Here is a 57,671-nt window from a genome sequence, read left to right as displayed (position 1 = left end):
CTGGCCTACTAAAGCTTGTTCGCCTATGTTTTCAAATAATTGGTTGATTGTTTTGGTTTGATTTGGTTTTAGTACTAGTGTCCCTGATTGGGATGAATTGATTTTGTATGTTTTATCATGCATAAAGATAAATTTGGACTTGTCGAATTTTACTGTTTTGTCGGATTTATTTTTAACGGTCATCGATAAGACATAGACAGGATCAGCGTAGTCTTCCGTTGTTTCGTCTCGATCTTGTTTGAACTTGAAACTAAGATCTTGTTTATCTTCCTTATTTAAGTTCTGATAATACTTCGTCTCTGAGCTTACTTTGCTTGCTTTCGACTGATTATTCTTTGAAGTTTGTGTTTGGTTAGAAGTAGTACTGCATCCCCCGAGTACTAGCAAAGCTAACGCAGACACAATTAACCCTGTTTTTTTCATAATATCCCCCTATAACTAAATACTACTTTAATTATAGACGTTTTTAAAAAACAGTCTTATTTGATGTGGAAAAATCCGGCAAAACTTGCCACGATGTTGTCTACGATATTGAACGATTGAAGAAATTGGATGAACTTGGCGCTGAAATCACCAATCACCGGGATATCTTTAAAACTATTTGACCACTCAGTCTGCATCTTGGCCATTTTTTTACCGATCCGAATGTCATCAGGATTGAAGAAGCAGTTTGTTCCCGAGATTATGTTGCTGACGACGGGTAATTTACAAATATTATTGACTACTTTGGAAAAAGTACTAGCGTCTTTATTAGTTTGTTTAGGAGTATCCTGAGCTACTTTCCAACCTGAGGAATAATCACTGTGGTCCGAACTGTTAGAATCAGCACTCGTATCGTTGTTGCCACTCATACCGGCAATGGCTGCTTGAATGTCAGCTTCAGAAATATCACTAGTGGCTTGCTCATTTGGTGTTAATACTTGATTCTCAGATTTATCGTCGAATTTTGTCTGATTATTCTTCAGATCAGTCTGGTTATCAGCTGGATCCTGAGCATCAGCGTTGTTACTTTTGTCAGGTTTTTCATCTTTAGATTGGCTAGTATCAGTATCAGTTGCCGTTTCTGAAGTTTGATCTTGATCAGTATTGTCACTATCATCTGACGAATTATCAGTAGTATTATCACTACTATTGTTATTGGCGTTAGGATCAGGTTTTTCTTCTTGCTCAGAACCGTTGTTTGTGGTCGAATTATTATTTTCGCCATTATTACCGCCATTTCCAGTTGTTTCTGACTGGTCAGTATTATCAGATCCTTGATCAGTCTGTTGCTCGTCTGACTGATTTTGCTCAGAGTCAGCTCCTGTTTGTGATGAAGCAGTACTATCTTGTGACGTTGTCGTCTGATCTGACTGGTCGGTCGTTGTTGATTGCTCTGACTCACCACTATTTTGTCCCTGACTAGTGACCGGACCTGATTCATTAGTTTCGGAATCTTCCGAATTAGCCGAAGGATCAAAACTTGTTGTTGGATGATCGGAAATAGTATACGCTTGAGTTTCTTGTGGATTCGTCGCAGAAACTGCTGCCAATGTTAACAATAATGACGACGACAATAATACTCGCTTGTACTTCATAAAATCCCCTTTTCCTCATATCGTTTAATAAAAGGTTATCACATATTATTAACATTTCCATTACTAGAACATTAAAATTTCACAAACTAAATATTACTATAAAAATAAGAGAGCGCAGAGGCACGCTCAGCTGCTGAGGATTAACGCGGGTGGTCGCACAAGGTGCGGCAAATCCGCGCCGCGACCACCTGTGTTAACCGGAGGCCGCTGTGCCTCGGAGCTCGTTTCAACATTCTTGAGGATAAAAATAAACAGCATTATTCCATCTACAGCAAGTTTAGCTAATAAAAATGGAAAGTACTTTTTAAGTACAGCAAATTTGAGAATCAAAAATCTAAAACATAGATTGCTGTCCTCAGCAACAAGTTTCCTCATAAAAGAGAATGGAAGAAAATCAATCAGCCACCGAAAATTTAATGGTCATCAGTACTCGAGTGCTATGAAACAGTATTAACTTATAGTTACCAATCCGCAATCATGCATCTCCCACAACGAATTCCCATCAGAAAAAAGATCTTGAGCATCCCAACTCAAGATCTTTTTTAATATTGTGAATAATTTGAATTTTTATAAATAAAGCCTTCAGGATCAGCTGCGGTTGGTCCGGCTAATGATGAGAATGTGGCAATGACATTGCCATTGTCGTCTAGTTCGTCGCCCGAATCGTTATAATAGTTGGCCGAACCTGATAATGCATTATCAGTGACTTTGTATCCGTAGTCAGTTGAAACTACGTCGACATCTTCACCTCGAGCAGCTGTAAAGCCCATTGAATGTAGATATAGAGCTTTGGCTATGGCGGTACTATCCAAGATCTTGGCTGGTGCCGTTGGCTTACTGATCGATTCTGAACCAGAGCTTGCAGAACCCGCGACATCGCTAGACCCGGAATCAGCAGCATTAGTGCTATTAGAAGTGCCATTTGAAAAAGCTGCCTTAGGTGCATCAACATTAGTTGTCACGTGATTGTCGTTCGTTGATGTCATTTCATTAGCTTCTTTGGTGCTCGTTCCCGTGGCGATCCGGAAAGTGAATTTACTCAATTTATAATTTGGATCGATGTAAACAAAATAATTTGAAGGGTCATTCAGAGTGTCTTTATTGAGTCCCACAAAAAGATGCGTGATTCCGCAAGCTTCATGAGGTTTAACTACAAGATTCCCGCTCCGATCAGATTCATAATCTCTATCAACAGGGCTAAAAATTTTGAAATCAGCAAAGTCAAAACGAACCAAGTGTTTCGATTCATTCTTAATATTTACGTTGATATCATAACCTGAATCGGCTTTTTCAGCTGTGAAATCAAATTTAACTTGGCGCTTTGCAGCCTTCGACAGTTTCTCATAAGCTACAGAATTCTTTTTATCCATTGAGGAAATCCCCACCGAAGAAGTCTCACGATGAGAATTGCCAAAAGCACTACAGCCACTCAATAAAAGCAAACTGAGCAGTCCAACAACAAAAACACCTTTTTTCATAATAAGTCTCCCAAGAAACAAGCTAATTCCTCTGGCAAAACCTATTTTTATCAAGACAGACCATTTCAACTAAAGACTACATCCTTCAAACGACAAATCCAACAATAAACCCTTAAAAGGTCTAGTACTGCTTGCACCATTTTCTGCTTTTTGGCACTAAAAAACTCGATCCCCCAACGTGAGAAATCGAGTTAACATCGAAAAATCTAAAGTTTAAAGTCATAGCTACCGAGTTTGTGTTCAGGATTCATGTAGATGATGCAATCGTTCTTGCTCTTCAACGTTTCTTTAGAAACACCGGTGAATAACTTATTCACTGTACAACTACCCTTAGGTTTAACGGTAACTGTATTAGTCTTGGCAGATTTGATCTTATTGCCGTCCTTATTGTAAATACAAATATCACCTAAATTAAGCTTTACCGTCTTAGCCGACTTGTTTTCGATCTTAGCATTTACATCATACTTGCTACCAACTTTAGTAGTCGTGTATGTAACGTCGACCTTCTTTTGATCGGCCTTATCTAATTTTTGATAATACTTGCAAACTGCACCCTTTTCAGCTGCAGCCTTAACAGTACTTCCACAAGCAGCTTGAGCGACACCATTAGTCGTTGAAGCTCCTGTTAACAGTAAAGCACAAACCAAACCTACGTATACTAAATTCTTTTTCATTACAAAAAATCTCCTTAGATTTCGAAAGATGTTTCAATACTAAAACCTATTCCAACTTCTAAAAAATATCTGAGATTCTCATCTCGAATATCATTTTACATTGGTCATTTGTATTAAACGACCAATATTATTAATAATTTTTTGTATATTTTGGTCTGTATTCTCAAAAATCGAACTTAGTTAAATTTCGAAGATCTACATTTAAATCAAAAATCATGCGTAATCATTTGGAATAATACAATTAAAATGATACTTTTAAAATATAATTTCACTTTGGAGGTAAACTTTTTGAAAACAATTACATTCAATAACCGAGAGAGTTCCATCATCGGCATGGGAACTTGGCGTATCGGTGAAGGCGACTTGTTAAAAACACAAAAAGAAATCGAAATACTAAAATATGGTCTCAATCACGGGATCAACGTAATCGATACTGCTGAAATGTACGGCAACGGTAAAGCTGAAAAAGCCGTCGGTCGTGCAATTAAAAATTTTGACCGTGAAAAATTTCAGATCATTTCGAAATTTTATCCTTACCACGCTACTCCGGAATTGATCAAAGAAAGCCTCGAAAAAAGTCTCAAACGCTTGGGTACTGACTATCTTGACTCTTATTTATTACATTGGCGTGGTCAAACTCCACTCGCTGAAACAGTTGCCGGTCTAGAAGCCGTTAAAAAAGAAGGCTTGATCAGAAGCTGGGGCGTTTCCAACTTTAGCACTGATGATATGAAAGAATTAGCTGCTGTCCCAAACGGTGAGAATTGTCAAATCAACGAAGACCTATACAACCTAACTAGTCGTGGCGTTGAATTCTCACTCTTACCGTATCAAAAAGAACACAACATTGACTTTGTCGGCTACTCACCATTTGGCTCGGACAACAATGACTTCTTAAACTTAAAAGACGAAGTCGGCGACGTCGCCGCATCCAAAGGGATCTCCATCTTCCAACTATTGTTAGCTTGGTGCATTCGCAGTGGCGAAGTCTTAAGCATTCCAAAGTCCAGCAATCCCGACCACTTCGTCTCCAATTTACAAGCAATCGACGTCGACTTTACCGCCGATGAATTAGAATTACTCGACTCGATCTATCCAAAACCAGACCACGAAGAACCCCTCGAAAGCATTTAGGAAAATAAAGATGGTGTAGTCCCACTGTGTGGCGTAACTCGTTTCCAATATAAAGAGCGTGGACTCCCACTGTTCAGTCGCCGAAAATTAACGAAAATTGCCAAACAAAAAGCCCTAAGGCATATGCACTATAGGACTTGAATTTTGTTGATCAGCCGAATCCTTTATCTTGGGTCCGTCGACACTGTCAGATTTGACTGTAACTAGTTCTTCTTTGATTCTTTTCTTGATTTCTTTCTTGCGCTTGATCTCAGTAATAGTTTCAACTTTATCTTCAGCTGGCGACGCGTCCAAAATGTGGACCCCGGCTGAAACTATAACTATAAATATCCCACAGATCAACAGCATTGTCAGATTGAGCTGGTTTCTCATTTCTTTTCCCCTGAAATTTTGCTGGGTTAAATATAGCACGCGCTTTCCAAAAATGATACGACGTTTATTTTATGTTTTTTTATAAATACCATTTTAAAATATGGGAGTGAATTTTTATGAAAAAATCGGCTCTTGTCGCATTCATCATTGCTTTGATCCTATTCGTTGGATCGATAATACTTCACTTATCACATGTAAAATCCGATACCTTCGATATGACCTTGATTTGTGGATTTTTATTTTTAGCAATCGGCTCCATCATTTATTTCAAACAAAAATAACCGGCATCTTCTTAATTGAAGATACAGGTTATTTTTTTTACAATACACATCTGTTCTCAAAATATGAACACTTGTCTTTCGCTTTTTTCAATTATTTATAACTATCACTCTAAAAAAAGAGCTTTTGATGCGTTTTCTTGATAAATTTTATAAAATTGAATTGCTATTTTTTTTGAAAAGTGTAAGATATACCCCAAATTAATAAACATGTGTTTACGAATCGTGAACACTCTGGGGAGAATTTTCATGGAACAAGAATCACTTAAACGTAGTTTATCTTCCAGACAAATGCAGATGATTGCACTGGGAGGAACTATCGGTGTTGGTCTCTTTATGGGATCAGCTTCTACTATTAAATGGACAGGTCCTTCGGTATTGCTCGCTTATGGACTTGCAGGATTGATCTTATACATGGTTATGAGAGCCTTAGGGGAGATGCTCTACGTCGATCCTTCCACCGGTTCATTTGCCAAATACGCTACTGAATACATTCATCCGGTAGTTGGGTATTTAACAGCATGGAGCAACGTCTTTCAATATTTAGTCGTTGGGATCAGTGAAGTTATTGCCGTTGGTACTTATTTAGCCTTCTGGTGGCCAAATATTCCTCAATGGATCGCCGGAGTAGTAGTCGTTGTTACTCTTTGTATCGCTAATTTAACTTCTGTAAAAGCTTACGGTGAACTAGAATTCTGGTTTGCTTTGATCAAAGTCATCACAATTATTTTAATGATCATCTTAGGATTATTAGTCATCATCTTCGGTGTCGGAAATCATGGACACCCAGTCGGTATCAGCAATCTTTGGGTCAACGGTGGTTTCTTCACCGGTGGATTAAAAGGCTTTATCTTCGCCCTTTCCATCGTTGTTGCCTCATATCAGGGAATCGAAGTTATCGGTATTACTGCCGGTGAAGCTGAAGACCCACAAAACAACATCGTAAAAGCCATTCGCTCGATCGTTGGTAGAATTTTGATTTTTTACATTGGTGCGATTTTCGTTATCGTTTCGATCTACCCTTGGAATAAATTAGGCACAATTGGCTCACCATTCGTAGAAACCTTCGCCAAAGTTGGTATCACAACTGCAGCCATGATCATCAACTTCGTCATGTTAACAGCTGCTATGTCAGGCTGTAATTCAGGAATCTTCAGTTCCAGTAGAATGCTCTACACACTAGGTATAGAAAAACACTTACCAAAAGCATTTACCAAAGTATCACGCCACAAAGTACCATACATCCCAGTAATCGCCATTTCCGCCGGGATCTTGATCGGATTACTATTGAACTACGCCTTACCAGCACTATTACACACATCAAGTAACATCTTCGTAATCGTCTACAGTTCCAGTGTCCTACCAGGAATGGTCCCATGGTTCGTCATTTTGATCAGCCAACTAAGATTCAGAAAGCAAAATAAGCACCTACTAGAAAACCATCCCTTCACCATGCCTTGGTATCCAATCAGCAATTATTTATCAATCGCCGCCCTACTAGTAATTTTAGTATTCATGTTTCTAAATCCAGAAACAACAGCATCATTACTAGTCGGCGTTGTATTCTTGATCGTAATGACAGCAATTTATTTCATTAGAGAAAGAAAGCATAACAATGCTGAAGTTGGAGAAAGTAACAGTCAAGTCGAAGAAGATTAATCAAGATAGAGATCAGAAAATTATTCTGGTCTCTTTTTTTTTTTGATGTTCATTGCCGGTTTTGAGAGGGTTCCGGAAATTTCGCTGTGGAACGCTGTGGGCGTCGATTGAAGCTATCCGGGAAATTCACCCGGACATCTCCAATACGAACCTTGTTGTAGGCGATAAAATCGCCAACAACAATTTCACAGTTGACAGCGAATTTCCTCCACCCTCTCAAAACCTAAGATAGTGAATCATTAACTTTCTAGTGGGTAAGGACGGTACTTATCTATATCGATTTTGATTGCTAAATTCAAAATTTCTGTACTTAACAATTCTTACGGTTTTAGGCCTGAGTGGTTATATCTACTAAATATTCATCATAATGAACTTCCTCTAACGCTTGAACTTGCCCTAAGATTTTGCAAATCAAAAAATACAAGAAGAAACATCTACCTAAAGTCGTATACCCTATCCGATTTTTGGAAACAACAATAGCCACAAGTAGAGTATCAACGACCTCTCCAGACCACAACATCAACCTTACCCTACCAAAGCAACAGGACTTCTCTCCCACCAACTCAATAATTTTGTGAAAACCTAGGTTCTGTGGGAGGGTGAAGGGAATTTGACCGTCAGCCATGAAATTCCACTTGGCGACGAAGGAGCTTAGTGGAAGGCCCAGCTTTGAGATGTCCGAAGCGGTTTTCTTCGGATAGCTCAAAGTGGTGCCCATGGCGTTCCACGGTCGCAATTCCCGGAACCCTCCCACAGAACCGGCAATGAACCCCCACCCAACAAACCACCACAATAATAATGTTACATTCTTAACAAAATTATTGTACTAACATTTTATTTCGGCTACAATTTATATTGTATTTATTCAAAGGGGGATACAAGGGGAATGAAAGCGATTAAAAAAATCGGTCTTTTAGCAGTCTTTCTAATGGCCTTACTAGTAGTAACAGCCTGCGGAAACAACAGCTCAAAAGACAGCAGCAGTAACGACACCAAAAGTTCGCAACAGTTCAAAGGCAAGACCATGAACGTCGTCGCAACTTCTGATGCTTATCAGCCACTATTCGATAAATTTAGCAAGCAAACCGGCGCTAAAGTTAAAGTTTTATCAATGTCTAGTGGTGAAGTTTTGGCAAGAATGAAGGCCGACAAGAGCAAGCCTATGGCTGACCTTTGGTTCGGTGGCGGTCTCGATGCCTTCATGCAAGCTAAAACTGACGGACAACTTGAAAAGTATCAATCAAGCTCCGTTAAAAAAATCGACTCACAATACCGTGACAAAGACGGCTACTGGTTATCAAAGGGGCTTACAGTTGGTGGCTTCGTCGTTAACAAAAAGGTATTGAAAGAAAAGAATTTGCCAGTTCCAAAGACTTGGGCTGACTTAGCTGACAGCAAGTATAAAGGCGAAATCATTATGAGTGATCCTGCCGTTTCAGGAACTATGTATGCCATCGTCAAAGGTATTATCGACCAAAAAGGGGAAAAAGCAGGTTGGGAATACTGGAACAAAGTCAATGACAACATTAGTTTCTACGGTAAACGTGGAAAAGATCCACAAGAAAAAACCGCTTCTGGCGAATTCGGCATTGGGATCATCCCGGTCGATAAGATGGCCTTTGATTCAGCAAAACAAAACGACTTAACAGTGGTTTATCCTAAAGACGGTATTCCTTGGGTACCAGAAGGTGTTGCTGTCTTTAAGAATGCTCCTGGTAAGAAAGTTGCCGAAGCCTTCATCGACTTCATGCTTGAACCAAAGAACATGAAAGAATTAGCTAAATTAGACGGTAAAGATACAGACCAGATCATCATGCCTGGTGTTAAAGGCCTCGATCTCGGTCTAAATAAAAAAGATTTGATGAAAGAAAATCTATCTACATTTGGTTCTGACCGTACAGCAGTATTAAACAAATGGTCTGACATGGTTGGAGACAAATAATTACATTGTAATCACTAAACCGAGATATTTCTTCACAGATGTCTCGGTTTTTTTAATCAGAGGGGGAAACGATGGCAAAAAAGCATTTCGGCAGTAAAACTATCAATTTGATCGTCTTCATCGTTTTATCCTTAAGTATTTTAGTGTTTATCTTATATCCGTATTTAAGTATTTTTATTGAATCATTCAATGAACCCGGACAAACTTTTTTCGACTTTTTCGTTAACAATCTCGACCTAACGAAAAACTCGCTCTTCATCGCAATTACAACCATGATCTTGTCGACGGTACTGTCCACCGCTGTGACCTTGATCTTCGTCTTCATCTCTAAAAAATGGCAACAGATCTTGCGTCTGATCCTCTTGATCACCATGGTCTCACCACCATTCGTTACGTCGCTTGCCTATATTACTTTATTCGGACGGCGAGGCATGATCACGCATGATTTACTACAATTGACCATCAACCCTTACGGACCGCAAGGGATCATTTTGATGGAAGCTTTGAGTTTTACATCATTGAACGCACTCGTTTTGATCGGTTTGATCAATCAATTAGAACCTAGTCTGATCAACAGTGCCCGTTCACTCGGTGCCAAAGTCGACTCGATCATTAAAGATATCATCATCCCCTTACTGCGACCAGGTTTGATCGTGGTTGCCTTGATCAGTTTCATCCGTAGTCTAGCTGACTTTCAAACACCTACGATCATTGGCGGAAGTTACAAAGTTTTAGCAAGTGAAGGATATTTAGCTGTCATCAGCATGGGCGACATTCATCAAGCAGCTTTGATCAACATCACCTTGGCGATCCCCGCACTGATCGGTTTTTTTCTCTACATTAAATACGACCGGATCGTCACAACTCAGGGACACGAGAATTCCGGTGGCCAATCGCCTTTCCCACTTCCCAAAAAAGGTGCCTTCTTCTGGATATCTTCGGTCTTGTCAATTTTCTTCTACATCGCATTGATCTTGCAATATGGATCGATCGTCTTGAATGCGGTCTCCGAAAAATTCATGGGAAAATTTCACTTCTCGCTCCAGCCCATATTGCAAACCGGCCCATACTTGAACGATACGATTTTACGAACGGTATCGTACAGCATTATTGCTGGATTGCTCGGTAGTTTGATCAGTTTTTTCATCATCTACTACAGCCAAGTCAAAAAAAATAAATGGATGCAGTTCATCGAAATGGTCGGGACCTTCCCTTATATTTTGCCGGGAACGTTTTTTGGACTAGGTTATTTGTACGCCTTTTCCAAACCACCGCTTCAAATCACTGGGACGGCTATCATCGTCGTCATCAACGTGATCTTCAAACAAGTGGCGTTTGCGACTAAAGCAGCCAAGGCGGCGACTAACCAGATCGAACCGACCTATTTCAAGACGGTCCACGATTTAGGCGGTACAGTCGTCAATGAATGGAACGACGTCTTCTTCCCTATGACTAAACATGGCTTTGCCCTGACATTCTTGAACGGATTTATCAGTACGATGACCACTATTGGGTCGATTATTTTCTTAGTTCACCCCGGTCAAAATATGATGACTTTAGTCATGTTTGACGTAGTTCAACAAGGACAATATCAAGTCGCCTCAGTCATTGCCTGTCTGATAATTTTGATCTGCTTAATAGCCGCCGGTATCGTCTTCGGCATTATAAATCTAAGCGAAAGGGATTGGTCACATGTTTTTAGAAGTCAAAGATCTAACCAAGAAGTACAATCATAAGACAGTCCTGCACTCGCTGTCGTTTCAAGTCAAACAAAATGAGATCCTGGTCGTTCTCGGTCCCAGCGGTTGTGGCAAAAGTACGCTCTTATCTTGCTTGAATGGCTTTACTACGACTGACGGTGGAACGGTAACTTTACTCGACCAAGATGTCACCAGCTTGGATCCAGAAAATCGCGATATCACAACTGTTTTCCAGTCTTACAGCTTGTTTCCACACATGAACGTTATCAAGAATTTGACATACGGTTTAAAGTTTCAAAAACTTTCGCGTCAAGAAAAAACTGCTAAAGCTAAAAAAATGTTGCATCTCTTGCAACTAGACGATTACGCTAATAGTAAGATCCAAGACCTCAGTGGTGGCCAGCAGCAACGTGTCGCCCTTGGTCGTAGCTTGATTGTTGAACCACAGCTACTACTATTAGATGAACCCTTTTCAAACTTAGACGAAAAATTGCGACTCAAAATGCGTCAAGAACTGCGACGCTTGCAAAATGAGCTCAATATCACCATGATCTTCGTCACCCATGACCAACAAGAAGCCTTCGCCATCGGTGATCGCATTCTCGTCATGGACCAAGGTCGGATCCAACAAATATCCAACGGTGAAGACTTGTATTCGCACCCTAAGAACGAATTCGTGCTTAAATTCATCGGCGATTCCAATCAAGTAACTGATGACGAGTACATTCGTCCAGAAAAAATCGAATTAACAAAAAACCCAACTGGTGACGGCACTATCACCAATAAAATTTTTCAAGGTGCCACGATCGACTATGCACTTGACTACCGAGGAAAGAATTATCAAGTTACTAGTTTAAATAGAGGACAAGAATTTAAGATCGGTGACCACGTCAATGTGGCCTATCGTACCGATAAGATGGAGGGATAATTATATGAAGATATTACACGTTCAAGCTCAACTGCCGGCTAAGACTGGTAGTGGCATTTATTTTTCAAATGTGATCAAAGGCTTTAAATATAAGTATGAACAAGCTTGTGTCTATGGCTACTTTGGTGATTTCGAATACACAACGCTTCCGAAAGATCATCAGTACCCATTAAAGTTCCCTAACGAAAAATGCGATTTTCCACTACCAGGAATGAGCGATGTCATGCCTTATAAGAGCACTGTTTATGGGGAAATGTCTCCAGAAATGATCGAATCTTGGCAAGATGCTTTTAAAGAGACTTTGCAAAAAGCTGTAACTGAATTTAAACCTGACGTCATCTTATGCCATCATCTCTGGTTCTTAACATCATTGATCTGCCAAGAATATCCAGACATCCCCACTTACGTCTTTTGTCACGGGACTGACCTGCGTCAAGCCAAACAGCATCCAGATCTAAAACAAAAATACGTTACTGAGCTAGATAAATTGAATCAGGTCTTTGCATTAAGTCATGAGCAGATTGACGAACTCCACGATACCTTCGGCATCCCGAAAGAAAAGATCACCGTCATCGGCGGTGGTTTCGATCCGAATATTTTCTACCCTGCTCACAAGGAGAAAAAAGATACTATCGATTTAGTCTATGCTGGCAAACTTTCTAAGCCTAAGGGAACTGTTGCTTTGCTCAAGGTTTTCGATCGTCTCAGTAAAAAATATCCTAACGTCGACCTACATTTGATCGGTTCTATTTCTGATAAAAACGAAAATATTTTAGATCCATATTTATCAAATCCGCAGATTCAATTTTATAACGTTTTAGATCAGCAAGAACTAGCCGATAAATATCGCCAGTTCGATATCTTTATCCTACCTTCATATTTTGAAGGATTAGGATTAGGAGCTATTGAGGCACTGGCCTGCGATTTAAGAGTCGTGGTTACTAATATCAATAACTTGAAAGAGCAACTTGGCAGTAAAGTCAACGACAGCGGCTATATTAGTTACGTTGACCTACCAAGACTTGTCAACCAAGATGAACCCGTCAAAGAGGACTTACCAGCATTTTACGACCGCTTGCAGTTAGCCATCGAAGATCAAATCTTAGGCGTTCAAGAAAAGCCTGAATTTACACAAGAAGTCCAAAAAGAAATCTTGAATAGCAGTTGGCCTCAGTTGATCGAAACTGTTGACGACATTATTACTCCAGATCCTGCAGAATGAACTACAAAAGCGATGAAATCAATCAAGATTTCATCGCTTTTTATTTTGAGACTATTTTTTAGTGACAGTAACTCTCTTTAATAAAAATAATTCCAAATATAAAATACGGCATAACTACACCAATTGCCCCAGCGCTTTTTTAGCTGGAGCATTTTTTCTTTGCTCGGCTTTTGATTGCTTTTTTCAAGCGTCTGGATACCATTCAACAGTCCGACATCATTCATGGGAAAAGCATCCCCCTGTTTGATACAACACATCAATATACAATTTGCCGTCCAAGGTCCGATACCTCTGATCTTAGTCATTGCTTTTTCCGCATCTTCGAAGTTGTCATATTTGCGATATTCTTGTTTAGTCATGTTACCGCTAGCTATTTTGCTAGAAATATCGAGCAAATACTCCGCCTTGTGGTTGGTCAATTTCAGATCCAACAATTCTTGTTTGCTAGCTTCTGCAACTATTTCAGCTGAAGGAAAGATCCAATAAGTACTATCTTGAAAATCGATTGTTTGGCCAAATCTTTTGATAAAATTTTGCTTCAACGACAATGCAAAATTGACCGTGATTTCCTGACCGACGATCTCCCAAACTAGTGCTTCAAATAAATCGGGGATCCCTACCAGACGCAATCCAGCTTGTTTTTTGAGGACTTTTTTTAAAATAGGATCTGTCTGTGCCATCTCATAAAAAGTTGAGAGATCCTGATCTAGGTCAAACCATTCCGTTACAAAATCCTGCAATTGTTGACGGATATTTTCCGTTACCTGAACCTGATTCAAGATGGTTACCGAAATAGTCTTCAATCGTGGATGATACATAATCTCGCAAAGCACTTTCTTTCCATCGATCACAAAGGCCCGCCGGATCCTCCGACCAACGATCCGATAAGCCAATTCATTAGGATCTCGCCGTAAATATTTCAAGATCTTGGCCCAACTAAAAATCGCCGGTACCGGTAAAACAAAATCTGCACGCAAAATATGACCTCCTTTAATTTCCACTATAGTTGTTTTAAAGGATAATGGTTACTAACAAGATTCTGAATACAAAAAAGAGAGTGAAAGAAGATGCTCAGCTGCTGAGGATTTAGGGACTGGCAGCTCAAAGGTGTGGCAAAGCCGTGCCTGCTTACAGTTGCTAAACCGGAGGCCGCTATCTTCTGTAACTCGTTTCCACAAAAAAAGTCTCCCAGTATACTTTGAGAAACTCCTTGAAAAATATTTTGTTTAATCTGGATGAATTTTATGCAGCACTTGATTCAACATGAATTGATGATATTTATTTTGTAAAGTTGGATCGGCATCTTTGATATCACGGTACATCTGGCCGTTGATCTTGTCCAAAATATTATTGAATTGCTGTAATTCGTCATCACTGAGTACTCTTAAATATTCTGGGATCGAACGAGTTCTTTTTTGAATTTCTGCTCGTCCACGGTCAGTTAATCTTACCAAAGTCACACGTTTATCAGTTATTGATTTCTCTCGTGTGACCAGACCTCTTCTTTCCAACTTACGAACGAACTCCGCCGTTGATTGTGGTGTCATATCGATCCGATCGACGAGATCTTTCTGGGAAATTCCATCAGTATCAACCAAAGCCAGCAAAATTTTGCCCTGACCTTGGAATAGCATTTTATAGTCGCTTTCGTGCTTGTTATCATCCTCAGCTATGTTTTGTAACATTTCAAATTCAATAATTTTGCCAGCTGTCTTGCCTTGGCTAGAAATATCAGTCATGATATCAACCCCTCATACAATGTATTATACCCTCTTTCTTTTGATAATTCAGGGAGGCCTGAATAAAATTGTTGTATTTTACTAAGGGGCACTTTATAATGCTCTTTAGTCAGGTAGACCTGATTATTTTTCTCAAAGGAGCGATTATAATGCAACAATCAAAATCTAAATGGTTAGTCTTGGGAACCGTTAGTTTAGCAGTCTTTATGGCTATGCTCGATATTACTATCGTGAGCGTTGCGCTACCGGATATTCAAAAAAGTTTCTCGGTAACCTTTTCTTCATTGCAGTGGGTCTTGAATGCATACACATTGATTTACGCGGTCATGCTGTTACCTGTTTCAAAATTAGGTGACAAACTGGGACGTAAAAAAGTCTTCTTAGGTGGACTCTTGATTTTTATCATGGGCTCAATTGCCAACGGTCTTTCATTAAATGATACTTGGTTAAACTTAGCACGTGGCTTTCAAGGGATCGGTGGTGCAGCGATGATGTCACTTTCCCTATCGATCGTCACTTCTGCATTTCCTAACAAGCAAAGAGGTCTAGCACTAGGAATTTGGAGCAGTGCCGTTGGTCTGGCAGTTTCGATCGGACCATTAGTTGGCGGTATTCTCGTAAACAGCCTCGGCTGGAGATCGATTTTTTGGGTCAATGTTCCTATCGGCCTTATCGCCATTATCTTCGGCTCAATTTTCATCACTGATAACCAACATCAAGATACTAAAAAACTAGATTGGTTAGGATTGATAACTAGTTCCATTTTCGTATTCGGCATCATTTTAGGACTCATTCAAAAAGAATCTCACTACGAATACACATGGCTAAATCTACACATCTTAAGCTGGTTTGGCTTAGCTTTGATTGCATTGATATTCTTCCTGATCGTCGAAACAAAAGTTGAAAATCCTTTGATCGAATTGTCCTTGTTCAAATCAAGAACCTTCGTCGGCGCCAACATTGCCGCATTTGCTTTAGGCGCCGGATTATACGGCGTTTTCACTTACCTTTCGATCTTAATGCAAAATTATATGGGTTATTCAGCTTTTGAAACTGGTCTAAAATTGTTAGTAATAAGTATCTTCACTTTGATCTTAGGACCAATTGCCGGGACTCTTTCGGATAAAATTGGCAATCGTTGGTTGATCAGTATTGCTCTATTCATTGGTACGATCGGAATCTTGGTCATCAACTCCATGTTAAAAGTGCCTTTTAAATGGGCCGCTTTATATCCCGGATTTATTCTCCTAGGAATCAGCAATGCCGTCTTGAATCCGCCAATTTCCAATGCTGCTATGGGATCAGTTGAACCTAGACAGATCGGCATGGCATCAGGGATCATCAATGTCTTTCGGCAAGTAGGTATTTCATTTGGGATTGTCATCCTAAGTATAAGCATAACTAATGGTTATACTTCAAAAATCACCACGGGCATGTCCAGGATAACTAGCTTACCAACCAAAATGACCGATCAATTGACTATGGCTCTCCACAAAGCAGGAGCTTTTGCCGGTCAACAAATATTTTCCGATCCTAAAGCTGCAGCTTTCAGCAACCAACCAGCCTTTCACCAAATAAAATCCATCGTCTACCAAGCATTCAATCAAGGAATGCATCAAGCAGACATAGTGATTGCCATCCTACTAGGAGTTGGTGGATTAATAGCCTTACTATTGATCAAAGATCAACCACGTCAACTTAATAAGAAATAAGCAAGTGTAAGTAACGAACCATCAGCACTAGCGTACTGAAAAGCAATGCTCGCTAATAGTTTGTTAACAAAAGTCGCTTTCTCCTGAAACTATTTTCACTAAAAAACGACCGAATCAAAAGATCCAGTCGCTAAAAATTGGTATGTATAGAAGGTATTTGGTATTCGTTCAGTATGATATACAAAAGGAGGTCTTTAACAAAAATGTAAAAACTGAAATTGGTATCCTATATCAATTGAAAACGATGATATCCATAATAAACATTAAAAAGATAGGTCAAAGAGTCAAACTCTAAACTCTATCCAATCCCTGCTTCAAATCAGCAATGATATCATCTGAATTTTCGATACCGATCGACAAACGGATCAAATCGGGTGTGATCCCGCTAGCCTTCAGCTCTTCTTCATTCAATTGAGCATGGGTCGTCGAAGCTGGATGGATAATCAGTGATTTAGCATCACCAACATTAGCTAACAATGAAAACACATTCAGGTTTTGAATCAGTTGCTTGCCAGCTTCTTCACCGCCAGTCAAACCAATGGTAAAGATCGAACCGACACCTTTCTTGAAATCACGGTCGGCTAGCTTTTTATAAGGGCTTTCAGGTAGTTCTGGATATTTGATCCAAGCTACTTTTGGTGAATTATTCAAAAATTCGATTACTTTGCGTGTATTCTCCACGTGTCTTTCTACACGAAGCGACAATGTTTCGAGTCCTTGTAATAGTAGGAATGAGTTGAATGGACTCAAAGCACCACCAGTATCACGAAGGACTTCGGCTCTGACTTTCGTCGTGAAGGCTGCTCCTTCTAGATCAGCAAAGACTAATCCGTTGTATTGTGGATCTGGTGTAGTGAATTCTGGATAACGTCCGGAAGCGCGGTAGTCGAACTTGCCATTTTCAGCGATAGTTCCACCCATGGTCGTTCCGTGACCACCGATAAATTTCGTAGCTGATTCGACCACGATGTCAGCTCCAAGGTCTAAGGGACGATACAAGTATGGTGTGGCAAAAGTATTATCAACGATCAACAAGATACCATGCTTGTGGGCGATTTCAGCGATTGCTGGTACGTCAGCCAAGTTGATGTCCGGATTTCCGATACTTTCCAGGTACAAAGCTTTCGTGTGGTCATTAATTTCTTTTTCAAAATTTTCAGGGTCGTCAGAATTGACGAAATGAGTCTTGATACCTAATTTTGGTAAAGTCACGTTGAACAAGTTAAAAGTTCCACCATAAAGTGTTGATGCTGAAACGATCTCGTCTCCTTCACCAGCAATATTTTGGATAGTAGCATTGATGGCAGCAGCACCGGTTGCCAAAGCTACTCCGGCAGTTCCGCCTTCTAGTTCAGCGACTCTTTGTTCCAAAACTGCGGTCGTTGGATTAGTCAATCTAGTATAAATATTACCTGGATCTTTTAAAGCAAAACGGTCAGCTGCTTGTTGTGGATCCTTAAAAACGTATGAAGTCGTTTGATAAATCGGTTCAGCACGTGCTCCTGTTTCATCAACTGTTTGTCCTGCGTGTAATTGTAAAGTTTCAAATTTGTAATTGTTTTCGGTCATGATTAATTCTCTCCTTTTGTATTTGATCAAGCCAGCCTTGATAGAGGTCCAAACTACTGTTGTGCCATCCAATATAGCTTTTGAGTGGATTCTCCAACGAAATATTCACTGGTTTCTTGATCGGTTGATTCTTCTTTAGATCGCGGTGGTATTCGTCGATCAATGTATTAGCGGTATATTCCGGATGTCCCATAATGTAGAGACTGTTACGATCAGTTGCTCTCATAAAGAACGATCCGGTTTGCACGTTATCGGCTAAAATTTCCAGCTGTGGTATCGATTCAACGATCGACGTTTCTACTTTGCTAAAACGCGATTGAGGCATTAAGAAATTCCTCGGTAAATGGGTCGTATTGATTTGATTTTTATAAACGCCAAATATTTTTTCTTTAACGTTGACTTTAGGAACTTCAAAGTCGGCAAATAATGCTGCTTGAGCACCCCAACACTTAAAAAGTTGATTTTGTGTATGTTTGTGTGCCCAGTCTCTAATTTCTAGAAATTCATCCCAATAATCAACGTCGGTAAATTTGATCTGCTCGACCGGCGCTCCAGTTACGATGAAGCCATCAAAATATTTATCCTTAAGATCATCCAGGGTAGCGTAACTTGCGGATAATTTTGACTGATCTCCATGTTTCCACACGTGTGATTTAGGGTACATAAAAGTTACGGAGACCGGTGTTTTCACTTCAGCAAAAAGTCGACTGATCTGTTGTTCTGTTTGAGCCTTGTTCGGCATGATATTCAAGACCAAGATCGATAGTTGCGGTTTTATCAATAAATTCTTCGGATCATTTTTGGTCAATCCGTTTAATTTGATTACAGTCATGTACGCTACTCCTCCTTATTTTTTGGACAAAAAAAGTCCCCATGTCAGCATTATGCCAACATGGGGACGATGTGGTCGTGGTACCACCCCAATTCGTAGACTAAGTCTACCTCAACGATTCCTTAATGAAATCCGGGATGATATCGCATCCTTGCGTAATTTCAGCTTACACCGAAAGTTAAGACTCAGAGCTCATGTTCGAAGGCCTTTCTCTGTCCGCCTTTTCACCATCAGCGGTCACTTTATCAGATACTCAACGATCTACTCTTCTCTTCAACGTCTAAATTAAATTTTATTTAATTAAATTACTGTTTAGTTTAAAACGATTTTATAAAAAGTCAAGGGTTATTCTTGAAAATCTTTGATTCCTTTTTGTAAACGATCGAGTCCATCCCTTACGTTATCAGTTGGACAAGCGATATTCATTCTTAAAAATTTATTTCCATCGCCACGGTAAACATTTCCGGCATTGAGGTATAATCCTGTATCTTCTCTAATAAATTTCTGCAATTCACCAGAATCGTCAGTGATATTTTGGCAATCGATCCAAAGTAAGTAAGTGGCTTCAGATTTGATCACCTTAACTTCAGGGATATTTTCCTTTACGAAGTCTTCGACTAATTCACGGTTGCTAGTCAATTTTTCTTTCAATTCAGCTAGCCATTTATGGCCTTGCGTATAGGCAGCGATCGATGCTGGGATAGCGAAACTATTCGGTTCACCGAGTTCATCCGAATTGATGCCTCGATCAACGATGTTACGCAAGTTTTCGTTAGGAACGATGACTGTAGCAGCGTGCATGGCAGCCACGTTGAAAGTTTTGCTTGGTGACACGCTGACAACGACATTTTGGATCAAGTCTTCAGGCAACGAGACCATTGTTGTATAGCCATATTCAGTGAAGGTAATATCTCCGTGGATCTCATCACTAATGATGATCACGTGATGTTTTTTAGCTAGTTCTGCGATCTTCGTCAATTCAGCTTTGGACCAAATCTTGCCAACTGGATTGTGGGGATTACAAAGAATCATCATGGTTGTCAAAGGTTCTGCCATTTTTTCTTCTAGGTCTTTGAAGTCGATCTGGTAGCCTTCGCCATCAAATTTGAGATCATTTGACAATACGTGACGTCCATTATTGACGATCGAGTTGTAAAAAACATTGTAGACTGGTGCTTGAACGAGCACATTGTCACCAACATTACTCAAACGTCTGACCATCGATGAAATTGATGGGACTACTCCGGTACAAAAGAGCATCCATTCAGTCTTAGGACGGAAATGGTGTTCCTTTTCGTACCAATCAGCTACAGCATTGAAATAGTCTTCGTGTGGTCGTTCGTAGCCAAATACTTTCTGGTCAGCTTTTTGCTTGATCGCGTCAATGATTTCTGGAGCCACTTGAAAGTCCATGTCAGCGACCCACATTGGTAGTTCATTTTCCTTGATATCCCATTTGATGGAATCAGTTTTGCGGCGGTCGATAGTCTTCTCAAAATCGTACATTAGATTGATTTCTCCTTCTCATCTTCAAGAGCTATTTCAGTCTTTGTTGAATCAATGTCGTCATCATCAAAAATAATTTGGCCAATTGATTGAGCATGGATCTTACCGTTGATGGGATTTTTAATGCTCATGATGTCAGAATTGATCTGAGCATCAATATTTGAACAGTATTCAAAAGCGAGGTCCGTCCGCAACAACTGGCAGTTTTCCATTTTGAGATCATCGATATAACAAAGTCCCTGATCACTTTCAATTGTACAATTTACGAAGCGAATATTCTTGGTATTCCAAGCTAAATATTCTCCGTTGATGACAGAATCGTAGATCGTCACGTTCTCGCAGTTCCAAAAAGCATCTTTTGATACAAACGTTGAATTGTGAACTTCAATATTTTTGGCACCGTCAAAGATGTAATTACCAACAAAACTAGAGTCGTCAACGCGGATGTTCTCACTGTTCATACCAAAGTAATCACCGTGTGCTTGGACGTTATTAAGTTTAATATTTTTACAAGTCCAAAGAGTTTCTTCAGCATCAGCAAAGTGAACGTTTTGCAAATCAACGTCATTGCACCTTCTGAATAATTTGGGAGCTTGGAGCGTACTGTCTTTGATCGAAATATCGTCGGTATACCAAATACCTGAACGTGACATTGTTTCAAAAATCGTACTCGTCACTTTAACGTGTTTGCTGTACCAAAGTGGGTATTTCCAAGTGAAAATACTACCATCTAGATTGATGTTACGGCTTTCCTTTAGAGGTGATTCACCAGTTCCGAAAGTTGTGTTGATGATGTTAGCGTCTTTAGCTTGAAAAAGTGGACGTTCGCCATCGTAGTAGTCGTTTTTATATTCTTTCATTCGTTAGTCTTCCTCCTGCTTTCATACTGATTAAACACCTTAAAGTTGAGTGGAAGGCAAGTGATTTAATTAATTTTTTTATCAGAAATTAAACTCTGCTTAGGATAATTGGTCATTTTGTTGGTAATTTATAGTAACTCTCATGTATCATCCATTTTTATTGAATTTTACTTCGGACTTAATACCGAACAAATAATTTGTAAATAAAAAGCATTCCCATCCCTTTAAATTTGGGATTTAGAATGCTTCTTCTTGGATCATAAATGTATATTTCTAAGCGCTCAAACCTCTTAGTTTGATGAATAGATCTTCATAGAATGTTTGAACTTTTTGAGCGTTTTTCTTGTCTCTATTTTTAGTTACGTCCAAGCCTACAAAGTCGTTGTGATCCCATCCTTGGACTGGCTCATTGTATTGCCATACTCCTTTGACAGCTTTATCTGTATTCGAGTATTCGAATGGTCCATTTTCGGTCGTTTGATCTGGTTGAGCAGCTTGACCAATGGGAGCTTTCGCTGATATCACTGGTACACAACCGTCACTTGGCCACCAGTTAGGATCGTTGCCCTGGTTACCGATGTAGGCTGCTCCGATACTGAAGTATGGTGCGATGCCTTTGATTGGTTCAGCTCGACCCGTTAGGCTTTGCTTGGTGGCATTTCCGGCGTATGTGAAGTAGTACTCATTTGCTGATAGATCAGTTCTTTGGGTGATCTGATCGGCACCATTGATCGATAGATCGTAGATGGAGTTGTCATGCGATGTCCAAGCTTTGCTATTGATCACTCGATTATTGAATTTAGCTAAACTTTCACCTTGTTTTCTAACTAGACCCCATTGGTCTAATTTGTAATCTGTTGTCTGGGGTTTTAAAGTCGTGGAATCTCTTGGAAGAGATAATCCTAATAAGTTTCCCGTGTTGATAACGTCTCTAACTACTTCGTTGATCGGTGAATTGGTTAATGGCGTTCCATTGTGGACTCCGGCAATGGATGTCACTGATTGCAACCAGTTGTGACCACCGGCAAAAAGCGGACTGACTTGTTCGCCATTATTTTGACTGGCAGCAATTTCTTCTTGATTGCCATTTCTGAGCATGGAGTCGAAGTCACGGATCGTTTGGCCACCCATAGAATGTCCAATGATGTGTACTTTGTTAGTATCGTCTAATTGCGGATAGATCCCAGGATAAGTCCGACCAAATCTTTCATGACCGTATTTTTGTGAATGGGCAATCCCATAATCAACTGTGCCACCTTTTAAGTAGGCGTACAATTCACACATTCGATCCCAGTCACTGCCATAAGGGTTGACAACTGCTTCATAAGCCGTACCATCCCCGTATTCTTGATTTAGTAACTGAATGATATTGTTGGAGCGTCCACCCCAGTATGGAAAGCTGGGGATTTCATCTTGTCCATAGCCATTCAGACCATGGACAAAAACTACTGGATAATCATTTGCGGCATCAGCTTGGTCGTTGAAACCGAATAGTGTGATCACGCCAGTGAATAAAAACAGAATAAACGCAAATCTAATCTTTTTCATGGTTCCCCTCCTATAACGCAAAATATTGAATGGTTTTATCTTAGCAAATAAACCCACGATATGTAAACGCTTACAGAAGATTAATTTTATGTAACGCCGTCACAAACTTCAGAAAAGCCCGTAAATACTAATATATGTGATTAAAACTTTTTTCCGTGAAAAATAAATCGGATATTTTGACATTCATTTTTTAAAAAATATCTTTGAATTATTTTACTAAATAATCAATATATTTAAGTTTTATGATTTATTTATCATATTTCAAATTACGATAAACAAAGAAAAAATTTCTATCTTTTTTAAAATTGAATGATATTATATATTTTGTAAGCATTTTAATTATTTTCTAATAAAGGGAGATAATAGAAGATTTAGGAAGTTTTTTATAGTATTATTGTCACGAGTACCACAACACATGTTTAGGTTTTTTGAACAAATGTAGTTATGAAAGGCGGAACATTTTTGGAAGATAAATCTTTAAATAGAAGTTTATCAGCTCGTCAAATGCAGATGATCGCCCTCGGTGGGACGATCGGTGTTGGTTTGTTCATGGGATCTGCATCTACTATTAAGTGGACTGGTCCTTCAGTGCTGATTGCTTATGCAATTGCTGGTCTTATTTTATACATGGTTATGAGAGCTTTAGGTGAGATGATCTACACCGATCCTTCAACTGGCTCTTTTGCTAAATTTGGTTCTGAATATATTCATCCGGTTGTTGGTTACATCACCGCTTGGAGCAATGTGTTCCAGTGGTTAGTCGTTGGTATTAGTGAGGTTATTGCTGTCGGAACTTACTTGGAGTTCTGGTGGCCTAACTTGCCACAATGGATCGTCGGAGTTGTCGTAGTTATTACGCTTTGTTTAGCCAACCTGACGTCTGTTAAGGCTTATGGGGAAATGGAATTTTGGTTCTCCATGATCAAAGTTCTTACTATTATCTTTATGATCATCATGGGGCTCTTAGTTATCCTCTTTGGCGTCGGTAACAACGGCCACCCTGTTGGTATTAGTAATCTTTGGACTAACGGTGGCTTCTTTACTGGTGGTATCAAAGGATTTATTTTTGCGCTATCAATCGTTGTTGCTTCTTATCAAGGGATCGAAGTTATCGGTATTACTGCCGGTGAAGCTGAGAATCCTCAAAGTAGTATTGTTCATGCGATCAGAACGATCGTTGGTCGGATCTTGATTTTCTATATCGGTGCGATTTTTGTTATCGTTTCAATTTATCCTTGGAACAAGTTAGGTACTATGGGATCACCATTTACCGAAACTTTTGCCAAGGTCGGTATCACTTTTGCGGCTGAGATCATTAACTTTGTTGTTTTGACAGCAGCATTATCCGGTTGTAATTCCGGTATGTTCAGTGCCAGTCGAATGCTTTATACACTGGGTCTACAAAACAACTTGCCTAAATCATTCAAGAAAATATCAAAGCACGGTGTTCCCTACGTCGCAGTTGTTACGATCTCATTAGGTATTTTAATTGGTTTGATCATCAACTTCTTATTACCAGTCTTGTTCCACACTCCAAGCGACGTTTTCGTGGTCGTATATAGTTCAAGTGTGCTTCCTGGTATGGTACCTTGGTTTGTTATCTTGTTCAGTGAATTGCATTTCAGAAAGTTGAATAAAGATAAGATGAAGAATCATCCGTTCAAGATGCCTTTATATCCTTTGAGCAATTACCTATCGATCGCGGCATTACTAGTTATCTTATTCTTCATGTTCTTGAATCCAGAAACTACTATTTCACTAATGATCGGTGTTGTCTTCTTAGTATTCATGACTTGTTTCTACTTCATTCGTGAAAAATTTCAAGCTCGTAAAGCAAAATAATTAATTGATCTTCGGCTTTTTTGAAGTCGAAGATTTTTATTTCGTTTATTTTTGGAAAAAGAATTTTACTCATCGGCAAATTCATTGTTACATCGGGCTGATGTTAATATTTTGATCTACGGGCGAAATTTCGTATTGTTTCTTTTATTTGATTTCCTTCTATGTTTTTAGTGTTACAATAGAAATATAAATATTTTTATAAAATATATAGGGGGATTTATATTTATGAAATTTTCAAAAATTTTAGCTGCTTCACTTGTATCAGTATCAATGCTTACAGCAGGGGTTGGAGCTGCCGCTCAATTTGGAGAAGCTCAAAATGTTGACGCCGCTGCTAGTTTTGACATTCCTATTGGTACTGTTACTCCAGTTAGTGGTAATATTCGTGTAATTGACAACAGACATGGTCAAGTTGTTCGTCTGTTCAACTTTGTAGGAGACGATCCCGTCATCTCAACTACACGTTCAGTCCAAAACGGTACTTGGTGGTACACCGATAAATACAAAACAGCTCCAAACGAAAATGGCGTAACTACTAAATACTACCGTGTATCCACTAATGAATGGGTCAGCGGTTGGGACGTTCGTGATAGCGAATTCCAAACAGGACAATACTAAAATAAGATTCAATTAAATCAATTTCGTAAAAAGATTCCTTCTTGGGATCTTTTTTATTTTCCGCAATTCAGTATTCATATTTTTTATTAGAAAATTATTAAAAAAGACTCCATTTAGATTTTTAAAAGCGTAACATAGGGACTATACAATTTTTTGATAGGGAGTTTTTTTATGGGTGTTTTTGTCCAAAGTGTTCAAGGTATCCTGATTATTATTGGGCTGATCGCAGTTGGTTACTTTTTAGCTAAACGCGGTTGGTTCTCTGATGAAGCTACTAGTTTGATTGCTAAGATCGTTACGCAAGTTGCTTTACCTACTTACATGATCTATACGATCACACATGATTTTACGGCTACTAAATTAGTTAAATTATTACCTGACTTAGCTATTCCGGTCCTTTCAATGACCATCTTGATCGGGCTCTCTTGGATCATGATCAAAGTGCTGCACATTGAAAAAGGCAAGCGTGGTCTGTTTTCTTCGATGTTTTTCAACTCAAACACGGTCTTTGTTGGCTTGCCAGTTAATATGGCCTTATTTGGAACGAAGAGTTTACCTTACGTCTTGGTCTACTACATGGCTAATACGACTTTCTTCTGGACACTTGGTACTTACTTGATCCAAGCTGATGGTGAAAAAGCTGCCAAGTTCAGCCTCAAGAAAACTTTAGGGAAAGTATTTTCACCACCACTGCTTGGTTTCATCATTGGTCTGATCTTGGTAGTCTTGAACATTAACTTACCAGGATTTTTGATGACTGACTTTGAATACCTCGGTAATTTGACCATCCCTCTATCAATGATCTTTATCGGTATTTCAATTGCCCACGCAGGACTTACCAACGTCAGTTTCCACAAGGACAACTTGGGTATTCTGTTTGGACGTTTCATCATGGCACCTGTTTTGATGTCGATCTTATTCATCTTCATCCCCGGGCCATCATTGATGAAACAAGTATTCATCATCCAATCAGCCATGCCTGTCATGACTAACGCCCCCGTTGTGGCACGTTTATATGGTGCTGATTCTGATTACGCAGCCATCATGGTTACGGAAACTACCCTGTTGAGTTTGATCGTTGTGCCAATTTTAATGATGATCATCAAATAGCTTTTTAACATTATTTTAAACTTGAATATTTAATATCATCCTAAGTAGTTTTTAGACTACTTAGGATTTTTTTGATTTTAACAACAGATTGTAATCACAGCTTAATGTGAATGTTTTAACAATCATTGATATAATGCAATTAGAAACATAAGTATCCGCTAAATTACGATTTTTTAAGATCTGTTTTAAAAGTGTCCACTAACAAATATGGGGCTAGCTTGGAGGATCATCATGAAAAATTATGTAATCAAGAAAACTTATGGTGCGACGGATTTTAATGCCATCAAAGAAGTGTACTATCGTACTTGGCAAGCTTCTCTGGGAAATTTAGTCCCACAAGGCTGCATCCAAAAACTCGAAGAATTCGACTGGGATCCCGATGATAAAATCGGCAGTACTTTGATCGCCGTTTCAAGGCAAAATGAGATCATCGGCATCAGTGCCTTTGGTCCCTCACGTAACCAATACTTAGCTAATTATGGCGAGATCTATTCACTTTACGTTTTACCTGAGTGGCAAAATCTGGGTGTGGGCAAAAATTTGATGGCAAGATCGTTGCCGAAATTAGATCGTGTCTTTGATTCAGTGTTTTTGTCAGTCCTCAGTAATAATGTCCACGCTCAATCTTTTTATGAAAATTTTGGCTTTAATAAAACCGAATATTTTTTCAATAAAATTACCGACTACGGGGTGCTTCAAGAAGATATTTACATTAGATAAAAAAAACAACGTCCTGAATTCAAAATTCAGACGTTGCTTTTTTTACTAGATTCGATTACTAATTACCTTCTACTGCACCCATTTGTTCAGCAAAGTTATCCTTTGGTTGATCTGAACCTTCTAAATGCAAATCAGCATTTAGCTGATACAAGAAATCTAAGAAAGCTGAGTTGATACCTAGTTGATCTAATTCAGTTAAAGATAGTTTATATCTGATTGAGTCTTCTTGTCCTAGTTCGACTTTTTGGACCCAATTTGGTTCACGAATCGATTCTCGACCGATTGCTGCGAAGTCGATGCCGGCATCGATTATTTTTTCAGCATCTGCTGGAGTCTCGATCGAACCGACGGAGATAAGTGGTAAACGACCATTTACTGTTTCCTGGATTTTTTCGATGATCGGCTCTTTATCTGACTTATTATTCAATGACGTTCTCCAGGCGTAGCCCATCGAAACATGGAGATAGTCAATTTTTTCATTGGCTAGGACGTCGATGAATTTCAAAGTGTCTTCCAAACGAATTCCTGGTTCTTCGATCTCTTCAGGAGAAATTCGATAACCAACGATAAACTTGTCATCAGCGTACTTTTCAACGCTTTCATTGACCCGTTTAATGATCTCGAGAGCAAAGCGCATTCTATTTTCCAGACTACCGCCCCACTTGTCAGTTCTTCTATTTGAGTGTGGTGAGAAAAATTGTTGCATCAAGTAAGTGTTGGCACCGTGCAATTCGATCCCATCAAAACCAGCTTGGATAGCTCTTCGAGTAGCTTGACCAAAATCTTCGATGATTTGTTCGATCTCATCATTAGAAAGTTCTCGAGGAGTTTCAGCATTGGGGCGCAATGCTGCTACAGGACTAGCTGAAACAGGTTGAACGCCACGTAAGATCTTAGAATTGGACATTCTACCAGCGTGAAAAATTTGTAAAATAGCTTTCGTACCATTTTGCTTTACAGTATTGGCCACTTTTTTCAAACCAGGCATGAACTTGTCGTCAGCAGCTGAAGGTTCGCCCTCGAATCCCTTACCATCATCAGAAACATTCATGACGGGAATAATAAACATCCCCACGCCACCAGTATGGATATCAAAGTAACGTAGTTCATCTCGTGAAACTGCTCCATTTTCCAAAGCCGCAGCTTCAGTCATTGGTGGAATAACGATCCGATTCTTCACAGTTACACCGTTCTTAAAAGTAAATGGATTCAAAAAATTATATTCCTTACTCATATTCATAACCTCACTTAAAAAAATTCACATGATTATTGTAGTAGCAAAGAAAAAAGAATATAAGTACGCACTTTAAAGTAACCATAGAGTTCAGACTAAGTATGGATTTTATAAATGCTTCAAGTTAAGGCTTTAAGTTTGAAAAACTATTTTTGATATTTTTCGATCCAAGTATATGGATTCCAATAACTACGTCTATGCCGAGTATGTTTATAAATCGGGATTCTGATTTTTGCCAAAATTAACAAGATCAAACTTATCAAGCTAATAATCCACCCTAAAATGGCTACACCAGTGTTTTTATAAGTAACTCGGATCGTACCTTTTGAAAAGTCATTTGGCAATTTAGTTGCCACTAAACCATCTTTGGACATGGCATTTTGTTCAACTGATTTTCCGTCATAATTAAATTGGACCTTATATCCACGATAATTTAAACGTGGCAATAAAATAACTTTACCAGGTCGAGCTTTCTTTAATGCCACTTCAACTTCGTGATGGTTATTGGAGATAATATGATAGTTTTGCGACTGCTCCAGACGTTTAGGCGTCACTTGGTAATTGGATCTCATACTATACTTCACAAATTCACGAGGCTCATATTCCCCCATGCTAATGCTTAATGTATAAATATCTTGCTTTCTATCAGCAACACTTTGCATATTGGATTTAATAGGAAAAGCAACTGTAAAAATCGCGATCACTATTAAAAACAGCCCTGCCAACGAAAATTTCAGCTTGCCGGATTTTTTCAGCATTTCACCTAAGGCACTGGCGACCACGATAGTCATCAATGGCAAAATGATAACGTTCAATCTGGTCATGATCTGTAACAATATTACTGGTTTAAAAATTTTTACTACTATCTTCAACAAATTCTCTGAAACTAATAGTGAGCTAAAGATAACGATGACTATGATCGACTGGGTAATAACTTTATTGTGGAAATCAATACCATTATTTTTAAAAATGTAGTATCCAACACTGAATATCAAGAGCGCCACCAGTAGCCCGCCATTCATACTGATGAATTGAGCGGGATCAAAAATATGATTATTCAAAGCTGAGGCATAGACCAAAACTAAATCATGCCCTAGACTGTCAACTGCTGTACTAACGTATTTCTGCGTTGCATACTGCTGGATGAATGGCAATAAAAAGACTGCACTGATACCTAAAAAAGCTAGCAAGCTCTTAAAGAATGCCCAGAATATATGATGATTTTTGTACATTGTCTTGATGTTCATCAAAAATATCAAGAGTGCAAAACAACAGACTATCAAAAACGACAAAATGTGGCTAACTAGCAATAAGGACATCGTAATAAACAGCATCCACCAATATTTCACTTGCCCTTGAACTATCTTGAACAAGCTCAAGATGATCCAGGGTATAATAGCAAATGCCGTCAACTCACCGATTGCTGCTCTTAAATAAATAACGCTCACGAAATAAAACGAAGTCAAATAAATGGGACCAGAGATCAAGATTGCCCACCAGTTGTGAAATAATTTATTGACTAGAAAATTAATCGAAAAAATATTTAATCCAACGAAAATAATGATGTACAAAATATAAGTGTTGTACAAACTTAATCCCATTAAATGAAGCAAGGAAAATGGATACAGCAAGAAATTCCCGTAAAAAAATCCGACTCCATAACCGAGATGATCCAGATATTCGAAGCCGATCGGATTAGGAAAATGTCCACTGGCAATATTGGAAGTTAACGTTCTGATACGTGCCATGTGGAAGCCAGGATCATAGCCGCTGACGATGCCACCAAAAAAAATTGGATAAGTGCTCAAAATCAGTAACAAGAAGTTAACCGCCAATAAAAGGTATTTTTGTTTTTTTGACAATGGCTTTTTCCTTTCAATTTTATTATCAATTATTTATTTAACTATAAAATATCACCATCAGATTAATCAATCTGTTCATTTTCCAAAATCAAGCATTGTCAATTGTGGCAAAATAAATCTATATTTAAGTTTTTAAAGCGCTTTCTTTAATGTTTGATTTTGTCTAGACCGTTGATAATATAAGATCCAATCTTTAAATGATTCATCTTTTTTAATAATTTACTCATTAACATGTGATATAATTTAACCTTAAAGAATTCCAAGATGAGGCAGAGGGCAGACCGTGATTTGCTTGGAGTATTTATAAAAAAATCACTGGAGAATTATTAAGTTCCTAGTTACAGAATGGAGGGGGATTGCTTGATTAAATCCCTGTTTAGAAGGAAAGATGTAAAAGCGGCTTTATTAGAGAAGCCAACTTTACAACGTACCATCGGCCCAATGGGCCTCATCATTATGGGAATCGGAGTCATTGTTGGTGCTGGTATTTTCATCACACCAGGTATCATCGCCGCCAATTACGCCGGCCCAGGAGTAATTTTTACATATATTTTGGCCGCACTAGTTTGTGCTGGTGCCGCCTTTTGTTATTCGGAGTTTTCATCTTCGATCCCATTAGCCGGTAGTGCTTATACTTACGCCTATTCGACTTTTGGAGAGATCATCGCTTGGTTCGTCGGTTGGGCTTTGTTATCAGAATACATGTTCACCGGTGCGACCGTAGCCGTCAGCTGGTCAGCTTATTTCCGTAGTTTATTGGAGGGATTTGGGATCAAACTTCCCGTCTTCTTGCAATCAGCTCCGGGAACGCCGGGAAATCCAGGCGGTCGTTTTGATCTGATCGCCTTCGTCGTTGTTTTACTGATCACCTTTTTACTACTACAAGGTTTGAACGAATCGGTCCGTTTGAATACTATCATGGTCGTGGTCAAGTTGATCGTGATCTTCTTATTCGTAGCCATCGCCTTGTTCTACATCAAACCTGCCAACTTCAAGCCATTTTTGCCTTACGGGGTAAGTGGTATTGGTAAAGGTGCTTCGGTCGCCTTCTTCGCTTTCGTCGGTTTCGATATCATTTCGACTGCCAGTGAGGAAGTTAAAAATCCGAAAAAGACGATGCCGATCGGGATTATTTCTTCATTATTGATTTGTTCAGCCCTTTACGCATTAGTAAGTTTTGCATTAGTAGGTGCTGTCAAATATACTAAATTGAACGTTGCCGACCCAGTAGCATTCGCGTTAAAATATCTTAATCAAAATTGGGCCGCCGGAATCATTTCGCTCGGTGCAATTATGGGTATGACAACTGTGATGATCGTGGTAATTTACGGAGGAACTCGCTTGATCTACTCGATCAGTCGTGACGGGCTTCTACCTAAAAATCTCCACAAGATCAATAAGAAACACGTTCCAATGACTAGTACCGTATTATTCGGTCTCGTTTCCGCCTTTGCCTCAGCAATTTTACCGATCGATAAAATCGCTGAATTAGTTAACGTCGGAACGTTAAACGCTTTTGCTATCACATCGATCGGGGTCATCGTCTTGCGAAAAGGGAAAAACACTCGCGACCTCGATCACGCCTTTCAAGTACCACTATTTCCAATTTTTCCAATCGTTTCATTTTTAGCTTGTGCATATTTACTAGCTAACTTACAATTGTTTACTTGGGAAATCTTCGGTGTCTGGACTGCTATCGGATTAGTAGTTTACTTCATGTACGGACATCGCAAGAGTTTATTAGCTACAGAGGATTAGGATCACTGTCTTATAGGAGGCACATTATGCATTTATTCGAAAAAAAGGACGTCGTATCGGCCCTTCAGTCTAATAAAAAACTGACCCGCTCGCTAAACGCCAAAGATTTGATCATCATGGGCGTCGGAGTTATCGTTGGTGCCGGGATTTTCATCACACCAGGGATCATTGCCGCAAATTATTCCGGACCAGGAGTAATTTTTACATATTTACTAGCCGCAATAGTTTGTATCGGTGCAGCTTTTTGCTATTCAGAATTTTCATCAACGATCCCTTTGGCAGGTAGTGCCTATACTTATGCCTATACGATCTATGGAGAATTCATCGCCTGGATCATCGGCTGGTCATTAGTAGCTGAATACTTATTCGCCACGTCATCAGTAGCCGTAAGTTGGTCGGCCTACTTCCGGAACTTACTGACAGGATTTGGCATCCACTTACCAAAAGCCTTACAATCAGCCACCGGAACCGCCGGAAATCCAGCCGGAAAATTCGACCTAATCGCCTTCATCGTAGTTTTTCTAGTAGTAGTCTTAACTTTACAAGGATTAAAACAATCAGTCAGAGTAAGCACGATCATGGTTTACGTAAAAATCTTCGTAATCCTATTATTCGTAGCAGTAGCACTCTTCTTCTTCCAACCAAAAAACTTTGATCCACTACTACCATACGGTTGGAGCGGAATCGGCAAAGGAGCCTCAATAGCCTTCTTCGCCTTCTTAGGATTCGACGTAGTATCAACAGCCAGTGAAGAAGTAAAAAATCCCAAACGCAACATGCCAATCGGGATAATCGCTTCACTACTAATAGTATCAGTACTATATGGGCTAGTCTCCTTCGCATTAGTAGGAGCAGTAAAATACACACGACTAAACGTATCCGACCCAGTAGCCTTCGCACTAAGAGTACTGCACCAAGACTGGGCAGCTGGCATCATCTCCTTAGGTGCCGTAATGGGAATGACCACCGTACTGATCGTAATCGTCTACGGAGGAACCAGACTGATCTACTCAATCAGTAGAGACGGCTTACTACCAAAAAACCTAAACAACTTAAACAAATCCGGAATCCCAACAGGATCAACCATCCTATTCGGACTAGTAGCAGCAACAGTAGCAGCTGTACTACCTCTAGACAAAATCACCGAACTAGTAAACATCGGAACCCTACTAGCATTCTCAGCAACATCTTTAGGAGTCTTATTCCTAAAGAAAAACAAAAATACCAAAGATCTAGAACCAGCCTTCAAAGTACCACTATATCCATTCTTCCCGATCGTAGCCTTCCTAGCTTGTGTCTACTTATTAGTACAATTACAAGCCTTCACCTGGGAAATGTTCGCCATTTGGACAGCCATTGGATTGGTGATCTACTTTGGCTATGGTTATAGACATAGTAACTTGTACAAAAAATAGAGAGTAGAAGGCGACGGTCAGCTGCTGAGGATTTAAACACAGAGAGCGCAGCGAGGTTGGTCAGCTGCTGAGGATTAACGCAGGTAGTCGCACAAGGTGCTGCGAAGCAGTGCCGCGACTACCTGTGTTAACCGGAGGCCGCTACCTCGCGGAGCTCGTTTTCAAATCCTTCCGGATAAAAAAGAAAAGCACTATTCAAACCGCTGCAAGTTTAGCTTTAAAAAAGGGATAGCGCTATCTTAATTCTTAACAACTAGTGCCTGCCGACAGTTTCTAAACCGGAGACCGCTGTCGCCTAGAGCTCATTTCCACTATAAAAATAGAACTCCCAACACCAACAAAACAATCAAAATAAAAAGCTCATCCCCCAAAAAATGGAAGGATGAGCTTTTTTAAATACAATCACAAATTAACAGACGAGATTGCGAGAGAATCGAGCAAGCAAGCCCAGAAGCGAAGGCAACGGAGCAAAAATAATATCTAATCTTATCAAACAAAAGATTGCAACAGAAAGGTACGTCAGGAAACAAAATAAGCGGAGCTTTAGTCCCCCACATAAAACTAGGAAGAACCTATTTCCCCACTAAAAAAAGGGGGTCCGAATCTAGACGGAAGGGCCCGGCATTGAACGTAGCAACCAAAATACTACTTCAACACCCCGACTACCAAACAAACTAACAGAACTTCAAAAAAATAAAACGCTTCTGTCTACCATAGCTCTCTTACACCTATCCCCGACAAACAGCCCGGTAAACCAAATCCTCAATCTCCTTAAGATCCGCATCAACCAATTCCTCAGACCGACCAGGAAACAGCTTATCCGTCTGCAAAAAATAAATCACGATCTGAGAAACCATCATTCGAACAACAGCCAAAGTATCAATATCATCCCGAACTTCACCGGTACGGTCAAGCATCTCGCGAAAAAGTCCAACAACCTCTGGTGCCCGTTCTGAAAACAAAGATTTCACCTTATCCTGAATCTCCACCTTAGTCAAAAAACTTGAGATCACGATCCAAGCCACTTCATTATTCTCAATCAAAAAGCGATACCGATCACGAACAATAAAATGAATCAATTCCCTAAGATTACTATGTTCCTGACCAAGCCGTCTCTTAAATTCATCAATATAAATTGGAAAGACATTCTGAATTATCGGTGACACTATCCAGCGAAGCAGGTCTTCTTTTGTCTTAAAATATTTAAAAATTGTTGCCTGGCTCATGCCTGATTCTTGTGCGATCTGCTGAGTTGAAGTGCCGTCGAACCCTTGGTTTGCAAATAATTTCATCGCTGCCAAAATAACTTGACGTTTTCCTTTAGGCATTTCGTTTGAATCCATCCAGTCCATAAAATCCTTATTAATTGCGTTGTCTGACACTTGACCAGCTCCTTTTTACACTTTACGATACCTTTTCAGTCCCCAAATGTTGAGGCCTGTTAAAACAACCAAAAATAGCAGCAATATCAAAATGGGATTTATCACCGTTAGCAAACTCTGACCATTCATAACGATTCCAGTAGTAGCCTCGCCTGAATATTTCAAAGGCAAAACATAGGCGATCACTTGCACCCAGTGTGCCATCGTATCCAACGGTATTATTCCGGAGAAAAATATTTGTGGGATCACGATCAGGGGAATAAATTGCATCATTTGAAATTCCGTTTTGGCAAATGTCGACATTAAAATACCAAATGCTAAAGCTACAAAGGCTAGTACGACATTAACGATTACGATATTAAAAATATTCCCGACAACTTCAACACCCAAGCCATAGACTGTAAATAAAACGATCAACAGCGTTTGAAAAATTGCTACAAATCCATAGCTCAACATGTAACCAAAGACGATCTCACCTCGTCTAACTGGCGTGGCTAATAAGCGTCCTAACGTTCCTGAAGTTCTTTCATTTAATAATGCCATACCCGAAATCAAGAAAACAAAGAAAAAGACGAAGAATCCCATCAAGATAGGTAACATTTTATCAAAAAAATTAGTTTTACTATTGCCATAAATATAATCGTTATGAATTTTTGGCTTAGCGTTAGAAGAATAATTTATGCCCAAATTATTCGGCATTTGTTTTTGGATCTTAGTCAAGGCTTTTTTCAGATCTGACAAATTGTTGACCAGGATCGAAGAATTCAAAGCAGCCTTTGTCGCTGCCGTCTTACTGGGGTCTGTATTAGCATAAGTCACGTAAAAATCATTGCCTTTTGTTTGTATGATCCCATCTACATTTTCTTTATTTAAACTTGAACGTGCTGATTCTTTTGACCCATAATCTACGGTCTTGATACCCTTCATCTTATCGATCTGTTGAACCAGACTGTCGGACACGTTGACCGTCGCAATTTTGACATCCACCGTGGTATTGGCTGAAAAAACCAATTTCATCAAAATCAAAATCAAAATTGGTGCCAAAAACATTAACATCAAAGTGCGTTTATCACGTATCAATTCTAGTGTCACTCGTTTAGATATGGCTAACGTTCGTCTCATTTTGGCTTTCCACCTTTAAAAAGATATTTTCAATCGTGTCTTCATGATACTTTTCCTTCAATCGAGCTGGTTGACCATATTCTTGTAATTTACCAGCAATCAACATAGCAACATCATCAACTAATTCGGCTTCATCCATAACATGGGTCGTTACTAAAATGGTCTTTCCATTGTCACGGAGCCGGTGCAACTCTTTCCAAATACTCCTTCGTAAAGCAGGATCCACACCAACTGTTGGTTCATCTAAGATCAGAAGATCACCATCACCTAACAACGAGATAGCTAAAGATAAGCGCCGTTTCATCCCTCCAGAATAACCACTAGTCCGTTTGTCCAAATCAGAAGCTAAATCTACCACTTGACTAACATGATCAATTTGTTTTTTGATCAAGCTGGGCTCGATACCTTTCATTTCAGCAAAAAATTGTAAATTCTCTCGTCCTGTCAATCGTTCATACAAAGCATCTGTCTGTGCCATATAACCAATTCTTCCCAAAAGACGACGATTCGGCATAGAATTTCCAAAGACAAAAGCTTCTCCGCTTTGAGCCTTCTCCATACCTAGCAAGACATGGATAACCGTAGATTTACCAGAACCTGAGGGTCCAATCAAACCAACTATAACACCAGGCTTGATTTCAAAATCAAAACCATTCAATACTACTTGATCCCCAAACTTCTTAATCACATTATTCATCGAAACAACTGAAGTAGTCATAGAAGCCCCCTCTTGGTGAGTAACTATTTACTCACCTATTTTTAATTGCAGTGTATTATGAATTTCCTTCCATGTCAATCAGAAAATAAAAAAAAGATTATTCCATAATATAAATTACAGAATAATCCAAAAATTATTAATCTCTACAAATAATTAAATAGATGCTTGGGTATGTAAAGCAGTATCACTACCAGCTTTTACCCACTCATCTGTAGAAACACGATAGTAGGTATCACCATTAGAATCTTTACCAGATTTATCAGTATACCAATCAGTCGAACCAGCTAAACCACGATTAGATTTCTTGCCTAAAACACTGATCAAAGGATAGATCTGTGAACTAGCGCCCTTCAAACTGATCACGTTGTAGCCATTCAAGCCAGTGATCTCAGTTAAAGCAGAAGTTGGTTTAACTGTGGTGCCTTCATCAGCATTAGTCTTAGTGTTGTTAGTATAGGTCAAAGTCTTCGTAGTTAAAGTGTTTTCACCATTTTTCACAGTGATCGTGAATGTAAATGAACGACCATTACCTTTCTTATAGGCATCTTGCATATTAGTTTTGACATTGCTTCCAGAAATATAAATCTTCAATTTTTGACCAGCGCTATTAGCCAAAGCAGTCGTAGCGTCGTCGTCCATACTGCTGTTGACGTTAACGATTTGGCTTGAAAATTGCACTGGGGAGATTCCCAAATGACTTTCCGTCAAACCAGCAAGTCCTTGAAAATTAGACGTAGTTGGCATTGGATTGTTTTCGTCGTAAGTTTGATCAGTCAATTTATTGATAGTTGAAACAACGGCAGCATTGGCATTAGTAGTAGCGTTTGGGTCAGTAAAAGTACTGCTGAATAAACCAGCTTGAGCAGTATCAGTAGTCGTAGCAAGCGTTGCTACTGGAGCTACTGCCAACAAGGCAACGGCAGTTATTCCAGCTAATTTGATTTTCTTCATGTGATTCCCTCCAAAAATTACCCTAAAAGGCATTTACTATCCGATAATATGCGATAATTCATTATTTTACAACATCATAATTGTATATAATTATACATATATAAATAATACACCTACTACTGTTTCACTATATGAAATTTTTAACATAGTTTTGGCGATTATTGTAAACAATATTATCTTACAAAGTGAAGGAAGAATATGGCTACCTCATCATCTACACTCCGTAACGGTTTAAAAATTTTGAAACTCTTGGCTCAGCACAGCGGTCAATCGCTTACTACCATTTCGAAAAATTTAGGACTCAACAAATCAACGACTTTTCGGCTATTAGAAACTTTAGTAGAAGAAAAGCAGGTCAAGAAAATCGACCACCTGTATTCATTGGATCACACAAATAGTTTTTTGAAAAAACCGATCAGTATTGATCCTGTATCGATCTCCGTATCTCGAGATATCTTAAAGCAATTCAATACCACAGCTTACGTTGGCATTTTATCAAGCACAAATGTAGTTATCACGCAGGTTTTCCCTGTCAAAAATGACTTCAGCGAGTTTAGTGTGCTCGGCAATATCACGCCGGTTCATTTAAGTGCGCTCGGGAAAGCAATTGTAGCTTTCTTGCCAAAAGATAAGCAGGAAATTATTTTGGAAAATCTTCATTACGACATTGGGACCAAATATACTTTGAGCGATCACACGATTTTTCAAAAAAATTTAAACGTGATCGAAGAAAAAGGCTATGCCCTAGATGATGAAGAAAGCAGCCTGGGAGTTCGTTGTCTGGCTGTACCGATCTATCGCAATCATCAAGTCGTAGCTTCATTAGGACTTTCAGGTTCATTTGAAAGTTTACCGCGAACGGGATTAGTCAGGATCTCTAAAATATTGATGAGAAGCAGCCAACAAATCACCAACGAATTCTTCTAACTTCAGAGAGCACGGAGAAAGATGTCACCTGGAGCGCATTTCCAGAAAAAATTAATACATTAAAAAAATACCTCTCTCTTCTCTCATACCTAGTTCAACTAGAAGGAGATATATTATGAAAACAGTAGTTATCACTGGAGCAGTCTCGGGAATGGGGCTTGCTGCAACGGAACTTTTCTTAAAAAACAATTGGAATGTCGTCATGGCCGACTACAATCTAGACTTAGGACGAGCAAAAGCTGAAAATTTAGCGCAACAATATTCTGCCGAGCAAGTTAAATTTTTTCAAACAGACGTTTCTGACGAAAAATCTGTTGAAAGTCTATATCAGCAAACCAAGGCCAGTTTCGAGCATGCAGACGTCATCATCAATAACGCTGGAGTCTTTACTGGTGGAGCCATTCATGAAGTCAAGACCAGCGATTGGGACCGGATCATGGCTATCGATGTCAAATCGATTTATTTAATGTCAAAGAATTTCGTCCCCGATATGATCAAACAAAAATCGGGCGTTATTTTAAATACCGCTTCAGTCTCGGGATTACTGGGTGATTATAACATGGCTGCTTATAACGCTGCTAAAGGTGCGGTCGTAAATCTGGTTAGATCAATGGCCTTGGACTATGGCAAATACAATATCCGAGCCAATAACATCAATCCTGGACCAACCAATACGCCGATGTTCCAACAAAATCCTCAGGAAGTAATCGATCAATTCAAAGAAACCAGTCCCATGCACAAATTGGTCGAACCCGAAGACATTGCTCAAACTATGTACTTCCTTGCATCCGACGGGGCTAAATCAATCACCGGACAAAATATTCCTGTTACCGCAGGATTTGGAATTTGGAGCAACCAACCGGTTCAATAACTGCCATGTACTTCTTGGAACATTTCCACTAAAACACGGCAAAGTTCGACAGCAAATATCGAAATTTAACAACTTTCAAAGATATTGCATTCAAAATAAGACTCAGCAACAAGCAAGTACGAAATCAGCTTGTTACTGAGTCTTTTTCAACTATTCAAACATCATTTTTTTCGAGTATAATGAACTAATCTTGATCAAGGAGTTAACAATGAAAAAGCTCAACATGTTATATCTATATGAACTCGCAGTTTTAGGAGTTCTTTATTTCATCTTGGTAGGTTTCCAAGTCATGTCAAAAAATATCAATGGTTGGTTAATCTTGATTGGCTTAATAGTTTTATATATTATCGATTGGGCTTACTTCCGATTTGTGAAGTCCCGCATATAATTTGCTGCCTCTGCTAGTGTCTTGAAGTTTTGTTTTTTACGGATTTCTTCTAGTTTTGCTTGTGCTTTGGGAGTTAATTTTGAGATATCAAATTCTGATTTAGCCATTTAATCGCCTTCTTTTTGTATATTTTCCTAAGCTTTACATTATTGAATCAATTATAACAGCATCATTTTCTAAAAAGTCACATCCATTGATATGATGATATGTCGATTATTTCTGACAATTAGCAAATTTGTGGTTATTTATTATGTGCTAGAATCGCATTCAAATATAATTTTAGACAGTAAAAAAGTTCAGGATATTCGCCTGAACTTTTTTACTGTGTTCATTAATATTATTTTGTCGAGTAGTTTGGTGCTTCTTTAGTAATTGTTACATCATGTGGATGAGATTCTCTTAATCCGGCATTTGAGATTTGGATGAATTGGGCATCTTGTAATTGTTTTAAATCAGCTGCTCCAACGTATCCCATTCCTGAACGAAGTCCGCCTAATAGTTGGTAAATCACGTCGCCAACTGAGCCTTTGGCAGCGACACGTCCTTCAATACCTTCGGGAACTAATTTGTTAGCTTCGTTTACGCCACTTTGGAAGTAACGGTCTGATGAACCATGAGACATAGCTGCTAGACTACCCATTCCACGGTATGTCTTGAAACGACGTCCTTGATAAATTTCAAAGTCACCAGGTGCTTCGTCAGTACCAGCTAGCATTGAACCTAGCATAACGGCATTTCCACCGCCTGCAAGAGCTTTTACGATGTCACCTGAGTATTTGATACCACCATCGGCAATGATCGTCTTATTGTATTCATGAGCCACGCAAGCTGCATCATAAACAGCAGTCAATTGTGGAACACCAACACCAGCAACGATTCTAGTTGTACAAATTGATCCTGGTCCGATACCTACTTTAACTACATCAACGCCAGCATCGTAAAGTGCTTTGGTTCCTTCAGATGTAGCAACGTTTCCGGCAATCAACGTTGCGTCTGGGAATTCGTCACGGATCTGGGAGATTTTACGAAGTACTCCGGCTGAGTGACCATGAGCTGTATCGATTACGATCGCATCTGCACCAGCATCAAGTAAGGCTGAGGCTCTTTCAAAAGTATCGCTAGTAACACCAACTGCAGCGGCTACTAACAAGCGACCATACTGGTCTTTGGCAGCATTAGGGAATTCTTGGACCTTTTCAATATCTTTGATTGTTACTAAGCCCCCAAGACGACCTTGGCCATCAACTAATGGGAGCTTTTCGATCTTGTGTTCTTGGAGAATCTTTTCAGCTTCGTCAAGTGAAGTTCCAACTGGAGCTGTGATCAAGTTTTCGCGAGTCATCACTGTATCGATCTTAACTGAGTAATCAGTGATAAAACGAAGATCACGGTTAGTAATAATACCAACAAGCTTAAGCTCATCAGTATTAGAAACGATCGGAACACCGCTAATACGATAAGTATGCATCAAATCTTCAGCAGCACTTACTGGAGCGTCAACTGTTAAGTAGATCGGATCGATGATAACGCCATTTTCTGAACGTTTAACTTTCAATACTTCGTCTGCTTGTTGTTCAATACTCATGTTCTTGTGGATAACGCCTAGCCCACCTTGACGTGCCATGGCAATTGCCATTGGTGCTTCAGTAACTGTATCCATACTTGCACTCAAAATAGGTGTATTTAATTTAATGTTCTTTGCTAATTGGACCGAAAGGTCAACATCATTAGGAAGTACGCTACTTGCTGCAGGTACCAATAAAACATCATCAAACGTAAAGCCTTTTTTATCAAATTTTGTATCCCATGCCGACATGAAAAGAAATCCTCCTTGAATTTTTATTATAATTACGAATATACCTTCAGATTTCTGAAAATACATCCGTGTTCTTTCTATAAAATACTCGTTTCGAGTATAAAATTTATAGTTATGTTAGCTGATTTCCCGAAGGTAGTCAATTAATATCCTTAAAGAAAGCGCTACCCTTCACAATTTATTTTTTAGTAAGAAAATATTGTTTTTTAGGTCGATTCGCTTAGATTGCCGAGTTGAAAAAAATAAAGTAAAATATTTAATAGACTATAGCAACGTTTGAGGCGATTATCCGCCTTTGAAACATGTGACAGAACTCAAATTCTCAGCATAGCGCCAAGAAGTCAGGTGGTCCGTCCAGGGTCACCTGGCTTTTCAAGTTATGTCAGAATCTAATGGAGTCTTGTCTTCGACTATATTTCGAGGTGATTGTATGAGAAGAAGTTGGCTTGAAATTTTATTGGGAGCTCTTTTAGAAGTGGTTTGGGTTTCAGCGATGAAACACGTTCACTCGATCGTAGGTATTTTAATCGTCGTGGCGATCATCATTTTAAGTTTTTACTTAATGATCGATGCCAGCAAAAATATCCCTGCCGGAACGACTTATGCCGTCTATGTCGGTTTAGGATCATTATTCGTGGTCCTTGCCGGCGTGTTACTTTTTCATGAAGCTTTTAGCTGGACCAAATTGATCTTTATCGTCTTACTAACCATTGGCGTAGTCGGTTTAAAGGTGGTCACAGACTATGAAGAAAAGAGGGCACACTAATGGATTGGATGTTTTTGATCTTAGCCGGGATCGGCGAAATGGGTGGTGTGACCTTTTTAGGTTTCTACACCGATAAAAAGAATAAAATGGCTATCATTGCTATGATCCTATCGTTTGCCTTTAGCTTGGGATTTCTTTCACTAGCTTTGCAAACTATACCGATGTCAATCGGCTATTCCATCTGGACTGGCATTGGTGCCGCCGGTGGAGCAATTATGAATATGTGGCTTTTTGACGAACCCAGAAGCTGGGTGCGCGGATTTTTTATCTTTTTAATAATATTCGCAGTCGTCGGTTTGAAATTTGCTAAATAAAAATAGAGAGGGGAAGGAGATGGCCTGCTGCTGAAAAGCAGCGGCTTTCTTCTGCAACTCATTTAAAAAATGCGTTAGAGAATATTTTTCTCCAGCGCATTTTTTATTAGCAATATTTACTTCTTAATCTTTGAGAAGCTTCAACCATCGCATCCATCTTCTTGCCAATGACATCATAAGTATTAAGCGAACGACTTGAGAATGTGGCAAATCCACAGTCAGGATTTAACCATACTCTTTCGGGTGGCAAGAACTTCAAAGCTTCTTCGGCAGATTTAACGATCGTATCTGGATTTTCAACTTCATCACTTCTTGGGTTTACGACACCTAAACCTAAGGTGATCTTATCAGCCAAATCGTTATTTTCAAACAACGAGGAGATTTCTCCAGCTCTTGGAGTTGAGAATTCCAATGTTAGCATTTCGACGTCGATACCATCGAAGAATTTACCTAATTTATCGTACGAACCTGAAAGCAAAGTTTCTTCTTTCTTAGTCCAGTTACCACGACATACATGGATCGAACCAATCGAATCACTAGCCTTGATCTGTTCAAAAAGCGGTTCTAGTAGTTTGTGTGCAAAATTCAATTCTCGGTCAATCTTGACCTTCTCGGATAAAGCACCTCAGTAAAACGAATTTTTTGAATTCTTATTATTGAAAACAACATCTGACAAAATAGGATCATCGATCTGGATCACATCAACACCAAGATCGATCAAACGTTGAATTTCGTTAGAAAGTAATTTAACGACATCTTGTCCTAATTCGTTTCTATCTTCATAGATCTCACCGGTAACTTCTTTGAGCCACATTGATCTAGTTAACAAATAAGGACTAGGAATAGTCGCCTTGATCGGATGATCTGTCAAGGTCTTCATGCGCTTGATCTCTTCATAATCAAGCACACTGTTCGTATCGATCCGATCGACCGCAATAGGATTGTTGATGTAACCATCGTCAGCATCCATTTGCTTAACACTTTCCTTAAATTTTTCTTCATTGTCGGCTTTTTGAGCAATTTCTTTCAGTGACATTAACTTAACGCCCTTAACCTTATCAGCAACGAAAGACATGTAGTTGTCCCGAGATAATTCCCCACTAACAACAACATCGATGCCCGAATCTTCTTGGCGTTTAAGCACATCTTTAGTATCTCTCAATAAGACTTCGTCGAATTCGTCCTGATCACCACGACTCTTAGCATCAAGCAATTCAGAACTTCTAGGCATACTACCCATCAACGAAGTCGAAAACGGTTTAAGTTCCATGAAAAAACCTCCTATTTTTACAAAGATCGCGGAGGGAGGTGGTCAGCTGCTGAGGATTAAAACACAGAGAGCGTAAGGCGACGTTCAGCTGCCGAGGATTTAGGGACTGTCAGCACAAAAGGTGCGGCGAAGCCGTGCCTGCTGACAGTTTCTAAACCGGAAGCCGCTGTCGCCTGGAGCTCGTTTCAGCATCCTTGAGGATAAATATAAAAAAGACTATCCAATTTATACGGCGAAGCCGTGCCGCGACCACACGTGTTAACCGGAGGCCGCTACCTCCCGGAGCGCGTTTCCACTATAAACATAGAAGCGATCAGCTAAACAATAACCACCACTTAGCAAATCGAGCTTCTACAAAAAAATCGAAAATCTTCCAAAATCAAATATCAAGTAATCCAAACACTTTAAACATCCCAAATACCAACAAAACACCATAAAGTCAGACTTTATGGTGTCGTTGTGGATATTGCTCCAAATTAAAAAATCATTTTATGGATAAACAACATTATCACTAGATGCCATGATATCAACAACTTCACCCATAGTTGTATTTCCACCAACAGCTAGTTTATCGGTTAATTCAAAGTAATCAACACAGATTCCACATGAGAGAATATTGACACCCGCTTTGTCTAATTCTTTCAAGTCATCAAGTGCTTCTGAACCTTTAGCTGTTAATTTAACACCTTCGGCATAAAAGATAATGTTCTTTGGCTTCTTGTCGGTTTCTGTCAAAGAATGGATGTAAGCATTCATCAAATTTTGTGTTAATGCTTCATCCCCCGTACCCATTTCTGTACTTTTAATTACTACATCGTAAGCCATAAAAATAAATCCCCCTTTTTTTATTTAACAAATTAATTGTACCACAATCATTGATCATTGAAACCGTTTATCAAAAATCAGTTTTCGAAAAATATCAATTGTACCAACGATTGTAAACGTTCGCTCATCAAATGTGAACACAATCATTTGTGAAACAATTTATTCTTATTTTTTGCAATCTTTTGCGGTGACGTCACAAAAATCTCGTGATTTTATTTTATTTTTTTGGTCTGGATTTTCGATGAGCATTAATTTAGTTGACTATTAAAAATGAAGTTGTGGCAATAAAGTTCTCACCAAATGGATCAAGTTTTGAATTTCTTTTGAATTAGGAATCTTAGCATTGATTAAGTAATATTTTATTGAATAATCCTGAGACAACTGTTGAAAAGGTACGATCGTATTCTCTATTGACTTCTTACATACAATCGACTGCCCGATCCCTAGCGTAACTAAACGACTGATCAAATTACTGTCATTTACTTTCAATACTTTCTTAGGCTTTATATTATTTTCTGTAAAATATTTTTCAGTATGTTCGAGCTGAATGGATCCTGGACGGCCCAGTATCCAAAGTGGATTGTTTACATCCCCAGCATGAACCAAGGCATCATTTGCGAACGATAGTTGTTCGACATCGCTTGATGTAAATGGTCTCTCAACCAAGCCAAAATCCAATTCATGCTTTGTAATGGAATCAAGGATCGACTCGGAATCTTGGATAACAATTTCAAAATCAAACAGCATATTTCTATTTTCTAAACTATCGATCAAATGGGGAATTATATAAATGGCGTTCATAGGAGAAACTCCAATCGTACAACGGACACGATTATTAGAGCGCTTTTTGACAAGATGGTTGAGTGAAGATTCCCAACCATTTAACAACAATTGCGAGTCCCGATAAAATCTATTAGCGTTTTCCGTCGGGATCAACCCCTTATTCCCATTTCGCTTAAAAAAAGTTACTCCCAGTTCTTTTTCTAATTGTTTAATTTGGATAGAAACGCTTGGCTGCGTTACATATAACTCCTTTGCAGCCTTGGTAATACTTCTATATTCATATACTTTTTGAAATGTGATAATGCTTCTAAACATGAGTAAATCACCTTTATAAATTTTATTTATGCATCTATTTATAAATAAAATATCACATTGTGGTTGTGAATAAAAGTTCAAACTATAAAGCTTGATAATATGCAAATCTATTTGGTAGCAATCGTACTAAAATAAATATTTCACAATTGAAAATACGATTATTCATCCTTCTAAATGCTTACAATTAAAAAAATTTATGCTTAAATATTCCTTGTAAACGGATACAGCAATACATGAAATAACTTTAGCGGGGAGGTTTACTCATGTTCAAAGAAAACATGAAACAGGCGGGGTTAAACCCAGTACAACCAATTATTGGAATTGCCCTATTCATTCTATCTGTAATTTGGGCTTTATATTTAAATACACAGGAAAACAAACTTCCGTTAGCTCTATTTGCCTGATTGATGATCGGCTATTCACTAACTAGATCTAGAGTTGGTTTTGCTGGCGGGATCAAACGGATTTTTTATCGAGGAGAAGCTAGTCTGACAAACGCATTATTAGTAATGTTTGCTATAACAGCAATCATTAACGTGGGAATTCAATGGTTTGCTGCTAGTAAGGGCGCATTACCAGCATGGCTAGTCACCAGTGAGACCCAATCAATAATCCCAGGAACTCAAAACGTTAGGATCGGAAATGTTTCAACTGCCGTTGGTGGTTTCTTGTTTGGTATCGGTATGATGCTTGCTGGTGGTTGCGCCAGCGGTACCCTGACCGACTTTGGTGAAGGAGAAGGTCATTCATGGATAGCATTACCATTCTTTGTTCTCTTTGCAATACCTGGTCAAAAACTCGGTTACGACTTAGATCAATCTGCCATCGGAAAAATCGGCATTAAAGGCTGGTTGCCAGATTATGTCGGCTACGGTGGAGCGATTGCTCTTACATTACTGATATTATTAGGCTTATATTACATTACAAAGCAATATGAAAATCATAAGAAGCAAATTGGAATGTATTCATTTCCAAAATCTGATTATTTAGACTTTGAAAAGCCTTTGCCAGAAACTAAAGAACCGATCAAACCTTTTTCATGGAGTACTTACCATAAATTCTTTGTTGAAAGATGGAGTTTCATGACGGGTATCGTCGGCATTGCCATCGGTGCAATATTTGTTTTAATAACTACTGGAAAAGCTTGGGGAGTCACTACTGCTTTTGTTACATTAGATCAAAAATTTTTCCAATTATTTGGGATTGAATTTACATCACCAGCTTTTGATGAAACGGCTAAAGCTATGCAAGGAAGCCTTTTAGCTGACGGTGGGACGATCCGAAATATTGGATTAGTCCTTGGAGCCTTCATTGCTTTCTTAATGGCTGGACGTTTCAAGATGAACTTCAATTTCTCTAAAATGGATATGCTGATTTATGGATTTGGTGGCGCCTTGATGGGATTAGGTAGTAGATGTGCTCGCGGATGTAATATCGGTGCACTTTATTCCGCTATTTGTAACTTCTCGATCCACGGATATATATTCATGTTCTTCTTAATATTAGGAGGAATGTTCGGGATCAAGGCATTCTCAGGAAAAGTTTCAATCTTACCAAAATATGTTATTTCAAATTAAAAAAATTAAGTGAGGGTTATATGATGGAAAATAAAAAAATTGTTGTCGTAGGTGGAGTTGCCGGAGGAGCTTCTGCAGCTGCTAGAGCTCGTAGATTGGATGAATTTGCAGACATTACTATGTTTGAAAAAGGCCCTAACGTCTCATTTTCAAACTGTGCTTTGCCATACCACTTGAGTGGTATGATCCCCAATGCTGACGATATCGTATTGATGACACCAGAACAGTTCAAGAACCAATACGATATCGATGCTCAAGTCAATTCTGAAGTTATCAACGTCGATCCCGATAAAAAAGTAGTCGACGTTAAAGACACTAATTCAGGCGATATTAAAGAAGTTGAATATGATGAATTGATATTGTCACCCGGTGCCGATCCAATTATGCCAAAAAGTATTAAAGGAATTGATCGTGGGAATGTTTTCTCGGTCAGAAACGTTGTTGATATTAAGAGGATCCAAGCTTACATTGACGAAAATAACGTAACAGACATTGCTGTTATTGGTGGTGGGTTTATCGGCCTTGAAGTCTGTGAAAATCTAGCTTCAGCCGGTAAAAAAGTTTCTCTAGTTGAGGCAGCCGATCACGTCTTAGGAACTGTTGATGAAGATTTCGCCCAAATCATCCATAAGGAATTATATGATAATGGTATTAATTTAGTCTTAGGCGATGGCTTAGCAGAGATTTCAAGCGATAACATCAAATTAGGCTCAGGCAAAGAAATCACTGCACAAATGGTCATTGTCGCAATCGGTGTTAAACCATCGACACACTTAGCTGAAAAAATCGGCTGCAAAATCGGTTTAACTGGCGGAATAAAAGTTGATCACCATTATGAAACAAGCATCCCTAACATTTATGCTATTGGCGATGCAATTGAAGTAAGTAATATGCTAACGAGAAAGAAAACTCGACTTGCTTTAGCTTTCCCAGCACAAATGCAAGCTAGAGATGCCGTCGATCATATGTACGGTAGAACTACTAAGAATACTGGTGTAATTGGCTCACAAGCTATTCATATCTTTGATTTAAACATCACTTCTACCGGCTTGACGGAAAAAGAGTGCATTAAAAATGGAATCGACTATCGAACAGTCACAGTTATCCCTAAGAGTCGCGTTGGTTTGATGCCGGATGCTACACCACTGCATACAAAATTGATCTTTGGCTATCCAAATGGCGAATTACTAGGTGGACAAGCTCTAGGTAAGTCAGATGTTGATAAGCAAATGGACATTGTGGCAGCAGTGATTTCGATGCATGGAAACATTTCTGATTTAACGCATCTTGAAGTTTGTTATTCTCCTTGGTTCAGTACTGCAAAGAACTCCGTCAATATGGCAGGTCTAGTAGCAGAAAATATTCTGAACGATGAATTCAAAGAGGTACAAGCTCACGAAGTTCGTTCATTAGTTGAAAATGGTGCTTTAATTGTCGATGCCCGTGAACCTGACGAATATGCTGAAAGTCATATCAACGGTGCCGTCAATATCCCATTAAGTCAATTTAGAGATCGTCTCGACGAGATCCCAACTGATAAACCGGTATACGTCCACTGCTTGGCAGGTCAACGTAGCTATAACATGGTACGTGCTTTAAATAATCGTGGCTATGAAAACGTTTATAATATTTCTGGTTCATATCTGGAAATTTGTGAATACGAATACTTTAAAGATCAAACAACTGATCGTAAGCCTATAGTCAACGGCTACCGGTTCGATCTCTTGTAAAAATAGGAGTTGTGGAAATGAAAAAAAAGTCACTAACCATTTCTGTTTGGGCTTTCATATTAATTGTCTGGTTCACTGTGACTAATCTAGGATGGGTATCCCCCATCCTATTTCCATCCCCACAGGAAGTTTTCAAAACTTTCGTTGGCATCATTACTCACGGCTATAACAATATCCCCTTTTGGGAACATTTAGGGATTACTTTGTTTAGACTATTCTCAGCCATATTTTTGGCAATAATCACCGCAGTCCCTTTAGGGTTAGCATCGGGAACGTCGGATACCTTCAATGCGATCATTGATTCCCTGATCCAGTTTTATCGTCCCATCCCGCCACTGGCTTACTATACGATCTTGATCTTGTGGTTAGGGATCGGCGAAACTTCCAAAATAGTTTTACTTTATTTAGCGGCATTTGCTCCAATTTATTTAGCCTGTGTTGAAGGAGTAAAACACATCAACAGTGATTATATTTTAAGTGCCAAGTCTCTGGGAGCGAATCCGTGGTTCGTCTTCAGATGGGTAGTCTTTCCAGGAGCCTTACCAAATATTTTCACCGGGATCAGAACGGCGATGGGAGTATCTTTTTCGACCTTAGTTGCCGCAGAAATGGTTGCTTCGACCTCTGGAATTGGTTGGATGGTCATTGATGCTTCCAAATACTTGAAGAGTAGCGTAATGTTTTTAGGAATTCTGATCTTAGGTGGACTAGGATTATTATTAGATTTTATCCTCCAAAAAATTGAACAAAAATGGATTTTTTGGAAAGGTAAAAGCTAATGAAAAAAAGTAAATTAACCCTCCTGATATTGTCGTTATTTTTATTTTTGACGGCTTGTACTAGTACGGACAATAATTCCGATCAAATTAAAATTGGGATCCTTAATACGCCTAATGATGTTGCTGTCGCAAGAAATTTAAATTATTTTGAAAAGGAATTCCCTGGCAAACAATTGAAATTCATTACGTTTGATTCGGGCGTTGATGCCAATAAGGCTTTAATGTCAGGCGGAGTAGATTTTGCTACCATGGGTGATACTAATGGCGTAGTTGCCTTGACTGCCGACATCCCTGTAAAGTTGCTATGGATCAATGAAATTTGTGGAAATAACGAACAGTTAATAGTTAAGAAGAGCTCTAATATCAAAAATATCCAGGATTTGAAGGGCAAGAAAATCGCCACTCCTTTTGCCTCCACGTCACACTATAGTTTGATGATCGTTTTGAAAAAGTATCATTTAGAAGACAAGGTAACGGTTTTAGACATGGATACCCAAAACATCGTGGCAGCTTGGAAACGAGGCAATATCGACGCTGCTTACACTTGGCAACCGACCTTAACACAATTACAAAGTGATGGAAAAACGCTATTAGACAGCTCAACTTTGGGAAACTGGGGCTATTCAACGGGAAACGTTACCTTAGTAAGAGATCAATTTCTCAAAGATCGACCAAAAGATGTCGAGAAATTTGTCAAAGTATTATCCAAAGCCCATAAATTGAGAAAATCCAATTACCATTTGGCAGTCAAAGCCGCCGCCAAACAGACGGGGATCAGCGTAAGCGATGCTGATAAACAAATGAAAGGCACGGACTGGATCTCAATTGATCAAGAATATTCAACCAATTATTTAGGAAACAAGCGCAATATCGGACAATTTGTCAAAGAAATGCAAGTTGCCGGAAAATTCATGTATGGTCAACAGACGATCAGTTATGCACCTGGATTTGATGAATTTAATAATTTCACTTATAGATTTGGTGGTGATCAATTTTGGAAACACTGATTAAAGCAAACAATCTGTCAATCAAATATCCAAATACAACGGAAAAAATCATTGATAAAACTAATTTTGAGATTCAAGATAATGAGATTTTCGTCTTAGTTGGTCCTTCAGGTTGTGGGAAAAGTACTATCTTGCAAGCAGTAGCTGGCTTCATTCCTGCTGACGGAGAACTACTAATGGATGGAGAAAAAATTACAGAGCCAGACTGGAATAGAGGCGTTGTCTTCCAGAACTCATCACTGTACCCATGGCTGACAGTTGAAAAAAACATCGGTTTTGGATTGAAAGCTAGAGGATTTTCAAAAGAGAAAATCCAAAAACGTGTTAGTTACCTGCTAGATATCATCGGATTAAGTGAACAAAGAAATACAAAAACCTTTGAACTCTCTGGCGGTATGAAACAAAGAGTAGCCATTGCCAGAGTCTTAGCCAACAAATCCGAGCTTCTGCTGATGGATGAGCCTTTTGGAGCTTTAGATGCCTTTACAAGATTTAAGATGCAAAAATTAATATTAGATATCTGGGCTAAAGAAAAAACTAGCATTCTAATGATCACTCACGATTTAAATGAGGCTATTCGTTGTAGCAATAAAATTGCCGTCATGAATAGTCACGATAAAAAAATTGTCGAAATTTTCAATAATCAATTTCAAGGGATCGATGCTGAAAATATAGAAGATTTCGAAATAGAAAAAAAGGTCGATACATTCCGCAGTCAAATATTGAGTTTGATCAACAGTTAAACAAACGAATCTCCTAGTAATTCCCCCTAATTTTTAACTAATTAAGACTAATTTATTTTCGGTTTATTAATTAAAGTTAGATTTAAGTTATAATTTTTATGTTTCTTTTGTATCTAAAATTTAATACTAACGTCATGGTTAAGTAACCGTCGAAATATTATGATAAGAGGTGAATATCGATATAACGGATCGAGGGTTATATTGGATTTAGAAGAGGAATTACTATTATGAAGAAGACAAAGAGATTTGTTTTAACTACCGCGATTGTAGCCAGTTTATCTCTGGGAGCTGCTACAACTGCTGTTTCACCACAAACATCACAAGCTGCAGGATTATCTGATATTTTATCAAGCTTAACTTCAGGTGACACAAGTTCTCTATCAAGTTTGATTTCTGGTACTACTAACTCTTTAGATGGCTCAACAACTACAGGTGTAAATGTTTCTAACTTAGGAGACACAATAACTCTAGTTGGTGGTACTGAACCAACAGAAGAAAATATCAAAGCTGCTATTGGTGGAGATCCTACTTTCTTAGGACTAATACCTGCCAACATAAAGGTCAGCGATGACGGTACTGAAGTTACTTTCACACCTGACTTGAATATCGATCTCGGAAGTTTTGGCGATGCTATCAATAAACTTATTGGTACAAGCAAAACTGTTAAAATTGCCTATTCATCAGCAATCACTTTCCAAGGTGGACAAACATCTACTAATGTAAAAAAGGGTGACAAGACTTTTGATTTAAACTCGTCAAATACATACAAGATCACACCAGAAGCTAATTTAACTGGTGTTGACGTTGTCGATAATGGTCAATTCAACTATGCCTACCCTGGTAGCTACACAGTAGTAGTTCAACCTCAGTACTCAGATGGCACAAAGAGCGAAGAGACATCTCTAACTGTCAACGTTCTTGATGCCCAATGGTCAAACACTGATCAAACAATTCTTAAAGGTCAACAAGTAGACACAAGTGCTATCACTGCAACTGATACTATTGGTAACACACTTGACATAACAGCTGATACTTCAGATGTTAATACTTCAAAAGTCGGCGACTACAAAGTTACATACACAGGTACTGACAAAGCATTAGGTTGGAACGGTGAACCAATGACTTGGACAAAGACTGGTACGGTTCATGTCGTAAATTCTGACAGTTCACAAACGATCAGTTTCCAAGATGCCAACTCTGGTGACGTTATTGACACAACAACTATCACTGGTGCAGATGGACAAAGCAAAACTGTTACACCACCTGCAGGTTATGAATTAGTTAACGATGCCGACAGTTCAATTACATTGCAAAAAGGAGCACATTCTTCAACTGTTCAAGTAGTTAAAGAAGGTTCTTCAGTAGCAACACCATTCACAGGAACAGTCGCAACATACGCTAACGGCGGGGTCGTTCCACTTTATAGTAGTGGCGGAACACAAACAACACGTTCATTAGCACCAAACTCCGACTGGGCAACAGATCAAACAAAGACCATCGATGGTGAAACATTCTACCGTGTATCAACAAATGAATGGGTCAAAGCATCGCAAGTTTATGCATACAACGGAACAAGCGCAACCATCACAACAAACTCAGGCTCGATCAAAGCCCTATACACAACAGACGGAAACAAATCAACTCGTTCATTAGCACCAAACACAGCATGGTACACAGACAGAACAGCCACAATCAACGGCGCATCAATGTATCGTGTATCAACAAACGAATGGATCAATTCTACTGACGTTCATTAAAAAAGAGCGCGATTTAAAAAAGAGAGCGGAGGGAGGTTGGTCAGCTGCTGAGGATTAACGCGAGTGGTCGCACAAGGTGCGGCAAAGCCGCCCCGCGACCACACGTGTTAACCAGAGGCCGCTACCTCCCGGAGCTCGTTTCAAAATAGAGAGCGCAGGGAGATGGTCAGCTGCTGAGGATTTAGGGACTGTCAGCACCCAAGGTGCGGCAAAGCCGTGCCTGCTGACAGTTTCTAAACCGGAGGCCGCTATCTCCCGGAGCTCGTTTCCACTATAAAACGGGCAACGTTTGGCAACAAATCTAAACCCGTTTGGTATATATAATTAAGAGTTTGGCGATTAAACTACCCATGTTTGGCATAAATAATTAAGCGTTGATCGAAAAACTATTAAAGTTCAGTCCAAACAATTAATCATTTACAAACCACCAAACAAAGGCCAATTTTTTATAATCCGAAACTCAAAAAAAGAGTGCGATCCCCCATGGGAGAGCACTCTTTTTCCATCCACCCAACTTTGTAGATTCCTGACCCATATGATAATATTGGTATCAACCAATTTAGGGGGGATCTAATTTTGGAAAAATTAGTACGTAATAAAATTCCGGATATCGTTGGGGATAAAGCGAAATTCAAAATTTTGTCGAATGCACAGTTTCGCATTGCTTTACGGAAAAAGCTAGCTGAGGAAGCTCAGGAAGTTGAAAAAGCTGAATCCAGAGCTAATTTAGTTGAAGAATTAGGCGACTTAGAAGAATTGATTCACGCTATTTTAGAGGATTCATCCATCACATATGAAGAAATGGATAGTATGCGTCACGCAAAAAGTATGCAAAAAGGTGATTTTTCAGAAAAAATTGCTATGATAACCGCAGATTAACTTTTTGTCGGGGATACAAATTGTGTTAATTCAATGACAAGTTTATCATGAAGATACAAATGAAAAGGAGGCATCAAAAATGGAAATATTTACATTATTCATCGTTGCACTATTAGGTCTAGAACACATCGGCATTGGACTTTTCGAGATTTTTGGGACTCCAACTAAACAAGCCGAAGCCTTTGACATGCCACTGGAATTTGTGAAAAACAAAAATGCTAAAACTGCCCTAGCCAATCAAGGCATCTACAATGCGATGCTGGGTATTTTGATATTACTAATGATTTTATTCTTCACCGGTGTCACGCTTAAATATATTTTGATCCTATTAACTTCATTTGTTCTGATCGTAGCCATTTTTGGTGCCTTAACCGCTACGAAAAAAATCATTTTACTCCAAGGATTACCGGCACTCATCAGTTTATTACTCGTAATCTTTTTCTACGCTTAAAAAAGAATCACTAAGTTTGATGATTTCAATTATAATTAACTACATATTGATTTAGAATGGGTACAATTTTATGAAAAAAGATTCACTGTTAAAAAGTTCTGTTTGGATCTCACTCAGTGGGATCGTCTCCAGAGTTCTAGGTGTTGTTTATATCATCCCTTGGAATATTTGGATCGGTGCTGCTGCCGTTGGTGTCGCAAATGCCTTATACGCTCGAGTTTATAACATTTACAATTTATTCTTGATCATTGCAACAGCAGGGATCCCTTCTGCTATTTCCAAGGAAGTTGCGGCTTCTAATTCACTCGGTCATTATCGGCAAAGTGAAAAGATCCTAAAGAAATATAGTCTTTATATGACCATGATCGGTATTGTTTTAGCTGCCATCATGTTCTTTGGCGCTAAGTATGTCGCTATCATATTTGCTGCTGGAGACATGCGTGTCGTTACTCCGATAAAATATTTAAGTATCGCGATGCTAGTCATCCCTGCTCTAGGTATTTTAAGAGGTTATATTCAAGGATATGCGTTCATCTCGCTCTCGGCTTTTTCCCAAGTTATCGAACAAATTGCTCGAGTTGCTTACATGCTTTACGCAACTTATATGATCATGATCGTTCAAAACGGAAATTACATGCAAGCCGTTAATCAGTCGACTCTAGCATCCTTTATTGGAGCAACTTTGGCATATGCCTATTTGCTTTGGATGAGACGGCGGGTCAGAAAAACGATCGACCCTGCAGATGAAGTGATAACAACTGATGAAGAGCAATTAGCCAAGATCAGTTTTGGTGCGATGCTAAAATCAGCCATTCCGTTTTTACTAGTCGATACTATTATGGTTGTTTTACAATTGTTCGACCAAACGACCTTCTCCTGGATCTACCAAGAGATCATCCACGCTAGCACTAAGACTATCGATAATTTATATGCTATGTTCGGATTTCAAGCTAACAAGTTGATCATGGTCCTAGTCTCACTAGCTATCTCCGTTTCAGCTTCTGTCATCCCTGCCCTTTCAGCTCTGATCAGTCGAAAAGCAGAAAACAAGCAGATCCAAAAATTAATGCGAAATATTGTCGAATTTACTATTTTCTTGATCTTACCAGCAACTTTTGGAATGATCGCTATCGGTTCACCATTATGGACCCTATTCTATGGACCAAGTACGCAAGGAGGATATGTCCTAGCCGTGTCATGCATTGAAGCGATCTTCTATTGTATTTTCATGATCTTAGAAAATATCCTTCAAGTAACGCATCACGTAAAAACATCAATGTGGTTCTTACTATTGTCATACATCATCAAAGTAGTTCTCCAGTTACCATTGACTTTATATCTAGGTGTATACGGACCACTACTATCATCGATTTTAGCTTTCGCAATAATGGGCCACTTTGCCTTCAGATTGATCAACAAAGAATTCAACATCGTAAACAAGGACTTAGCTAAACGATTGTTAAGAATAACCGTAAATAGCACCGTCATGCTAGCATTAGTAGGAGCAGCAGTATATTTACTCTCACTAGCGATAGATGTTCGCTACAAAGTTGGAGCAACGATAGTATTGTCAATTGGCGCAATCATAGGGATCGCAATCTACGGATTCCTTGGCTACAAAGATGGATCATTAAACATCTTAAAGAAAATCAAAAACACCGAGATCTATTAAAAAATTACAGAAATGAAACAAAGCTTTTCTACTTTTTCAAAAAATGAAAATAACCTCATCAAAAAGCCTGAATCAGTACGATTCAAGAAAAAGGATGAGGTTATTTTTTTGGCTAAAGCAAGCCTTACTATAAAAAATACCTTAACCACTATCACTTCCCCGAGGTCTGGCAATGAACCACCATCCCCAACAATTTTCAGAAAATTTGACGATAACATCATGACAATGATAATATTCTAATATCATTTCACTAATATCAGGAGGCAACAAAATAGTGCTAGTAGGAAGTATAGAAGCCGGCGGAACAAAATTCGTATGCGCAGTAGGAAACGAAGATTACAGCATCAAAGATAGCGTACATTTCCCCACAACAACACCTGAGGAAACATTACGTAAAACAATCGACTACTTCAAGCAATTTGACGTAGAAGCAATTGGTATCGCATCATTTGGACCAATCGAACAAAGAAAGAATCATCCAAAATATGGATATATTACAAAGACGCCTAAAAAACATTGGGCCAACGTTGATTTCGTAGGAACATTGAAGAAAGAATTAGACGTGCCAATGTTTTGGACAACTGACGTAAATGGATCAGCTTATGGCGAATACGTTATGTCCACATTATCAAATGAAAAAATCGATTCATTAGTTTATTACACGATCGGAACTGGTGTCGGTGGTGGCGCTATTGAAAATGGTCACTTCATCGGAAACATTGGACACCCCGAAATGGGACACACCTTCGTTAAACGCCATCCTGATGATTTAGATTTCAAGGGGATCTGCCCATTCCACGGCGACTGTCTTGAAGGATTGGTTGCCGGACCTACCTTTGACGCACGTTTAAATAAACCCGGTAAAGATGTACCTCTATCAGACCACACATGGGATATCATGGCTTACTATGTAGCACAAGCTGCCATTCAAGTAACCCTCATCCTCCGTCCAGACAAAATCGTCTTCGGTGGTGGCGTAGTTAGCGAACAATTCTTGGACAAAGTCCGTGAACAATTCTCAGAATTACTTAATGATTACGTTGACGTACCAGATCTAAAGAAATACATCATGATGCCATTAGTTAAAAACAATGGCTCTGCAACCGTTGGTGACTTTGCCTTAGCAATTCGCGAACTACAAGAATAATCAGAGAGCGCAACGAGGTTAGTCAACTACTAACCAGAAAACGTAAATAAAATCTCATAAAAAGAGGCTGTGACATAAGTCTCCAAAAAAGGGTGTTGTATTAGAACCGTCAGGCTCTGATACAACACCCTTTTTGATATAATTATATGTATAAAAAAGAGCATCGGTCGCACCCGATACTCTAAGTACTTC

55 protein-coding genes (1 of these 55 running past the window's edge) are annotated in these 57,671 nt (G+C 39.0%); 30 read left to right on the top strand and 25 right to left on the bottom strand.

The genetic code is table 11. The features are described from left to right. The 4 genes from EKM78_RS01375 to EKM78_RS01360 form a co-directional block, all read right to left on the bottom strand. Positions 1 to 423: the 5' portion of a hypothetical protein gene (locus tag EKM78_RS01375; protein WP_125768267.1), read on the bottom strand. 420 nt of this gene lie to the left of the window's left edge; only the first 423 of its 843 coding nucleotides appear in the window; it begins with the start codon at positions 421 to 423; the stop codon falls past the left edge of the window. A gap of 56 nt (positions 424 to 479) precedes the next feature. Next, on the bottom strand, positions 480 to 1,577 hold the full coding sequence (locus EKM78_RS01370) for a hypothetical protein (protein WP_125768264.1): 1,098 nt from the start codon (positions 1,575 to 1,577) through the stop codon (positions 480 to 482). 542 nt (positions 1,578 to 2,119) lie between these two features. Continuing rightward, complete coding sequence (locus EKM78_RS01365; protein WP_125768261.1) at positions 2,120 to 3,055, bottom strand: hypothetical protein; 936 nt, start codon at positions 3,053 to 3,055, stop codon at positions 2,120 to 2,122. Between the two features lie 206 nt (positions 3,056 to 3,261). Then, a complete protein-coding gene (locus EKM78_RS01360) occupies positions 3,262 to 3,729 on the bottom strand; it encodes a hypothetical protein (protein WP_125768258.1) in 468 nt (155 codons plus the stop codon). Between the two features lie 333 nt (positions 3,730 to 4,062). Here EKM78_RS01360 and EKM78_RS01355 point away from each other — a divergent pair, with 333 nt between their 5' ends. Then, positions 4,063 to 4,863, top strand: a complete 801-nt coding sequence (locus EKM78_RS01355) for an aldo/keto reductase (RefSeq protein ID WP_245994730.1) — start codon at positions 4,063 to 4,065, stop codon at positions 4,861 to 4,863. Between the two features lie 114 nt (positions 4,864 to 4,977). Here EKM78_RS01355 and EKM78_RS01350 read toward each other — a convergent pair whose 3' ends face one another. Further along, the gene (locus EKM78_RS01350) at positions 4,978 to 5,235 is read right to left on the bottom strand and encodes a hypothetical protein (protein ID WP_125768253.1); all 258 of its coding nucleotides are present in this window, start codon (positions 5,233 to 5,235) and stop codon (positions 4,978 to 4,980) included. Between the two features lie 116 nt (positions 5,236 to 5,351). Between EKM78_RS01350 and EKM78_RS12395 the strand changes: the two genes are divergently transcribed. Next, on the top strand, positions 5,352 to 5,516 hold the full coding sequence (locus tag EKM78_RS12395; RefSeq protein ID WP_164507138.1) for a hypothetical protein: 165 nt from the start codon (positions 5,352 to 5,354) through the stop codon (positions 5,514 to 5,516). A 246-nt stretch (positions 5,517 to 5,762) separates the two neighbouring features. Further along, positions 5,763 to 7,172 carry an amino acid permease gene (locus tag EKM78_RS01345; protein WP_125768250.1) on the top strand — a complete coding sequence of 470 codons (1,410 nt, stop codon included), beginning with the start codon at positions 5,763 to 5,765 and terminating at the stop codon, positions 7,170 to 7,172. Between the two features lie 328 nt (positions 7,173 to 7,500). On the opposite strand, the gene EKM78_RS12390 is transcribed toward EKM78_RS01345, so the two are convergent. After that, entirely contained in the window at positions 7,501 to 7,908 is a 408-nt protein-coding gene (locus EKM78_RS12390) for a hypothetical protein (protein WP_164507137.1), read from the bottom strand. A 150-nt stretch (positions 7,909 to 8,058) separates the two neighbouring features. Here EKM78_RS12390 and EKM78_RS01340 point away from each other — a divergent pair, with 150 nt between their 5' ends. The 4 genes from EKM78_RS01340 to EKM78_RS01325 all read left to right on the top strand — a co-directional run bounded on the left by EKM78_RS01340 (position 8,059) and on the right by EKM78_RS01325 (position 12,964). Beyond that, positions 8,059 to 9,114, top strand: a complete 1,056-nt coding sequence (locus EKM78_RS01340) for an ABC transporter substrate-binding protein (protein WP_125768247.1) — start codon at positions 8,059 to 8,061, stop codon at positions 9,112 to 9,114. Positions 9,115 to 9,185: 71 nt separating this feature from the next. Next, positions 9,186 to 10,850 carry an ABC transporter permease gene (locus EKM78_RS01335; protein ID WP_125768244.1) on the top strand — a complete coding sequence of 555 codons (1,665 nt, stop codon included), beginning with the start codon at positions 9,186 to 9,188 and terminating at the stop codon, positions 10,848 to 10,850. Further along, positions 10,807 to 11,742 carry an ABC transporter ATP-binding protein gene (locus tag EKM78_RS01330; RefSeq protein WP_125768241.1) on the top strand — a complete coding sequence of 312 codons (936 nt, stop codon included), beginning with the start codon at positions 10,807 to 10,809 and terminating at the stop codon, positions 11,740 to 11,742. The genes EKM78_RS01335 and EKM78_RS01330 overlap by 44 nt, the downstream gene beginning before the upstream one ends. Positions 11,743 to 11,746: 4 nt before the next feature. Next, positions 11,747 to 12,964, top strand: a complete 1,218-nt coding sequence (locus tag EKM78_RS01325) for a glycosyltransferase family 4 protein (protein WP_125768238.1) — start codon at positions 11,747 to 11,749, stop codon at positions 12,962 to 12,964. Positions 12,965 to 13,041: 77 nt separating this feature from the next. On the opposite strand, the gene EKM78_RS01320 is transcribed toward EKM78_RS01325, so the two are convergent. Beyond that, positions 13,042 to 13,941 carry a DNA-3-methyladenine glycosylase 2 gene (locus EKM78_RS01320; protein WP_125768235.1) on the bottom strand — a complete coding sequence of 300 codons (900 nt, stop codon included), beginning with the start codon at positions 13,939 to 13,941 and terminating at the stop codon, positions 13,042 to 13,044. Between the two features lie 249 nt (positions 13,942 to 14,190). Beyond that, positions 14,191 to 14,703 (bottom strand): MarR family winged helix-turn-helix transcriptional regulator, encoded by a 513-nt coding sequence (locus EKM78_RS01315; protein WP_125768232.1) that lies wholly within the window; start codon positions 14,701 to 14,703, stop codon positions 14,191 to 14,193. A gap of 149 nt (positions 14,704 to 14,852) precedes the next feature. On the opposite strand from EKM78_RS01315, the gene EKM78_RS01310 reads away from it, so the two are divergent. Continuing rightward, positions 14,853 to 16,415 carry an MFS transporter gene (locus EKM78_RS01310; RefSeq protein WP_125768229.1) on the top strand — a complete coding sequence of 521 codons (1,563 nt, stop codon included), beginning with the start codon at positions 14,853 to 14,855 and terminating at the stop codon, positions 16,413 to 16,415. Between the two features lie 291 nt (positions 16,416 to 16,706). On the opposite strand, the gene EKM78_RS01305 is transcribed toward EKM78_RS01310, so the two are convergent. From EKM78_RS01305 to EKM78_RS01285, 5 genes are all read right to left on the bottom strand, one after another. Further along, positions 16,707 to 17,984, bottom strand: coding sequence for an O-acetylhomoserine aminocarboxypropyltransferase/cysteine synthase family protein (locus EKM78_RS01305; protein WP_125768227.1), 1,278 nt, complete (start codon positions 17,982 to 17,984; stop codon positions 16,707 to 16,709). Further along, positions 17,959 to 18,816, bottom strand: coding sequence for a homoserine O-acetyltransferase/O-succinyltransferase family protein (locus tag EKM78_RS01300; RefSeq protein ID WP_125768223.1), 858 nt, complete (start codon positions 18,814 to 18,816; stop codon positions 17,959 to 17,961). Before EKM78_RS01300 ends, EKM78_RS01305 begins: the two co-directional genes overlap by 26 nt. A 345-nt stretch (positions 18,817 to 19,161) precedes the next feature. Then, entirely contained in the window at positions 19,162 to 20,322 is a 1,161-nt protein-coding gene (locus tag EKM78_RS01295; protein ID WP_125768220.1) for a MalY/PatB family protein, read from the bottom strand. Then, entirely contained in the window at positions 20,322 to 21,182 is an 861-nt protein-coding gene (locus tag EKM78_RS01290) for a DUF3737 family protein (protein WP_125768217.1), read from the bottom strand. Before EKM78_RS01290 ends, EKM78_RS01295 begins: the two co-directional genes overlap by 1 nt. Positions 21,183 to 21,455: 273 nt before the next feature. Further along, positions 21,456 to 22,730: an esterase/lipase family protein gene (locus EKM78_RS01285; RefSeq protein WP_125768214.1), complete on the bottom strand. Its 1,275-nt coding sequence runs from the start codon at positions 22,728 to 22,730 to the stop codon at positions 21,456 to 21,458. Positions 22,731 to 23,192: 462 nt separating this feature from the next. Here EKM78_RS01285 and EKM78_RS01280 point away from each other — a divergent pair, with 462 nt between their 5' ends. From EKM78_RS01280 to EKM78_RS01265, 4 genes are all read left to right on the top strand, one after another. Next, a complete protein-coding gene (locus tag EKM78_RS01280) occupies positions 23,193 to 24,572 on the top strand; it encodes an amino acid permease (RefSeq protein ID WP_125768211.1) in 1,380 nt (459 codons plus the stop codon). Positions 24,573 to 24,797: 225 nt separating this feature from the next. Continuing rightward, positions 24,798 to 25,190, top strand: coding sequence for a hypothetical protein (locus EKM78_RS01275; protein ID WP_125768208.1), 393 nt, complete (start codon positions 24,798 to 24,800; stop codon positions 25,188 to 25,190). A gap of 171 nt (positions 25,191 to 25,361) precedes the next feature. Further along, on the top strand, positions 25,362 to 26,300 hold the full coding sequence (locus EKM78_RS01270) for an AEC family transporter (RefSeq protein WP_125768205.1): 939 nt from the start codon (positions 25,362 to 25,364) through the stop codon (positions 26,298 to 26,300). A gap of 231 nt (positions 26,301 to 26,531) precedes the next feature. Continuing rightward, positions 26,532 to 27,020 carry a GNAT family N-acetyltransferase gene (locus EKM78_RS01265; protein WP_164507136.1) on the top strand — a complete coding sequence of 163 codons (489 nt, stop codon included), beginning with the start codon at positions 26,532 to 26,534 and terminating at the stop codon, positions 27,018 to 27,020. A gap of 58 nt (positions 27,021 to 27,078) precedes the next feature. On the opposite strand, the gene EKM78_RS01260 is transcribed toward EKM78_RS01265, so the two are convergent. Both EKM78_RS01260 and EKM78_RS01255 read right to left on the bottom strand, forming a co-directional pair. Next, positions 27,079 to 28,254, bottom strand: a complete 1,176-nt coding sequence (locus EKM78_RS01260; protein ID WP_125768199.1) for an NADH-dependent flavin oxidoreductase — start codon at positions 28,252 to 28,254, stop codon at positions 27,079 to 27,081. 146 nt (positions 28,255 to 28,400) lie between these two features. Then, positions 28,401 to 30,116 carry a glycosyltransferase family protein gene (locus EKM78_RS01255; protein ID WP_125768196.1) on the bottom strand — a complete coding sequence of 572 codons (1,716 nt, stop codon included), beginning with the start codon at positions 30,114 to 30,116 and terminating at the stop codon, positions 28,401 to 28,403. A 345-nt stretch (positions 30,117 to 30,461) separates the two neighbouring features. Here EKM78_RS01255 and EKM78_RS01250 point away from each other — a divergent pair, with 345 nt between their 5' ends. Further along, positions 30,462 to 31,874 (top strand): APC family permease, encoded by a 1,413-nt coding sequence (locus EKM78_RS01250; protein ID WP_164507135.1) that lies wholly within the window; start codon positions 30,462 to 30,464, stop codon positions 31,872 to 31,874. Positions 31,875 to 31,900: 26 nt separating this feature from the next. Next, positions 31,901 to 33,289: an amino acid permease gene (locus tag EKM78_RS01245; RefSeq protein WP_125768193.1), complete on the top strand. Its 1,389-nt coding sequence runs from the start codon at positions 31,901 to 31,903 to the stop codon at positions 33,287 to 33,289. Between the two features lie 728 nt (positions 33,290 to 34,017). On the opposite strand, the gene EKM78_RS01240 is transcribed toward EKM78_RS01245, so the two are convergent. The 4 genes from EKM78_RS01240 to EKM78_RS01225 all read right to left on the bottom strand — a co-directional run bounded on the left by EKM78_RS01240 (position 34,018) and on the right by EKM78_RS01225 (position 37,462). Continuing rightward, complete coding sequence (locus EKM78_RS01240) at positions 34,018 to 34,632, bottom strand: TetR/AcrR family transcriptional regulator (protein WP_164507134.1); 615 nt, start codon at positions 34,630 to 34,632, stop codon at positions 34,018 to 34,020. Positions 34,633 to 34,686: 54 nt separating this feature from the next. Further along, positions 34,687 to 35,793, bottom strand: coding sequence for an ABC transporter permease (locus EKM78_RS01235; RefSeq protein WP_125768187.1), 1,107 nt, complete (start codon positions 35,791 to 35,793; stop codon positions 34,687 to 34,689). Next, positions 35,768 to 36,511: an ABC transporter ATP-binding protein gene (locus tag EKM78_RS01230; protein WP_125768184.1), complete on the bottom strand. Its 744-nt coding sequence runs from the start codon at positions 36,509 to 36,511 to the stop codon at positions 35,768 to 35,770. Before EKM78_RS01230 ends, EKM78_RS01235 begins: the two co-directional genes overlap by 26 nt. Positions 36,512 to 36,664: 153 nt before the next feature. Further along, on the bottom strand, positions 36,665 to 37,462 hold the full coding sequence (locus EKM78_RS01225) for a hypothetical protein (RefSeq protein ID WP_125768181.1): 798 nt from the start codon (positions 37,460 to 37,462) through the stop codon (positions 36,665 to 36,667). Between the two features lie 198 nt (positions 37,463 to 37,660). Between EKM78_RS01225 and EKM78_RS01220 the strand changes: the two genes are divergently transcribed. Further along, positions 37,661 to 38,389 carry an IclR family transcriptional regulator gene (locus EKM78_RS01220; RefSeq protein ID WP_125768178.1) on the top strand — a complete coding sequence of 243 codons (729 nt, stop codon included), beginning with the start codon at positions 37,661 to 37,663 and terminating at the stop codon, positions 38,387 to 38,389. Positions 38,390 to 38,504: 115 nt separating this feature from the next. Further along, the gene (locus tag EKM78_RS01215; RefSeq protein WP_211334319.1) at positions 38,505 to 39,260 is read left to right on the top strand and encodes an SDR family NAD(P)-dependent oxidoreductase; all 756 of its coding nucleotides are present in this window, start codon (positions 38,505 to 38,507) and stop codon (positions 39,258 to 39,260) included. A gap of 357 nt (positions 39,261 to 39,617) precedes the next feature. Here the strand turns inward: EKM78_RS01215 and EKM78_RS12385 are convergent, their stop codons facing one another. Together EKM78_RS12385 and guaB are read right to left on the bottom strand one after the other, a co-directional pair. Next, the gene (locus EKM78_RS12385) at positions 39,618 to 39,755 is read right to left on the bottom strand and encodes a hypothetical protein (protein ID WP_164507133.1); all 138 of its coding nucleotides are present in this window, start codon (positions 39,753 to 39,755) and stop codon (positions 39,618 to 39,620) included. A 230-nt stretch (positions 39,756 to 39,985) separates the two neighbouring features. Further along, complete coding sequence (guaB, locus tag EKM78_RS01210; RefSeq protein WP_125768172.1) at positions 39,986 to 41,464, bottom strand: IMP dehydrogenase; 1,479 nt, start codon at positions 41,462 to 41,464, stop codon at positions 39,986 to 39,988. A gap of 430 nt (positions 41,465 to 41,894) precedes the next feature. Between guaB and EKM78_RS01205 the strand changes: the two genes are divergently transcribed. Together EKM78_RS01205 and EKM78_RS01200 are read left to right on the top strand one after the other, a co-directional pair. Beyond that, the gene (locus EKM78_RS01205) at positions 41,895 to 42,230 is read left to right on the top strand and encodes a DMT family transporter (RefSeq protein WP_125768169.1); all 336 of its coding nucleotides are present in this window, start codon (positions 41,895 to 41,897) and stop codon (positions 42,228 to 42,230) included. Beyond that, positions 42,230 to 42,544 (top strand): DMT family transporter, encoded by a 315-nt coding sequence (locus tag EKM78_RS01200; RefSeq protein ID WP_125768167.1) that lies wholly within the window; start codon positions 42,230 to 42,232, stop codon positions 42,542 to 42,544. The genes EKM78_RS01205 and EKM78_RS01200 overlap by 1 nt, the downstream gene beginning before the upstream one ends. 106 nt (positions 42,545 to 42,650) lie before the next feature. Here EKM78_RS01200 and EKM78_RS13465 read toward each other — a convergent pair whose 3' ends face one another. The 4 genes from EKM78_RS13465 to EKM78_RS01180 all read right to left on the bottom strand — a co-directional run bounded on the left by EKM78_RS13465 (position 42,651) and on the right by EKM78_RS01180 (position 45,737). Further along, positions 42,651 to 43,133: a uroporphyrinogen decarboxylase/cobalamine-independent methonine synthase family protein gene (locus EKM78_RS13465; RefSeq protein ID WP_245994725.1), complete on the bottom strand. Its 483-nt coding sequence runs from the start codon at positions 43,131 to 43,133 to the stop codon at positions 42,651 to 42,653. 36 nt (positions 43,134 to 43,169) lie between these two features. Continuing rightward, positions 43,170 to 43,814 carry a 5-methyltetrahydropteroyltriglutamate--homocysteine methyltransferase gene (locus EKM78_RS13460; RefSeq protein ID WP_125768164.1) on the bottom strand — a complete coding sequence of 215 codons (645 nt, stop codon included), beginning with the start codon at positions 43,812 to 43,814 and terminating at the stop codon, positions 43,170 to 43,172. Between the two features lie 489 nt (positions 43,815 to 44,303). Then, a complete protein-coding gene (yedF, locus tag EKM78_RS01185; RefSeq protein WP_125768161.1) occupies positions 44,304 to 44,639 on the bottom strand; it encodes a sulfurtransferase-like selenium metabolism protein YedF in 336 nt (111 codons plus the stop codon). 264 nt (positions 44,640 to 44,903) lie between these two features. After that, the gene (locus tag EKM78_RS01180) at positions 44,904 to 45,737 is read right to left on the bottom strand and encodes a LysR family transcriptional regulator (protein WP_125768158.1); all 834 of its coding nucleotides are present in this window, start codon (positions 45,735 to 45,737) and stop codon (positions 44,904 to 44,906) included. Positions 45,738 to 46,000: 263 nt separating this feature from the next. Here EKM78_RS01180 and EKM78_RS13035 point away from each other — a divergent pair, with 263 nt between their 5' ends. The 12 genes from EKM78_RS13035 (at position 46,001) to scrK (ending at position 57,479) form a co-directional block, all read left to right on the top strand. Next, a complete protein-coding gene (locus tag EKM78_RS13035; RefSeq protein WP_245994723.1) occupies positions 46,001 to 46,141 on the top strand; it encodes a hypothetical protein in 141 nt (46 codons plus the stop codon). Between the two features lie 3 nt (positions 46,142 to 46,144). Then, positions 46,145 to 47,314 carry a YeeE/YedE family protein gene (locus EKM78_RS01175; protein ID WP_245994721.1) on the top strand — a complete coding sequence of 390 codons (1,170 nt, stop codon included), beginning with the start codon at positions 46,145 to 46,147 and terminating at the stop codon, positions 47,312 to 47,314. Positions 47,315 to 47,337: 23 nt separating this feature from the next. Next, on the top strand, positions 47,338 to 49,044 hold the full coding sequence (locus tag EKM78_RS01170) for an FAD-dependent oxidoreductase (RefSeq protein WP_125768503.1): 1,707 nt from the start codon (positions 47,338 to 47,340) through the stop codon (positions 49,042 to 49,044). Between the two features lie 17 nt (positions 49,045 to 49,061). Beyond that, positions 49,062 to 49,823, top strand: coding sequence for an ABC transporter permease (locus EKM78_RS01165; protein WP_125768155.1), 762 nt, complete (start codon positions 49,062 to 49,064; stop codon positions 49,821 to 49,823). Positions 49,824 to 49,852: 29 nt separating this feature from the next. Next, a complete protein-coding gene (locus EKM78_RS01160) occupies positions 49,853 to 50,830 on the top strand; it encodes a taurine ABC transporter substrate-binding protein (RefSeq protein WP_164507132.1) in 978 nt (325 codons plus the stop codon). Further along, positions 50,818 to 51,573 (top strand): ABC transporter ATP-binding protein, encoded by a 756-nt coding sequence (locus EKM78_RS01155; protein WP_164507131.1) that lies wholly within the window; start codon positions 50,818 to 50,820, stop codon positions 51,571 to 51,573. Before EKM78_RS01160 ends, EKM78_RS01155 begins: the two co-directional genes overlap by 13 nt. A gap of 227 nt (positions 51,574 to 51,800) precedes the next feature. Further along, on the top strand, positions 51,801 to 53,330 hold the full coding sequence (locus EKM78_RS13030; protein ID WP_125768147.1) for an SLAP domain-containing protein: 1,530 nt from the start codon (positions 51,801 to 51,803) through the stop codon (positions 53,328 to 53,330). 576 nt (positions 53,331 to 53,906) lie between these two features. Next, positions 53,907 to 54,209: a nucleoside triphosphate pyrophosphohydrolase gene (locus EKM78_RS01145; RefSeq protein ID WP_125768145.1), complete on the top strand. Its 303-nt coding sequence runs from the start codon at positions 53,907 to 53,909 to the stop codon at positions 54,207 to 54,209. A gap of 79 nt (positions 54,210 to 54,288) precedes the next feature. Continuing rightward, positions 54,289 to 54,660: a DUF1304 domain-containing protein gene (locus EKM78_RS01140; RefSeq protein ID WP_125768143.1), complete on the top strand. Its 372-nt coding sequence runs from the start codon at positions 54,289 to 54,291 to the stop codon at positions 54,658 to 54,660. Between the two features lie 70 nt (positions 54,661 to 54,730). Further along, complete coding sequence (locus EKM78_RS01135) at positions 54,731 to 56,332, top strand: putative polysaccharide biosynthesis protein (protein WP_125768141.1); 1,602 nt, start codon at positions 54,731 to 54,733, stop codon at positions 56,330 to 56,332. A gap of 12 nt (positions 56,333 to 56,344) precedes the next feature. Continuing rightward, on the top strand, positions 56,345 to 56,572 hold the full coding sequence (locus EKM78_RS12375) for a hypothetical protein (RefSeq protein ID WP_164507130.1): 228 nt from the start codon (positions 56,345 to 56,347) through the stop codon (positions 56,570 to 56,572). A 34-nt stretch (positions 56,573 to 56,606) separates the two neighbouring features. Next, entirely contained in the window at positions 56,607 to 57,479 is an 873-nt protein-coding gene (scrK, locus tag EKM78_RS01130; protein WP_125768139.1) for a fructokinase ScrK, read from the top strand. Positions 57,480 to 57,671 lie beyond the last annotated feature (192 nt).

This window comes from Companilactobacillus furfuricola (assembly GCF_003946325.1).
GTDB classification, from domain to species: domain Bacteria; phylum Bacillota; class Bacilli; order Lactobacillales; family Lactobacillaceae; genus Companilactobacillus; species Companilactobacillus furfuricola.
This window is presented reverse-complemented; position numbering and strand designations above follow the sequence as displayed.

Excerpts from the sequence above, each read along its gene's own strand:
- EKM78_RS01345 (WP_125768250.1), top strand. The coding sequence starts at position 5,763 with ATGGAACAAGAATCACTTAAACGTAGTTTATCTTCCAGACAAATGCAG.
- EKM78_RS01230 (WP_125768184.1), bottom strand. The coding sequence starts at position 36,511 with ATGACTACTTCAGTTGTTTCGATGAATAATGTGATTAAGAAGTTTGGG.
- EKM78_RS01360 (WP_125768258.1), bottom strand. The coding sequence starts at position 3,729 with ATGAAAAAGAATTTAGTATACGTAGGTTTGGTTTGTGCTTTACTGTTA.
- EKM78_RS01220 (WP_125768178.1), top strand. The coding sequence starts at position 37,661 with ATGGCTACCTCATCATCTACACTCCGTAACGGTTTAAAAATTTTGAAA.
- EKM78_RS01285 (WP_125768214.1), bottom strand. The coding sequence starts at position 22,730 with ATGAAAAAGATTAGATTTGCGTTTATTCTGTTTTTATTCACTGGCGTG.
- EKM78_RS13460 (WP_125768164.1), bottom strand. The coding sequence starts at position 43,814 with ATGGAACTTAAACCGTTTTCGACTTCGTTGATGGGTAGTATGCCTAGA.
- EKM78_RS01135 (WP_125768141.1), top strand. The coding sequence starts at position 54,731 with ATGAAAAAAGATTCACTGTTAAAAAGTTCTGTTTGGATCTCACTCAGT.
- EKM78_RS01200 (WP_125768167.1), top strand. The coding sequence starts at position 42,230 with ATGGATTGGATGTTTTTGATCTTAGCCGGGATCGGCGAAATGGGTGGT.
- EKM78_RS01140 (WP_125768143.1), top strand. The coding sequence starts at position 54,289 with ATGGAAATATTTACATTATTCATCGTTGCACTATTAGGTCTAGAACAC.
- EKM78_RS01215 (WP_211334319.1), top strand. The coding sequence starts at position 38,505 with ATGAAAACAGTAGTTATCACTGGAGCAGTCTCGGGAATGGGGCTTGCT.
- EKM78_RS01330 (WP_125768241.1), top strand. The coding sequence starts at position 10,807 with ATGTTTTTAGAAGTCAAAGATCTAACCAAGAAGTACAATCATAAGACA.
- EKM78_RS12395 (WP_164507138.1), top strand. The coding sequence starts at position 5,352 with ATGAAAAAATCGGCTCTTGTCGCATTCATCATTGCTTTGATCCTATTC.
- yedF (WP_125768161.1), bottom strand. The coding sequence starts at position 44,639 with ATGGCTTACGATGTAGTAATTAAAAGTACAGAAATGGGTACGGGGGAT.
- EKM78_RS01275 (WP_125768208.1), top strand. The coding sequence starts at position 24,798 with ATGAAATTTTCAAAAATTTTAGCTGCTTCACTTGTATCAGTATCAATG.
- EKM78_RS12375 (WP_164507130.1), top strand. The coding sequence starts at position 56,345 with ATGAAACAAAGCTTTTCTACTTTTTCAAAAAATGAAAATAACCTCATC.
- EKM78_RS13030 (WP_125768147.1), top strand. The coding sequence starts at position 51,801 with ATGAAGAAGACAAAGAGATTTGTTTTAACTACCGCGATTGTAGCCAGT.
- EKM78_RS01270 (WP_125768205.1), top strand. The coding sequence starts at position 25,362 with ATGGGTGTTTTTGTCCAAAGTGTTCAAGGTATCCTGATTATTATTGGG.
- EKM78_RS01165 (WP_125768155.1), top strand. The coding sequence starts at position 49,062 with ATGAAAAAAAAGTCACTAACCATTTCTGTTTGGGCTTTCATATTAATT.
- EKM78_RS01290 (WP_125768217.1), bottom strand. The coding sequence starts at position 21,182 with ATGAAAGAATATAAAAACGACTACTACGATGGCGAACGTCCACTTTTT.
- EKM78_RS01325 (WP_125768238.1), top strand. The coding sequence starts at position 11,747 with ATGAAGATATTACACGTTCAAGCTCAACTGCCGGCTAAGACTGGTAGT.
- EKM78_RS01370 (WP_125768264.1), bottom strand. The coding sequence starts at position 1,577 with ATGAAGTACAAGCGAGTATTATTGTCGTCGTCATTATTGTTAACATTG.
- EKM78_RS01305 (WP_125768227.1), bottom strand. The coding sequence starts at position 17,984 with ATGACCGAAAACAATTACAAATTTGAAACTTTACAATTACACGCAGGA.
- EKM78_RS01350 (WP_125768253.1), bottom strand. The coding sequence starts at position 5,235 with ATGAGAAACCAGCTCAATCTGACAATGCTGTTGATCTGTGGGATATTT.
- EKM78_RS01335 (WP_125768244.1), top strand. The coding sequence starts at position 9,186 with ATGGCAAAAAAGCATTTCGGCAGTAAAACTATCAATTTGATCGTCTTC.
- EKM78_RS01300 (WP_125768223.1), bottom strand. The coding sequence starts at position 18,816 with ATGACTGTAATCAAATTAAACGGATTGACCAAAAATGATCCGAAGAAT.
- EKM78_RS01265 (WP_164507136.1), top strand. The coding sequence starts at position 26,532 with ATGAAAAATTATGTAATCAAGAAAACTTATGGTGCGACGGATTTTAAT.
- EKM78_RS01310 (WP_125768229.1), top strand. The coding sequence starts at position 14,853 with ATGCAACAATCAAAATCTAAATGGTTAGTCTTGGGAACCGTTAGTTTA.
- EKM78_RS01240 (WP_164507134.1), bottom strand. The coding sequence starts at position 34,632 with ATGGATTCAAACGAAATGCCTAAAGGAAAACGTCAAGTTATTTTGGCA.
- EKM78_RS01245 (WP_125768193.1), top strand. The coding sequence starts at position 31,901 with ATGCATTTATTCGAAAAAAAGGACGTCGTATCGGCCCTTCAGTCTAAT.
- EKM78_RS01250 (WP_164507135.1), top strand. The coding sequence starts at position 30,462 with ATGGAGGGGGATTGCTTGATTAAATCCCTGTTTAGAAGGAAAGATGTA.
- EKM78_RS01225 (WP_125768181.1), bottom strand. The coding sequence starts at position 37,462 with ATGAAGAAAATCAAATTAGCTGGAATAACTGCCGTTGCCTTGTTGGCA.
- EKM78_RS01235 (WP_125768187.1), bottom strand. The coding sequence starts at position 35,793 with ATGAGACGAACGTTAGCCATATCTAAACGAGTGACACTAGAATTGATA.
- EKM78_RS01180 (WP_125768158.1), bottom strand. The coding sequence starts at position 45,737 with ATGTTTAGAAGCATTATCACATTTCAAAAAGTATATGAATATAGAAGT.
- EKM78_RS01260 (WP_125768199.1), bottom strand. The coding sequence starts at position 28,254 with ATGAGTAAGGAATATAATTTTTTGAATCCATTTACTTTTAAGAACGGT.
- EKM78_RS01295 (WP_125768220.1), bottom strand. The coding sequence starts at position 20,322 with ATGTACGATTTTGAGAAGACTATCGACCGCCGCAAAACTGATTCCATC.
- EKM78_RS12385 (WP_164507133.1), bottom strand. The coding sequence starts at position 39,755 with ATGGCTAAATCAGAATTTGATATCTCAAAATTAACTCCCAAAGCACAA.
- EKM78_RS01340 (WP_125768247.1), top strand. The coding sequence starts at position 8,059 with ATGAAAGCGATTAAAAAAATCGGTCTTTTAGCAGTCTTTCTAATGGCC.
- EKM78_RS01205 (WP_125768169.1), top strand. The coding sequence starts at position 41,895 with ATGAGAAGAAGTTGGCTTGAAATTTTATTGGGAGCTCTTTTAGAAGTG.
- EKM78_RS01175 (WP_245994721.1), top strand. The coding sequence starts at position 46,145 with ATGATCGGCTATTCACTAACTAGATCTAGAGTTGGTTTTGCTGGCGGG.
- EKM78_RS01355 (WP_245994730.1), top strand. The coding sequence starts at position 4,063 with ATGGGAACTTGGCGTATCGGTGAAGGCGACTTGTTAAAAACACAAAAA.
- guaB (WP_125768172.1), bottom strand. The coding sequence starts at position 41,464 with ATGTCGGCATGGGATACAAAATTTGATAAAAAAGGCTTTACGTTTGAT.
- EKM78_RS13035 (WP_245994723.1), top strand. The coding sequence starts at position 46,001 with ATGTTCAAAGAAAACATGAAACAGGCGGGGTTAAACCCAGTACAACCA.
- EKM78_RS01365 (WP_125768261.1), bottom strand. The coding sequence starts at position 3,055 with ATGAAAAAAGGTGTTTTTGTTGTTGGACTGCTCAGTTTGCTTTTATTG.
- EKM78_RS01170 (WP_125768503.1), top strand. The coding sequence starts at position 47,338 with ATGGAAAATAAAAAAATTGTTGTCGTAGGTGGAGTTGCCGGAGGAGCT.
- EKM78_RS01315 (WP_125768232.1), bottom strand. The coding sequence starts at position 14,703 with ATGACTGATATTTCTAGCCAAGGCAAGACAGCTGGCAAAATTATTGAA.